Here is a 56,261-nt window from a genome sequence, read left to right as displayed (position 1 = left end):
AGTCGTGTTTTTATAAAGGAATGAGAATGAAACAACTAACCCAAAATCTGCCTAAATGGCAAAAGAAGTCAGCACCACTACTGGGTCTACTTATTATTTTTTCGACTTGGGGCAATAGCAACCAAGCGATTGCTGCAACCGTTGATGTAGCAATCCCACAAAGTAGCTTATTTGACGTAATTAGCGCCCGCGCTAAAAAGTTAGCAAGCGAAGAATACGTGGCGCCTAAAAACATTGAGCTTGAAGCACTTAACAATATTGATTATCAAGATTACCGTTCAATTCGATTTAAAAAAGACAAAGCAGTATGGAAAGATGAAGGCCTGTACGAGCTGCAATTATTCCATCCTGGTTTTTTATATAAAACACCTGTGACAATAAATACCGTTGATAGTGACTCTAAACGCAGTCGCTTACCTTTCAGTACTGACTTTTACCAATACGATGGCACTGCTGCACCACTACAAGAAGAAATAGCTAAAAGTGTTGCGGATACTCAACTAGGCCATGCTGGATTTCGCTTACATTACCCGTTAAATACTAACGAGTATAAAGACGAAGTAATGGTATTTCAGGGAGCATCGTATTTTAGAGTTGTTGGCCCTCAGCAAGTTTATGGATTATCAGCTAGAGGCCTTGCCATTGATACTGCAGAAAATTCAGGTGAAGAATTTCCAATGTTCAAAGAGTTTTGGTTAGTTAAACCAAAGGCCGACCAAACACAAATTACCATTTTTGCATTATTAGATAGCCCATCTATATCGGGTGCATACAAGTTTAGTGTTGACCCTACAACTAATATGCTAGTTGATGTTGATATGCAGATATTTGCACGTAAAGACATTAAAAAGCTCGGCGTAGCTCCATTAACGAGTATGTTTTACCACGGTGAAAACAGTACCAAATTTTTTGATGACTATCGCCCTGAAGTTCATGACTCGGATGGCCTATTAACTCAATCTGCTGATGATAAATGGGTATGGCGCCCTCTTAACAACCCTTCACAGCTAAGTGTAACTTCGTTTTCATACAATAATCCAAAAGGTTTTGGGTTAGCTCAACGAGACAGAGATTTTAATAACTATCTGGACACAGAAGCACATTACCACAACCGCCCTAGTCTATGGATTGAACCACAAGGTGAATGGGGAAATGGCCGTGTAGAGCTTGTAGAGATACCTACTGACACAGAAACTAACGACAATATCGTCAGTTACTGGGTACCAGAAAAGCCAATGAAAGCCGGTGATTCATTAAAGCTAAGCTACAAAATGACGACCTTTAATGCAGTTTTAACTCAGCACGAAAAAGCGAGAGTACTGCGCACAAGGATCGGTAGCGCTGCTTTACCAGGTGAGGACAATCCACCACCAAAAAGCCATCGCCAATTTACTGTTGATTTTACTGGGTCAGAAATAAATCAACTCTCTGAACAGTTAAAGCTAGATGCCGATATTCAACTTACAACAGGCGAAGTAACCGACGTGAATGTGCAAAAATTGCCTGATTCACGAGGATGGCGTGTAGCCTTCAAAATTGCACCACAGGACGATCAACCCGTTGATATGCGTTTATCGTTAAAATTGCGTGACAAAGAAATTAGCGAGGTATGGAGTTATGTTTGGTACCCAAATGACATCAAGTAATAAAGGTAGGGGCACTCCAATGCCATTCAAAACATTAAGAGTTTGGCTATTTGCTATTGCGGCGCTTGGCACATCTGGCTACGGCATATCTATTATGTTTGAGATTTTAAGCTCAAACGGTATGACATTACTTGAGTATGCTCTTTTAGTATTATTCTCAATCACTTTTGCCTGGATTGTAACGGCCTTTTGTAGTGGAACAATCGGCTTTGTATTACAGTTGTTTCGAATTGACCCACTTACGCTGAAGCGTATTAAACCAATTGAGTTTAACAAGGAGGCAATTAACGCTCAAAAAACCGCCGTTGTAATGCCTATTTATAACGAAGACACCCACCGTGTTATCGCGGGCTTTGAAGTCAGTCTCCAGTCGTTAAAAGAAACAGGCCAACTTGCAAACTTTGATTTTTACTTATTAAGCGACACTCAAGACCCACAAATAGCCAAAAATGAGCTAAGTGCATGGCATGCACTGTGTGAGCGTTTAGGTGATACAGCAAAGCATGTTTTTTATCGTCGTCGCGAAGATAACAAACACCGTAAAGTAGGTAACCTAACCGATTTTTGTGAGCGATGGGGCAGCCAGTACGACCATATGATTGTGCTTGATGCAGACAGCGTAATGACCGGGAAATGTATGTTAGAGCTTACTACAAGTATGCTCAACAACCCACAAGCAGGCCTGATCCAAACTATTCCGATCCCTGTTCGTCAAGATACCTTTTTTGGCCGTTTTTTACAGTTTGCATCAGTGCTATATAGCCCAATGCTCGCTACTGGCTCAGCTTTTTGGCAAACTGATAAAGCAAACTACTGGGGTCACAATGCAATTATTAGAGTTGAAGCATTTATAACGTGCTGTGGCTTGCCAACACTGAAAGGTAATACACCTTTTGGCGGCGAAATTTTAAGTCATGACTTTGTAGAAGCTTCACTGCTTCACAGTGCTGGTTGGGATGTATTGTTGCTATCAGATATTGAAGGTAGCTATGAAGAAGTACCAAGTAACATTCTAGACTACGCTGTACGCGATAGACGCTGGGTGCAAGGTAATATTCAGCACTTAGGTTTACTATCTTCATCCAAATTAAAATTAATGAGTAAGCTGCACTTTCTGTTAGGTGCCACAGCCTATATTTCATCGCTAATTTGGCTCTCAATGTTAGCGTTAAGTACAATTGATGCAGTGACTCGCGCATTAAATAGTGATGTGTACTTTAACCGTGTTTATCAATTATTCCCTACATGGCAAATAGCTAAAACCGATCTGATTGATTCACTCTTGTATTTAACTATTGTTATTTTATTAATGCCTAAACTAATGGGCATAATAGTAACCTTAATACATAGAAACAAACGCTTTGGTGGTTCAATTAAGCTCATACTAGGTTCAATCATTGAAACCGTATTTGCTATTATTGTTGCCCCATTAATGATGGTATTTCATGCTTACTTTGTACTTTGTGTGTTTTTAGGTAAAAAAGTGAAGTGGGATGCACAACCGCGCGAAGGTCGTATGGTTCCGTGGAAGGAGGCGTTTGGTTATACGTTATTCTCAACTATTGTGGCTATTGCATGGGGTTGTACGGCTTACTACTTCACGCCCGTATTCTTTTGGTGGTTATCACCTATATTGCTGGGCTTAGTATTAGGCGCTCCGATTATCCGTTATACCAGTAGCATTAAACTCGGTGTACAACTAAGAAAGTTAGGTATATTTATTTGCCCTAGTGAAGTTGATAACGACTCAACTCTAGAAGCACTTAAAATACATCTAAAAGAAATTTCGGTACCAAAGGAAGGTGCTTATCCACAAACAATACCGGCACTACCACAAGAGCAGTTGGTAACAATGCCTATCCAGTCTTTTAAGAAGCCACGCAGGCTAAAGATGAAAGCGCTAAAAGCTAAGGCTATAAAAAAGTTTAATTAGCGCGTTATAAAATACAAAAACAAAAAAGGAGCGATTAATCGCTCCTTTTTGCTATCTAAATTAAAGATCAAGCATTGCATTTATCGCTAATATTTTCAATTTTGTTAGCTAACTTATTGCAGTACATTTTAGAAATAGCTGATTGCGTTTCATCATCAAGTTGCCAGTTATAAAAATGGAACGTTTTACCATTATCTAACTCCACCTTAAAAATGGTGAAAAGAAAAAACGAACTAAATGATACGCAACTAATTTCCTCGCTATTGATATAACGCTTTGTGCATAAACGCGTATAACAAATGCCTGCTTTATAACAATGTAAAAAACGAAGATGAAGAATATTAAAAGTAGTAATAATCAGTAGAGCTGGCATTACAGTGAGAAAAACAATTTTTAGGTTCACAGAAAATATAATATGAATTAAAAATATTAAGCTGAATGCTAAAACGCATTTTGTAAATTGTAGCCACCAGTTTGGTGCTAATTTAATAGATTTCATGATTGTTACGTCTTATATAGAATTAATAGCAAACGTCTCTGCTGCGGAGACTTCCTTATCTGACTTTAGAGCTCTAGTCTAAAAGTGCTAGTATTCTACATTACGTATATAGATGCATCAATAGAAGTTCTTAAAATTCATATAGTTACACTCACCTTACAATTAACCTCTTATAAACCAACCAATTAAGTAATTGAGGTAAATAAATTGCTCTCTAGTACCTTTTTATTAATTAGTAACATAGGACTAATTAATAATAAAAAGTAGTTATAAACAACTAAAAAAAATAAAACCAAATTATAGGCAATAAAAAACCCGCAACATGTGCGGGTTTTTTTAAAGAGTTAAAGAGCTAATTACTTAGCAGCTTTTTTCTCTTTTTCTGCAGCGATTACTGTATCAGCAACGTTTTGCGGACATGCAGCGTAGTGTGAGAACTCCATAGAGAACTGACCACGACCAGATGTCATTGTACGTAGTGTACCGATGTAACCGAACATTTCTGATAACGGTACGTCAGCTTTAATACGGCTGCCTGTTAAACCAGCTTCTTGGTCTTTCATCATACCACGACGACGGTTAAGGTCACCGATTACGTCACCAACGTGATCTTCTGGAGTGAACACGTCAACATTCATGATTGGCTCAAGAAGTTGTGCGCCCGCTTTAGGGATCGATTGACGGAAAGCGCCTTTAGCAGCGATTTCGAACGCGATTGCAGATGAATCCACGGCATGGAAACCACCGTCGAAAAGTTCAACTTCAACGTCAAGTACAGGGAAACCAGCTAGAACACCAGTACCCATCATTGATTTAAAGCCTTTTTCTACTGCAGGCCAGAATTCTTTAGGTACGTTACCACCAACAACTGATGATTTAAACGTGAAGCCTGAAGCAACTTCGCCTGGCTTGATGCGGTAGTCGATTTTACCGAACTGACCAGAACCACCAGATTGTTTCTTATGCGTGTAGCTATCTTCAATTTCTTTAGTGATAGTTTCACGGTAAGCTACTTGTGGTTGACCAACAATAAGGTCTACGCCGTAAGTACGCTTAAGAATATCTACTTTGATATCTAAGTGAAGCTCACCCATACCTTTAAGGATAGTCTCGCCTGAATCTTCATCAGTTTCAACTTGGAAAGATGGATCTTCTGCAACCATTTTACCGATAGCAACACCCATTTTCTCATTACCGCCTTTATCTTTAGGCTGTACAGCAATCGAGATTACTGGAGTTGGGAATACCATTGGCTCAAGTGTTACTGGGTGCTTAGGATCACATAGAGTGTGACCAGTTTGCACGTTTTTCATACCTACGATAGCAATGATGTCACCAGCTTGTGCGCTAGTTAATTCGTTACGGTCATCTGCTTGCATCTCAACCATACGGCCAACACGCTCAGTTTTACCAGTAAACGAGTTAAGGATAGTGTCACCCTTGTTTAGTTTACCTGAGTAAATACGTACGAATGTTAATGCACCAAAACGGTCATCCATTATTTTGAATGCTAACGCTTTGAAAGGTTCGTCAGTAGATACTACTGCGAACTCGCCATTTTCGTTACCTTCTTCATCCATAAGAGGTTGAGGATCAACGTCTGTAGGACATGGTAAGTAATCAACAACAGCGTCAAGAATAAGCTGCATACCTTTGTTCTTAAACGCAGAACCACAGTATGTTGGGAAGAAAGCAAGGTCACGAGTACCTTTACGGATACAACGTTTGATGTCTTCTAAAGAAGGTGCTTCACCTTCCATGTAAGCTTCAAGTAGTGCATCGTCTTGCTCAAGGGCAGTTTCAACAAGCATTTCATAATACTCGTCAGTTTTATCTACCATGTCTGCAGGAATGTCTGTGATTTCGTAGTTTTCAGGAAGACCAGTGTCATCCCAAACGTATGCTTTTTTAGTTAAAACATCTACAACACCAACAAACTCATCTTCAATACCAATTGGTAAAGTCATGATTAGTGGAGTTGCGCCAAGTACTTTACGTACTTGCTCAGTTACACGGTAAAAGTCAGCACCCATACGGTCTAATTTATTTACGAAGATAATACGTGCAACTTCTGAATCATTAGCATAACGCCAGTTAGTTTCTGATTGTGGTTCAACACCACCAGAACCACAGAACACACCGATGCCGCCATCTAGTACTTTAAGTGAACGGTAAACTTCAACTGTGAAGTCAACGTGTCCAGGAGTATCGATAACGTTAAAACGGTGATCTTTCCAGAAACAGCTTACAGCCGCAGACTGAATAGTAATACCGCGCTCAGCTTCTTGTTCCATGAAGTCAGTAGTAGATTCACCATCATGAACCTCACCAGTTTTATGGATTTGACCAGTAAGCTTTAGGATACGCTCAGTAGTCGTGGTCTTACCCGCATCAACGTGCGCGAAAATACCAATGTTTCTGTACTTCGATAAATCTGCCATTAATTTTGCTCTTAATAAAGTCGATAAATTATTCCGCAGGAGTATAACATCACTTAAAGCGAACATCACCATACAAGCCGCTTAAAATGCAATCAATTCAACATATTTTTTTTATCGTCAGAATCTATTAAATATCAAACATAACAAAAAAAACGTAAGGTGTTGAAATAAATAGAATTTAATATTTAAGCCTTAGGTACAAAAAGTTACTTCGCTATTTTATAGCAACGTTCAGGGCGGCCAATACTGCCATAACTTTGATCCGCTGTTAACTTACCTGATTCAAGCAAATACTCCAAGTAACGGCGTGCTGTAGAGCGACTAACACCAACCAAATCGCCCATTTGCTGAGCGGTAAATGCGGTGGTTGCGTGCTCTACAAAAGCATCATGTATTTTTTTTAGGGTAAGTTGATCGACCCCTTTTGGTAAACGAACAGACGTGTTGGTTTGCTGCTTTGAACCAAATAACGTATCAACCATTGACTGCGTTACTTCATTTGCATCAGAAAAACATTGCTGACGTGATTCAAAACGTGCAAGTGCTTGATCAAGTCGGTTTAACATTAATGGTTTTACTAAAAAGTCGCATGCACCTAACTGCATTGCTTTTTCAAGGGTTTCGACCTCTTTTGCAGCAGTGAGCAGCATAACTTCACTTTTAATCGTTCGACGTCGTAAGTCGGTCAATAAATCAAGTCCGTTACCATCAGGTAAATGTATATCGAGTAAAATCAAATCGGGTTCAATTGCATGCAGTAAGGCTGTTGCCGTGCTTAAATTACCTGCAATGCCCACTACCTGATACTGTGCTTGCCTTAAACTTTGCTTTGGCGTTTGACTACCTGCGACACCATTTGGTAATAACAAGTACTGCGCTAATAGCTGTGCTACCTCTACTTCGTCTTCAATTATTACTACTGAATACGTCATGTTTAATGCTCTTATTATTTTGGAATGTAAACACTTAGTCTTGCACCTAGTAGGTCTGACTCACCAATTTCTAACGTGCCACCGCATGAGTCTAAATTTGTTTTTACTAAATATAAACCAATACCATGCTCTGCTCCTGATTTAGAGCTGTACTGAGGGGTAAAAATAACATCATGGTCAGAACCTAACCCAAAGCCTGTATCTTCTACATCAAATAAGAGAGTTTGGCTGGTTTCATCAACGGTTACCCGTACTTTTGCAGAGCGAGAGTTCGATGACCTAATAGCAGCCTCAATCGCATTATCTATAAGGTTACCTAAAATAGATACAACTCGCTCGAGCATATCTTTACGTGCAATAACACCAAGTAGGCTGTCGGGGTTAAGCTCAAGCGCAACATTTAATTCTCTTGCTTTATGATATTTACCCACCAACAAACCAGCAAGCACAGGGTCTTGTATGCGCTCTAACAAGTTATGAATTTGTGCCTGAGAGCCCTGGCTTTCTTGCCCTATTATTTCTATAGCTTGTTCGTTTTTGCCCATTTGCACTAACGCACCAATTAAGTTGAGCTTATTAGAATAGTCATGAGTTTGTACCCTTAAAAGCTCTGCAAAAGCCTGAACTTTAGTAAGTTGTTGGCTTAAATACTCAAGTTCATCAGAGGGGCGCATACTCAGTAAAATACCATCCGCCTGCCCTTGCACTTGCAAAGAAAATCTCGATAATATAAGGCGTTTATCGGCGGCAAATAATTCAAAACCCACTATTTTACGTCGCTGATTACGCAATAAAAATTCTGCATGTTCAGGTAATAAATCGTTTAAGCTGAGGTTCTGATTAATAATTGAAGTTGGTTTATCTAATATTTCGCAGGCGCGTTGATTGAGTTTTCGTACTTTTCCGTCCGGGTCGAGTGCAATAATACCGCTGCGTACCGTATTTAAAATTGCATCTTGTTCTGAAAACAAACGTGCAATTTCATCTGGCTGCAGGCCAAAAATAGCATTTCTGACACGCTGTCCAATATAAATAGCCGCCAGTATACTTAAACCTACAAGTATTAAGCCCCATATTAAAATTTCACTACTGCGAGAGAGAATAAGCGGATCGATTGATTGTACTAAAAAACCAACCGATACAACGCCTACTATTTCATTATTACCTGCGTACACCGGCACTTTGCCACGAATTGATTCACCTAAGCTACCATGGGCCACCGAAATATAGCGTTCACCTTTTAATGCAGCTTGGCTATCGCCTCCGACCATTTTTTTGCCAATTTTATCTTCATCTGGATGCACAATACGAAGCGCATTTTCATCGCCAACAACAATAAAATCAGCACCTACAAGCTGTCGTAAATCTTCAATTTGCATGTTAATAGCGGTTAAGTCACTAGGTATTCTCAGTGCATTAATTACATCAGCACGTGTGGCAATACTGCTTGCTACAGCTAATGCTTTATCACCAATATGGTTATGTAAGCTTTGCGCTGTAAGTTGATACACCAACGCGCCAAATAATAAAGCCTGCAATACACACAATCCTGTTACCCAAATAATTAATCGTGTTTCTAATCGCTTAGGTTTTGTGACCATGTTTTGCAATGGATTTAGCTTGTTGGTGTTTTTCATTTCATTCTCAATTATGCATTTACTTTGTCTGCACGGCGTTGCATTAAATAATCTTTTAACGGAAACAACAGCACTAAAATTGAAATTACAAATATGCTCAATGTTAGCGGACGATCCCATAAAAAGCTTAATGAGCCATCAGAAATCATCATTGAACGACGGAAGTTTCGCTCAATCATATCTCCTAATATAAAACCTAATAATAATGGTGCCATAGGAAATGACAGTAATCGCAATACTAGCGCAACCACCGCAAATCCTACCATCATAAATAAGTCGAAGGTATTGAAGGACACTAAGTAAACACCAATTAAGCTAAAGAACAATATCATCACGGTGAGTACCGACTTAGGCATTGCTAATACTTTTGCAAAGTAAGGAATCAGCGGCAAATTTAAAATAAGCAGTACAATATTACCAAAGTACATACTTACAATAACCGCCCAAAATACACTTGGGTTTTCTTGCATAAGCATTGGACCTGGTTGAATGCCGTAAGCAATCAAAGCACCTAGCATAATTGCCGTAGTACCTGAGCCCGGAATACCAAGCGTTAACAGTGGAACAAACGATCCTGTACACGCCGCATTATTTGCCGACTCTGGCGCAGCTAAACCACGTAATGAGCCTTTACCAAACTTTTCTTTCAAACCTTTTGGCGCTAAATTTCGCTCTGTTGCATAAGCCATAAAGCTTGCAATAGTTGCACCAGCACCCGGTAACACCCCCACTATAAAACCTAAAATAGACGAGCGACCAATCACTGGTGCTATCTCTTTAATCTCGGCTTTACTTAACTTGGTTGAACCTATTTGCGGTGTGTCTGAGTCATTAATGTTTTTAGCATCTTTTTTCTCTGGTTTTACAACATTTACAAGCGCCTCGGCTAATGCAAACGTTGCCATAGCAACCAGTAAAAAGCTTATTCCGTCGAGTAAATCAGGTTGCCCAAAGGTAAATCGGTCAGTCCCTGATGATGGATCAATACCAACCGTTGCTAGCATCAAGCCAAACACAGTCATCATCATTGCTTTTAAAAATTGCCCTTTATTTGAAAATGCTGCAATAGCTGTTAAGCCTAAAAACATCAACACAACATAATCAGGGGATTGAAAACTCAATGACACTTTTGCTAATAAAGGTGCAGCTACCATTAATAATATGGCGCCAATCGTTCCGCCTATAAAGGAGGAATAAGCAGCAATTGCCAATGCTTTACCTGCGTGCCCTTGTTTAGCAAGCGGGTAGCCATCAAAGGAGGAAGCTACCGTACCCGCCACGCCAGGCGCATTAATTAAAATAGATGACGTAGAGCCACCAAAAATAGCGCCGTAATAAACACCCGCCATTAAAATCATGCCCGAATCGGCGCCAATGCTGTAAGTAATTGGGATCATCAAGGCAATTGCGGTAATTGGCCCCAATCCTGGTAACATACCTATAAAAGTACCTACCAAGCAGCCAGCTATAACGTACATTAAATTATTAAAGTCGAGCACGGTCGACAAACCAAGCATAATTCCATCAAACATAACTTAACTCCACAAATCGCCCGGAACCAAGTAAATACCTAATACTTGAGTCATCAAAAACCAAAAAACCACCGCAACCGGTATCGATGCAAATAGCAAAATTCCCTTACGTCTTTCGCCCATCACAAAAAAGCCCGCAAGCAAAAACGCACTAGTAGAAATTAAAAAACCAATTGGCTCCAGTGCCGCGCTATAAATTATCATTAATATTAATAAACCAAAGGTGCGCAGTACGTGTGACTTTTCAAGAACATCATCATTATTAGTTTTCTCTCTTGGTTTAAGCAATGTTGAACCAATAGAAAGTAAGCACACCACAATACCAAACCCGGCATATACTTTAGGAAGTGTCGCTGAGGTAACCGTTTCGTATTCTTCAAACGGTAGTAGCGGAATTTGCCATGCAACCACAGCGTATAAAGTAAATAGCGCCAAGAATAAACTTGGCCCTATTAATTCTCGATTCGTCATTTTAAAACCTCGATTACGGCAATGTGCGGATAAAGCCAAGCTCTTCCATTACAGCTCTAAGCTGCACTTCTTGCGCTTCTAGTGACTTAATAAACTCATCTTTTTCTTGAAAAAGATTTAGCCAACCGTTACGAGCTCGTACAGCTTCCCACTCAGGTGTACTTTGCAACTCACGTAGTTTTTTTGTGTACTGTGCTAACTTTTCAGCGGGTAAATTAGGCGCAGCAAAAAGACCACGCCAATTAACAAATTCCATATCGTAACCTAGTGACTTAAGTGTGGGTATTTTTGGGTAATCAGGTAAGGGCTCACCCGATGTAACCGCTAAAATACGTGCTTGACCACCGTTAGCTACTTCAAGCGCTTCACTTAAGCCAGTAGAAAGTAAATTCACTTCGCCTGAAAGCAACCCAGCCTTAGCTTTACCGCCTGCATCGTAAGGAATATAACGTAGGCGTCGACCATCTATACCCGCAGCTTTAACTGCTTGAGCCGCCACTAAGTGATCCATACTGCCGCGAGCAGAACCGCCCGCTACTTTTACCGAACTTGGATCTTCTTTTATTGATTTAATAACATCCTCCCAAGTTTTAAATGGAGAATCGTTACGCACTACAAACGCGCCATAATCTGCAATCATACTGGCTACAGGTGTTAAATCGCGATAGCTATAAGGAATTCGGCCACTTAACGCGCGCAATACGATAGGCGTTGAGTTAACCATTAAAATATCGCCCTTTTTAGTGCCCGACTCAATTAAATACGCAATAGCACGACCGCCTCCACCACCAGACATATTTTGAAAAGATGCATTATTTTCAATGCCCGACTTAACTAACCCTTCGCCTATACCACGGGCTGTTGTATCCCAACCACCACCAGGTCCGCCAGGGATTAAAAAGTGAGTGTCGGCCATTGCCATTGGGCTACTAAGTACTAACGATGCTGCAAATATGGTCGTTTGTAATGATTTAAATAATTTCATTGTGTGTCCCTTTAAAATAAATACTGCATACGTGCACTAAAGCCCATACCAGAGTCTTCGTCGCCAACCAGCGCAGTAGTACCGGCACCTTCTACATCGCTGTAAATTAGATTACCCATAAACTTAATATCACTACTTACGTAATAAGATGTACCTAATGTATAAGTTGTCGCTTTTGTGCCTTGTAAGCTACTTGTAGCATCTACTTCTGAAACACGTGCCACCAACTCCCATGCATCTTTAATATTTTTAGGTTGTACAAATAATGCAGAGCTCGCTTTGTATTGGCGCTGTTCTCCACCTAAAAAGTAACTTGCCGATACATGAAAACCATCAAAGCGCTCGCCATCTAAAAAATCAGCACTATTAGCGGCATCAAGTGAGCGGCTTGCATATTCAGCCTCAAGTGTTAAAGAATCCGCCTGATAAGCAAACTCAAGACCGGTTTGCGATAAACTATCAAGTGGGCTTGTTACACCACCAGCAGCATAATCAACAAGGCGAGTATTAGTCTCGCGCACTTCACCACGCGCAAAACGTGCGCCTAATTCATTGCCACCCATATCGCGATATGAATGCCACACGCCTAAATGAATTACATCGCCAGGTGATGCACTCGACCATGTAGCACGCCCAGTAATAGCAAGAGTAAGCTTGTCGTTTTCATCGCTACCTGTTGCACCAAATGCATCATTTTTATAAACGCCTATCGCGTAACGAAAGCCTGAGTCTTTAAAATATTGATAGGCAGAAGCGCCCCAACGAAAAAATGGGGAGAAAGTATTGGCAAGCGAACTACGCTCAATTGTATTAATGTGCTTTGAACTGGTTAATGCATTTAGCGATATATCTTCGCGAATTTTACCTGCTTTAACTTTAAGTCCGTTATCAAACGCATAACGAACACGCGCCATCACTATTTCAGCAGTACCTTCGGCAAACTCGAGTAACAACTTGTGATCCCAATTTCCGTGCTCACTTTCAACGTAAGTACGAATACGACGAGGGAAAAAATTGCTCCCGCCAGAGCCCTCGTTATCAGCATTGTAAGCACCATCAAAATAGTTGTAGTCGAGCTGAACCCGTCCACCAAACTCTAAATTAAAACCACTGGTTGTTTTTAATGCACTTACTTCTTTTTGTAACGCATCTAATTGCTCTTGTAGTTTTTGCGTATCGTTATCGGCTAAAACGGATGTACTTGCTAATGCAGCAGCAACTGCCAAAGCGAGTTGTGTGTTACTTGCTTTCATTATTTTCTCCACGCTTGTGTATGTATTTATTGTCAGGTAGATAAGCGACGACAAACTGCTATCTAACTCGCAGCTTATTGTTAACGTGAAATTAACTAAATATTTAGAAGGTAAGGTGCATTGATGATCGTTATGTGCTTTTTGCTCATAAAGCTCATGAACAAAAAGAGCAAAAACAGTTACTGTTATATTTTGATTTATAAACACTTTTAAAGGTTTGAATGATTACCGTACGAATAAATAGATAGGATTTTTGCAGCTCTAACAAAGCCCACAATAAAGTAGGCTTAGCTAATTATGATTTAGCAATACAACTAAAAAATTATTTTAGGAACATTTGAGGGGGGTTAAGCGTTTCGCACTTACCATAGCAGTTTATTTATATACTATTAATTAATTGCTCAACAATGAATTTGTTAACATCTCATTGTCAAAAAAGCCTAAATTTGGTACATTATTCCTTCAATAGTATTTATAAAAACAACTATAAGACCCTACAATGAAATGGAACTTCCTTCGACTCAGCTCTTGGCTAATTGCACTTACCTTATTAATTTTCTCTCATAGTATTTTTGCGCAGCAATATAAAATAGATAAACCAGCTAATTGGGTTAATACACATATTATTGAGCAACCCAAGCATTCCGACATAACCAAGGTACGTGACGGCACACTTTATTTGTTACTCGATAACCAATCCTATATACCGAGCAAACAAAAACAGCAACGTTATACCCGTTTGGTTATGCAGGCATTGAATCAAAGTGGTGTTGATTATATAAGCCAGCTTAATCTTGATTTTGATCCAAGTTACGAGTCGCTAACATTAAACAGCTTAACGATTATCAGAAATAATGAGCGCATTGATAAGCTTGGTAGCGCGAGAATGACGGTTATACAAGGTGAATCTGAATTAGCTGATCGTATTTATAATGGTAGCTTATCACTCAATATTATTATTGATGATATGCGCAGTGGCGACATACTCGATTACAGCTACACAGTGGCAGGTAGCAACCCTATATATGCTAATAAATTTAGTACAAGACGCACGCTAAACTGGTCGGTACCCGTAGTGCAACAAAATATGCGTGTACTTTGGGGTAAACAAACGCCTTTACATATTAATACAATAAACGGCACAGCAGATATTCAAGAAACGCTTAACAAATATGGCAAAGATTATTCTATAACTCTTTTTGAAGAACCCTTACTCGAGCAAAATTCTCAAACCCCAACGTGGTACGACCCATATACACAAGTTTACTTTTCTGAGTTTGACGATTGGGGTCAGGTAGTTAACTGGGCATATCCACTTTATCAGTCAGCCATAGAAACCCCAAACAGCATTTTGGATGTAGCTGAAGAAATAAAAGCAAAACACACAAAAACATCAGACAAAATTGCCGCAGCACTGCGCTTTAGCCAAGACGAAGTTCGATATTTAGGGCTTGAAATGGGCACTAACTCGCATCAACCAACGTCAGCTTCAGAAACGCTTTCGCTACGATATGGCGATTGCAAAGATAAAACAGTACTGCTTATCTCGTTATTAAAAGCGATGGATATAGAGGCCTTCCCTGCGCTAGTTGATACAGAGGAAACCAAACGTTTAAAAGAACTTCCACCTTCTGCAAGTGTATTTAATCACGTAATTGTTACGCTTAAACAAAACGGAAAACGCTACTGGCTCGATCCTACGGTTAGCTACCAACGAGGTACTCTCGAATATTTAGCACAGCCTGATTATGGCTATGCCCTAATTATTGATAAAGGTGAAACCACTTTAACTTCAATGGCGCAAAAACCTGTACATACAAATGTATCTGTAGAAGATAACTTTTTTATTGCTGAAAAAGTATCTGAGCCATCACGTTTTGAAACCCAGTACACTTATGCTGAATTTGAAGCTATTAACCGAAGAAGCAGTATAGCCAGCAGTGGTCTAAATAGCGTTGCTAAATCTTATTTCGAGTATTACCAAGGCTTTTTAAATGGTCTATCAATCAATGAAGCAATGACTATTAGTGAACAAGAACAAACGGGTAAACTAATAACCAAAGAATCGTATTTAATTAGTGAATTTTGGGAAAAAACAGACGAAGGCTACGAAGCTAGTTTTTACGCGAATGAAATACAAAATAGCGTTTACGAACCAAAGCAGGTAAATCGCACCGACCCACTCTACTTTGGCTACCCCAATATAATTAACACCACAATAAAACTACATTTTGCAGAAAAAGGTTGGGGATTTGATAGCGATCAACAAGAAATTGATAACGACTACTTCAACCTAAAAACAACTACTGAATTTAATGATAATGTTTTAACACTGAGTTATGACTATTACGCAAAACAAGATCATATTAAAGCCGCTCAAATAGATGATTATTTAGCACAGCGTAAAAAGTTAATATCAGCAACCCATTACCCTATTCTAAAATACGCGGAAACGACCGAAACGCCTCAAACAACAGCTGATGTGCTAGATAGCTTTGGTTATAGCTGGCTTAAGTATGTGTTGGCTGGCTATATTTTAGTACTCATATTCTTTTTCGCCGATTGGCGATTAGAGTCAGCAAAAAAAGTGAAATTTGAAGATAGTCCATTTTATGCAGTATCTGTAAGTAAGTTTATTATTTACAGTATTTTAAGTTTAGGCATATTTGTTAATTATTGGAGTTATCGTAATTTTAAAGCCATTAAAGAGCGCGATAACTCAAGTATTATGCCTATTGCTCGAGGTATATTTGCGTTTTTATGGTATTACCCTTTGTATCTCGCACTTGCAGAGCACAGCCAACAACAGTTAAACAAAAATAGAGTAATGCCTAACTGGACTGCCTTAACACTCTGGCTAATGGTACTTGCCAGCGTCTTTGCTTATCGTATGGACGAATACGCAACCATAGTGATTTGTATAATGCCATTTTTATGGTTGCCTCTAGTTAGTTACATTGAACAAACCGATACAAGTAAAGAAGCCCTACATTACAACTCGTACTGGCGAATTAGACAGTATTTAATCTCGCTTGCGTTTGCACCTCTATTATTTTTAGGCGTACTTCAAGAAGTAAATATTTTACCCAATGCCGCAATTATAAAAGGCGATAGTTTATGGTCTTACCAAGTACACTTTTTAAAACGTAATCGCCTAACACCTGAAAACGAAGAAATACTTTATTTTTATAGCGATGCAGTATTTGATTACCGAGAAGACGGTAACGGAATAACCGAGAACTATATTTTTAGTTACTACAAAAACGATGACGGCAGGCTTGAATCGGATCTTAGTCACTTTAAAGACATAGAAAAAATAGAAACCACCTACGGTAAAACCAAACTTGATAACACAAGCATTAAAGTAATAAAAACTGACGGTAGTGATTTCTTGCTTATTGTAGGGCGTCTAAACAAGCAGGATAAAGTACTAGTGGAGCAGATTAATTTACGTATAACAGCAAATAAAGTGCGTTAGTGGCTTAAAATATCCAATTAAGTACGAATATTTTTAGCCACTAATTAAAGGCTATTGATCTTTGGGGGCTAAGATTTTATAAGAGACTATTTGATTTGATATCAAAGCAGTGGCTGTCTTGGAAGGCGATAAAATCATTCTTAGCTTGAATTTATTTTAACTTTGAAAGATTAATACTTTTATAATAAAAATCCATATCAAATTATTTAATAAGTATTAAAAATCTATTCTTAATTGCTTAACCAAGATAAGCATTTTTATGAAATGGCAGTGCTAACTAGCCGATTTATATATGAATAAAAAACAAGCGGCACAATAATAAGAATTATTTGCATTTAGGTATTGACAGATAGTTAGATCTAACTGATAATCAATATCAACAAGACGGATTGCATACCACTTGTTAAGGAATGAATTGATTTGTTTCTCGACCCTGAAACAACGTGTGGCGCACGTAAACAGCTATGGTTACTTGTTATGAACCGCAACGCCCCTTGATGTTGATGATGAGTAACCGCCCTACTATTTTACTTGCTACATTGCTCATATCGGTGACGGTAGATATGAAACTAAAAAAGCCCTTACGGGCTTTTTTTATGTCTGTAATTTAGTAAAACTAAATCTCTTTAATTAAATAACCTGAACTCTGGTTAAATATTAACGACGGTTTTTACGAGCTCGCGCTCGGCGTTGAAGCTTTTCTTCTTCTTTAGCTGCTTTTTTAGCTTCTGCAGCGGCGCGTAAACCTGCAACCATTACTTCTTCTTCCTCACGCATTTGCGGAGTTTCCATAGTAATACGGCCAATAATACCGTCGCGTAATTCGTTGATTAGTATTTCAGACATTTTATATGTGTCTATTTGATTACCACCACGAATACAGCCGCGTTTTTTACCTGCCATTTCAACAAATTCCCAATCACTTTCTGGTAATTCGTCTATTTTATAACGCGCTTTTAAAAGCTCAGGGTATGCACGCAATAAGTACTCAGCTGTGTAACTTGCTACTTCTTCATACTCAAGCGCCGTATCACGAATGGCACCGGTAGCGCCTAAACGATAACCTGAGTTTTCATTCTCTACTTTTGGCCAAAGCATACCTGGCGTATCGTAAAGCATAATACCGTCTTCAAGCTTAATGCGTTGTTGTGCTTTGGTTACCGCAGGTTCATTACCTGTTTTTGCAACTATACGTCCAGCCAGTACATTAATTAACGTAGATTTACCCACGTTAGGAATACCCATTATCATGGCTTTAATTTGCTTATCTGCACCCACTTTATGCGGCACTAACTTTTTACAAAGCTCATTTATACGACTTACTTCAGCTGCTTTATCATGTCCAAAAGAAATCGCTTTAACACCATTTTCTTGCTCAAAATAATCTTTCCAGATTTGAGTCATTTTAGGATCAGCTAAATCAGCTTTGTTCAAAATTTTGATGACCGGCTTACCTTCACGCAAGGTTGCCACCATCGGGTTTTCACTACTGTAGGGAATGCGCGCATCAAGCACTTCAATGATCACATCCATTTGTGGCATTATTTCTTTAATTTCATTGCGGGCTTTATTCATATGCCCAGGGAACCACTGGATAGCCATTTTTAACTCCTAACGTATAATTAACCGCTATTTTAACTGGCAATTCATTTAATTGCGCTATACTGACGCAAATTTTTTCAGATTAGTTGTTATGGCTCTTAAATCCACCATTATGAAAGTGCAGTTATCGCTTAGCGATATGGACCGCCACGTTTATCAAGATTTTAATTTAACCTTGGCTCAACACCCATCAGAGACCGATCAACGGTTGATGATTCGCTTACTCGCTTTTGCGCTAAATAGCTGTGATGGTTTAGAATTTACTAAAGGATTAAGCGCTGATGATGAGCCTGAACTTTGGCATGTAAGCTATAGTGAAGAAATAGAACTATGGATTGAACTTGGCTTACCAGATGAAAAACGCCTTAAAAAAGCCTGTAATAAATCTAAAAAAGTGGTGCTATATACTTACGGTGAAAACAATCAAGCAATTTGGTGGCAAAAACACCAACCTAAATTGTATGAATTTAAAAATCTAAGTATTTTTAGCCTTGATTATGCAGCAACACAAGCACTTGCTGCTTTGGTTGATCGTGGAATTAAGCTCGCCATTACCATTCAAGATGGTGAAGTATGGGTAAATACCGATACAACCAATATTGAAATAAAACCGCTACAGTTAATGTAATTACGGTAGTTATACCAATTGCATTAAATTAGTTATCTATTATAGCGACAAATAAATAAGTCGATAACAAGGCGAAAATTATGACATATAGTTGTTCTATATAAATAATTTTTAACGCAGGTAGCGGATTATTTAATACGCTAGAATGATCATGTTTTTAATAAAATTGGTATTAGGGAGCATATGAAAGTTAAACACGTTATTGTTTTACATGGCTTGTATATGTCTGGCTTTGTTATGCGCCCACTTTGTTCACGACTTGAAGAATCGGGGATGACGGTATTAAACATTACCTATAATACGCTCGACCCTCACCGCGACACCATATTTGCACAAATTGATGAGTGTATTTCTAACGAACCGGCAGCGCTTGTATGCCACTCAATGGGAGGGCTTATTGCACGTGCTTACCTAGAGGCAAACTCCCCTGCTAGCCAGAATGTTACGAAGGTAATTACACTGGGTACTCCACATAAAGGCAGCCATATAGCGCAAAAAATGAAGCAAAAAGGGTTTGAATCATTTTTAAAAAATAGTGTTGAATTTTTACTCACTAAAAATGGTAATTGGCCTTTTAAAGCTAAGCTTTACAGTATTGCGGGCGATTTACCTATTGGGCTTATGCCCTTAATAGTTAAAGGTAGCCGGTCAGATGGCACTGTATTACTAGATGAAACCAAACTTAAAGGTATGGCCGAACATAAAGTGTTTCATTTAAGCCATACCAGTATGATTTACTCGCGCCAAGTACTCGATTACATTTTAAAGTGCTTAAACGAGAAAGATTAATCCTCAGCATTGGCTGCTATTTTATAACTAATTAAAAATACCACTGCCAATATAAGCGGAATCGGCGCCGCAATGTAGCCAAAAAAATCTGAGTTCGCAAAGCTTGCACCCGCCAAGTGCGCTACTAACCCAAGTACAAATGCGATGACTGCAATTCCTACCACTATTAACTCTGCTTTATTTTGTTTCGCTGTTTTTGCATGCATGTTATCTCTCCTAATTATTTCGACAACATTATTATGCGCCGTTAGGGTGGATGATTTTTGACCTGCATCAATAAAAAAATAGCTAAGTTATTACCTTGAATAAAGTTTGTTTTAGATCATGATTTATATACTTTTGAGGTTTATTTACTTTTGAGGGGTAGTATTTTTATTAATCAGACCCACTTCTATTAATAGTCTAAAGTGAATATAGGTATCAAAAACAGCTAATAGGTTAAAACTATTAACTAGATACATTTAAACGATATTACTAATTTATCGAAATTAGTAATACTTATCACAAGTTCACAAACAAACGGTTATTCAGGAGCAAGTTATGTCACATGTAAACGCAATTGGTCTAAACAGCGCAAAAAGCGAAGACATCATAAAGTCACTCAATACATTATTGAGTAGCTACCAGATTCAATACATGAACGCGCGTGGCTTTCACTGGAATATTAAAGGCCGTAACTTTTTTGAACTACACGTTAAGTTTGAAGAAATTTATAACTTACTACTTCTAAAAGTAGATGAAGTTGCAGAACGTATTTTAACGTTAGATGGCGCACCTCTACATGCATTTTCTGATTACCTTGAAGTAAGTAAAATTAAAGAAGCTAAAGGTATTAGTGATGGCGTTACAGCCGTAGAAAACCTACTTGCTGGTTACAGCACATTAATTCACATGCAGCGTGATATTTTAAGCCAAGCTGGTGATGCAGACGATGAAGGTACAGCCTCACTAATGAGCGATTACATCTCAGAGCAAGAAAAACTGGTTTGGATGCTAAAGGCTTACTTAGACTAAACCAGCAAAAAAAAAGCCCTCAATGAAGAGGGCCACAAATAGGGATAAATCGTTAAATAATCAAGCGATTCGGTTACTATATTAGTCTCCCCCCAATACTAAACAACGCCCCTGTTACCAGTGGCGTTGTTTTTGGTTTAAGTGGGCACAATGCTCATATATTGGGATAAACAATGTATAAGCATTACTGCTCTTATTATTTTTTCCAATAAAAAAGCCCCAGCGATACTGAGGCTTTGTGAACGTAACTAATTAAGTAACTATATTAGTGTCGTTATTGTTGGTTAGAATTTACTTCTAAAACCTATGTAGAATGATTGACCAATTGGGTCGTACGTACCAGCATCAGTTTCAGTACCAGTACTTGAACCGCTCACACCCGATAAAATGCGTGGTGGCTCTTTATCAAATAAGTTACTTGCACCAGCGTAAAGCTCTGTTGAATCACTGATATGGTAACTTGCTTGAACATCATGATACGTTACTGAACCAATCCCTACTCCACCTGGAGCAATACCAAAACCACTTAAGAATTGATCATCAAAGTCTGCAGCGCCAATGTAAGTTAAGCTCCAGTTAAAATCAAAGTCGTTAAGTTTATAACCAAAGTTCCAGTTAGCTTTATGCTCTGATGCACCAATTTCTCCAGCAAACTCATCTTTATCAGCGCCTGGAAGTGGAATGCTATAACCATCGATTAGGTAAGTATAAGCAAGGCGAGTTCTAAACGCACCTGGACCAATATCAGTAGAGTACGTTAGTGTTAAATCAACACCTTCTGTACCTAAACCACCACTGTTAGATACACCACTGTCGATAAATTCTAGTGAACCAGCACTATTATTACCTGATGGCGCACTACGACGAGTTACAAAGTCACAAAAGCTTGTATCGCCGCCGCCATAACATTGGTCAAGAATAAACTGACGAGGTGTTGATACGATTGCATCTGTAATTTCGATATCAAAGTAATCAAGCGTAATGTCTAGTCCTGATATTAGGTTTTCTGGTGTAAATACTAAACCTACTGTTACAGAGTCACCAACTTCTTCTTTTAAATCTTGGTTACCACGGTTAAAACCACTAATGCCTTGTAAGTCAGACTGGTTAAGCGTGAACTCACCATTTGAAGCGATATTCGTTGTAACACCACCATCTGTTCGACAAGCATCACCAGCAGCACCACCGCCACTATTAGTAACACCTAAACATGGATCGTTTAAACCACTTGGGAAAGTTTGTGAAGGCGGAGAAAATAGTTCATCGATATTTGGAGCACGTGTTGAACGAGCACGAGTAGCACGTAAACGTAAGCTATCCATTACTTCCCAATCAACACCCACATTCCAACTTTCAGTGCTACCTACAGTTGAATAATCAGATAAACGAACTGCTGCATTCATCGTTACAGAATCAAGCACTGGGATATTTGCTTCTACATAATACTCAGTTACATCAAACGAGCCTTCTGTTGCTGGGATTGCATTACCCGCATTAAGACCTGCTTGCTGTAGTGCATCAAATTCACTGCGTGAAAATTCTTCGCGGTATTCAAAACCAGCTGCAATACCTACCGTACCTGCTGGTAAATCAAATAAATCACCTGAAATATTACCACCAATGATTTCTTGCTCAACCGACGTTGAAAGTGAGCTAGGTGCACTTACAAAATCAATAGCACCTTGCGATAACGAATTAAAACCATAAATGTCTACTGGCGCACAATTAAAGCCACGTGCTGTCGCATCGATACAAATAGCCTCATCAGTAATACCATCACCATCTAAATCTTGGCTATCGATCACAGCTTCTAAACCTTGACGGAAGCTTTGTACGTTGACTAAACCACCAGAAACTTGTTGCTCTTTTGTTTTACCATATACGTAGTAAGTATCGTAAAACCAACCATCTGCTATTTCACCTTGAAAACCAAGTGCTAAACGGAATGTATCACGCTCTGCTCGTGCTCCACGGTTACCGATATCACTTAAGCGCTTTGCAAAAAAGATATCACGCATACCATCACCGTCGGTGTCGGTTGCTGCGTTATATATATCATCAGGTACAAATGCGTTACGCAATATTTCACCGTTTACATTAAATTCAATTGGTACCTGGCCATTTGCATAAATGTCGTCAGAGGCAAAAGGAAATGGCTCTAATTCAGAAACGGTTGTTGTTGCAGCGTAAGTGCCTTCATAAAAAAAGCTATGCTTATCGCTTAACTCGTAGCTACCATTTGAGGCAAATAAGTAACGTTCTGTAGGTATTGCTATTGTACGTACACCGCTTCGGTTAAAACCATTTGCAGCTACGCCATCGCCGCCATTAGTACTAAATGAGTTTTGTAGGTTGTTTGCATCATTAAACGTAAATGTTTCATCCCCAGCGCTAAAACGACCTTGTGGTGGAAATGAAGATAAAAACGGGCTTACTGCATCAAATACAGAACCTGGATTTGCTACTGGATCATCTTCGAAGAAAATACCTGAAAATTGGTCTACCGCTGAGCGATCACGGTCACGTGAGAAAACAGCGCCTTGATCAGAGTAACCAAGGTGAAACATTGCGTGTCCTTTACCATCTGAGCTTGATAAGCCTGAGGTAAAGTTAAATTGGCGTGACTCATCATCACCTTCACTCGATTCACCGTACTGACCATCAAACTCAACGCCTTCAAAGTCATCTTTTAAAACAAAGTTAACTACACCAGCAACAGCGTCAGAGCCATAAACAGATGAAGCACCACCTGTCATAATTTCAACACGTTCAATAAATTGGCTCGGAATAGTGTTTAAATCGACAGCAGAGCTACCTGGTACACCTGATACATAACGACGACCGTTAACTAATACCAATGTACGGTTAGAACCTAAATTACGTAAATCTACAGTCGCAACACCTGCACTCGCTGTACTAAAGTTTGAGTTAGTACGACTGATTGCCGGTGAACCAAATGCTGGATTATCTAGTAGTAAATCTTGAATATTTAATGAACCAGATGCGTCGATTGCTGTGCTATCTACAACTTGAATAGGCGCTGATGACATCGCCTCAGCTGAACGAATGCGAGAGCCTGTAACTTGTACACGTTCTATTTTAGTAATTTCGTCATCTTCTGCAGCCACACCTTGAAATGAAATGCTTGCAAGTATCGCGCTGCTTAGCGCAACTGTTAACGACGATTTTTTAAATAATCGCGCGCTACCTTTGTTAGTTAATGTCATATAATTCCCCTGAATTGTTATTTTTGTAACTAAATAGTTACTTCGCGGATTACAGTAAGGGGATTTATTTAAACACTCTACGTACGTTATTTATTAGGCGTAATCTTTGGTATGAATAGCTAGTTTGATGGGACGAATTAGTACGTCACAATTATTTTATAAATATATTGTACTTTTCATAACAGTTTTTCCGCTAAGCACGGTCTTTATTATTATATACAGCAAGAGATATAAAATAATGGTCGCTTCTTTTCATGCATTAACTTTTGTTAGTAACACTAAGTTTGCAACATTTTTAACAAAGCGCGTGCAAGAGCACCGACACTTTGAATCTCAATCTTTTATTCAGGCAAACAGATTAGATCAGATAGATACAGATCAATACAACGTACTGTTTTACGAACTAACTAATCTGGCTGACCCTATGCAAATAGTGCATTTAACTGAGCTTGCTAAAAAGCTTAAGTTAGTCATTATTGCCCAGTCGGGTCATTTTGCGAGTTTTGCTTTTGAAGTTGGCGCTGTTGATTTTTTAATAGTAGATTCAACTGCACCACGTATCGATAAATGCTTTGATAAACTGATTCACCTTTGCCCGATTGCAAGCGCGGCCGAACGTCAATATCAACAAAGCACACAAACCGAAAAACCATCATCACATATCGTAGTTAAAGATGTAGGTAAGGTAAGGCTAATTGATATAAAAGATATTATTTGGATAAATGGTGCGGGCAATTATGTAGAGCTGCATTTTACCCAAGGTAGTACACCGGTATTACACCGCGAAACCATGAAAAATATTGAACAGCAGCTAGAACCAGAAGGGTTTATTCGTATTCATCGCTCAACGCTGGTAAGAAAACAAGCTATCTGCGAACTGATGCCTACTGACAGTGGCGATTATAAAGTCAGACTTAAAAACGATATGTGCTTAAACCTTTCAAGGCGCTATAAAGGGTGTTTAGAGAGTATTATAAGCCCTCTTCAGTAGCGGTTTATAATACTCATATTAATTACCAGTTCTGTTTTATATAACTATCACTTGGATGCACTAATAAATAGCTTTCAGTATCTTTATAAAAATTAACTTCTACATCGCTATTTTTCCATACTTTTTCAAACATGTTTTTAGCTATGATATTAATGTTTATATAGTCAACTCGTTGATAGCCACGTTCTTTTACACCCGCAAAATAGGCCTCTAACGAATCAAGACTATCTAAAGTTAACAGTTCAAACTCTTTTAAGTTAACAATCACAAACTTAATCGTATTTTCAGGGTGAGTGCTCAATTCTTGAATAACACCATTAGTTAATGATGTTATACCTTCATTGTTAAAGCTCCCCTTCAATTTTAAATACATATGAGGGGGCTGTGAACAAATCTGAAATTCGCCATGTGCTCCAAACATAAATTACCTTATATATATCAACGTCTATATATAGAGTAATACAATTTTCCGATTTTGCAGTTAATTTAACAGCGCAATAAAAAAGGTCATTTCGAGGGCTTTTTCTTCTAAGCTTTTAAAACGACCTGATGCACCGCCATGACCTGCATCCATATCGGTTTTAAATACTAAAATATTACTGTCTGTTTTAAGTTCACGCATTTTTGCAACCCACTTCATAGGCTCCCAATACTGTACTTGTGAGTCATGAAGACCGGTAGTAACGAGTATGTTCGGGTAGTTTTGTGCGCTAATATTGTCATAAGGCGAGTAAGCTTCTATCACATCATAAAATTGAGGCTCATTTGGATTACCCCATTCATCGTATTCATTTGTTGTGAGTGGAATACTTTCATCAAGCATTGTGGTTAATACGTCTAAAAATGGTACATGACAGCCAACACCGCAATATAACTCTGGTGCCTGGTTTACAACCGCCCCCATTAATAGGCCACCGGCACTGCCGCCTGAGGCAAACACCTTATTGCTATCACAATAACCTTGATCAACAAGCGCTTTTGTCACATCAATAAAGTCACTAAAGCTATTTTTTTTATGCTCTTTTTTACCTTGCTCATACCATTCGCGACCTAGCATTTCAGAGCCTCGAACATGCGCAATAACATAAACAAAGCCACGATCGAGCAAGCTCAGTGACGAACTAGAAAAACTAGGATCAATCGTATAGCCATAGGCGCCATAGCCGTATTGAAATAACGGATTTGTGCCATCTTTTTTAAAGCTGTCTTTTCGATAAACAACAGATACAGGTACTTTAACTCCGTCGCGAGCAGTTACCATTAATCGCTCCGACTGATAGTCATCGGCATTAAAACTACCGAGTACTTTTTGCTGTTTAAGTAGTGTTTTTTCGCCAGTTGCTAAATCAACATCATATAAAGAGCCTGGTGTTGTTAAACTTGAGTAATAAATACGCGCAGTGCGAGTGTCTGGCTCTGGGTTCATTGCTATTGCAGCATAATAACAAGGATCGGCAAACTCAAGTGCCATACGATCCCCTAACCTATTAACAACTACGAATCGAGCTTGCCCTTGCTCGCGTTCACTCAATACCAAAAAGTCATTAAATAACTCAACACCTTCAAGCAGTACATTTTCTCTGTGAGCTGTATGCTCAAACCATTGTGTTTTATCAGCAATCGTTTCGTTTGTTGCCGTCATTAATCTAAAGTTTTTAGCTTGCCAGTTAGTCACAATATAAAATGTGTCACCTAGCTTATCTACGTCAAACTCGTGGCCATCTTCACGCGGCATTAATGCTTTAAATTCATCAGTGGGCTTATTAGCATCAAGCACCCATGTATCGTTGGTCTCTGTCGATGCTAAATCAATAATAATTAGGCCTTCGTCGCGGCTTTTACCAAGCCCCATAAAAAAGCTGCTGTCTTGCTCTTCGTAAACCATTACATCTTGGCTTTGCTCGCTGCCAAGCTCATGCCTAAATACTTGGTATCCTAGTAGCGTTTTTAAATCTTTTTTTACATAAAAAACAGTTTTATTGTCGTTAGCCCAAACAACCTGCCCTTCTGTATTTTCAAGTACATCAGGTAGCATTTCACCGGTCGTTAAGCTTTTAAAGCGAACATTATAAATACGACGACCTTCAGTATCTTCAGAGTAAGCCATAAGCTGCTCGCATGGGCTTAGTGCGACTTCTCCTAGCTCAAAAAACTCAAATCCCTCAGCTAATATATTCACATCGAGTAAAAGCTCTTTATTATCAGCCTTTATGCTCGTGCTTCTATAATGGCGAGAGTACTCATCATCACCACGAACTTCTGAGTGATACCAGTATTTCCCGTCTTTAACGGGTACCGAGTTATCGTCTTTTACAATGCGTGCTTTTAACTCTTCAAAAAGTGTATTTTGGAGTGGCTTCATTGCAGCTAACTGTTCATCACAATATGCATTTTCAGCATGTAAATGTGCAAGTACTTGCTCATCCTGACGATCGTCATCACGCATCCAATAGTAATTATCAGTGCGTATTTTATTATGAGTACTTAATGTATGGGCTTGCTGTTTAGCAATCGGGAAATTAGGTAATAAACTTAAAGAGTAGTCAGGACGAGACACAACAAAACCAATTAAAAAAATAATGTGATTTGCAGTTTATCATAAAAATAAAAAAGCCCATCCAATAGTTGGGTGGGCTAAAACGGTAAACGCTTCATTACTAAAACCGCTATACCTTTGGGAAGATAATTCACTTAAGCCTTATATTTGCTGCCAAGCCATAGCCCAACTTTGTCCAATACCGGGCTCGAACATAAACTTTTTATCGTCACTCGCGCGGCAAAACTCATTAAATGGCCAAGGCCTACATTGATAAACATGCCCTGTTTTTGGCTGCAATACCTTTGTACCCGCATTATAGTTTTCACAATTTTCAGGGTACACGTAATCATAAGTATCAAGGTTATTAACAACACGCTCATCGCATTTTGCAATACAATGAAAATCGACATGCGCTTTACATATACCACTGCTTTGCAAAGCAAAAATTTCATTGTTTCTATAGGCAACAATTAAACCTTGTTCGGTCATTTTACCTGCGCTAACAAGAGGTACATGCACGTTAATATGCTCGGCAATTAAACGTGGCCATGCGTGAGGCTCACCTTGTTCAAGCGAGGTGATTTTGTAATCAAATGATAAACTAACTAGCTCTCCTTGCATGTCATAAAAGGTTACACTCACCACATCGCCAATAAACAATTGGGTATGATGATTTAAGCAACCTATTGTTGACCACTTTCCACAGGCCAACGACGTATGCATAAACACGGCAACACCTTAAGAGTTACAAAATCTTATCCATACACTATGGATACACAAAAAATACACTGAGGGCAAGTGATACATAACAACACGTTATGCAGTAGTCCCGCTACCATAGCTTTATAAAAAGCCTTAGACCGGAAACTTTGCGCCCTAACCTTTCGATTAGTTTGCCAGCAATGCGGCGATTATAATTAGGCCCCGCATAAAAATCAAACAAAAGAATGTAACAAAAAATAAAAACCAACCCTTTAAGGTTGGTTTAATGTGTTTTTAACTAAATAAATAAGTTAAAGGTTCTTTCGCCCACGTAAATATCAGCAACACCAATAAAGATATAAATATTAGCCACGCAGGCCAAGACGCTTTTGTTATTTTAGCCTCAGAGTCATCTGCTTTTAACTCTTTTGAGCCTGTGATCATCGCTTTAACTAGCGGCTTACCTTTTATTCTATAAACAATAATAGCTAATACATGTAAACCAATAGCATAAAGTAAAATGTCAAAATTCAGCTCATGTAGCCAATTTGCAAAATCAATCGTATCGCTAGACACATATTGAGCAAGCGGGCCGTCAGTTAAAATGCCATCACTACTCATTAACCCGGTAATAAGCTGCGTAATTATAATTATAAAAAATACCATTACCATACAACTGCCAGGTGCTGAATGACCTAGCGAGTCGCTTGGTGTCTTTAGTGCCTTTAAAATAGCACGAGGAGAGTGCAGCAACCCACTTAATCTCGCGGTTTTACTTCCGATAATGCCCCATATTAAACGCGTTACGATAAGTGCTAAAGTAAAGAACCCAGCAACAAAATGAAGCTCAATCATGCCCTCTTCAATACTAAAATAAAGCACCGCAATACTTACAACCAAAAACCAATGAAAGCATCTAATAAACCCATCCCACACTTTTAACGTCGTCATTGCGCCTATCCTTAAAAAAACAGTATTATCTAATTCGTTAACTACTTTAACATCATAATATTAAGGTATCCTTATGAGCCATTCTACAAGCCGTGCGAGTAAATATCATGCAACCAGTTAAAAAAGCTATTTTAAAAGGCTTTTTAGATATGCTACCACTGTGTTTAGCTGTTGTTCCTTGGGGCATTTTATGTGGTTCTTTAGCGATTCAAAATGGCTTTAGTGCACTAGAAACCCAAGCAATGTCGTTATTAGTCTTTGCAGGCTCTGCACAGCTTGTTGCAATTGAACTTATAGCGGGCAACACACCATTGCTCACAATTTTATTCACAACATTTATTATTAGCTCTCGGCACTTTTTATACGGTTTAGCTGTGCGTCATAAGGTAATTGACCAACCTATGCGTTGGCGCTTACCAGTAAGTTTTGTATTAACCGATGAGCTATTTGCATTTTCTCACCATAGAAAAGCGTACAGAACAAAAACACGTTTAATATACGCATTGAGCGCTGGTTTTAGCTTTTATATTGCATGGAATATTTGGACGTTAATTGGCATTGTAGCAGGCACAATGCTGCCCGACTTAACTAATTTAGGGCTCGACTTTGCCATTGCTGCCACGTTTATAGCTTTGGTTATTCCGGGCATTAAAAATTTGGCCTCACTCGTTACGGTAATTGTAGCAGGCATTAGCGCAACGCTTTTAAAAAGCACAGGATTTGAGTTATGGCTTGTTTGCTCAGCGCTGCTGGCAATGGCCGCAGGTTACAGCACAGCAAGACTAACCACTAAAAAGGAAGTAACGCCATGATGACGACTATTTTACTCATGGCGTGCATTACATTTTTTACGCGTTATTTGTTTTTACACCGTGCTTTACCGTTTAAAGTAGGCCCTAAAATGCAGCAATTTTTAAGCTTTAGCGCACCTGCAGTGCTTACAGCAATTTGGGTGCCTATCGTGTTTTTGAATGAAGATGGCATTAACTTAAACTGGCAAAACCCTTATTTAAGCGCAGCAATAGTCGCCATTATTGTTGCCTACAAAACACATAATATTTATTACACTACGCTTGCCGGTATGGGGCTATTTCTAATTTTAAATTAGTGCGATCTTTATACTTTATGAAATACTGCACTCAGGTTAAAATGCGGCTAACAACAATAAAAAGACGCCAATATGCACGAATTTCATCAACTAAGCGCAACAAGCTTACAGGGTCAGCCTATCAACTTTAATGATTTTGAAGGGAAGGTTGTGCTTATTGTTAATACCGCAAGTAAATGTGGATTTACCTACCAATACGAGTCACTGCAAGCTTTGCACAATAAGTATGCCAGCCAAGGTTTAGTTATTCTGGGATTTCCGTGCAATCAATTTGGTCAGCAAGAACCCGGCGACGCAACACAAATAGAGCAAGGGTGCTTAATTAATTTTGGTGTGAGCTTTTTAATGGCGGCCAAAGTAGATGTAAACGGTGAGCATGCACATCCTGTATTTCGTCACTTGAAATCGGCTTTACCTGGTTTTTTAACACGTAAAATAAAGTGGAATTTTACTAAATTTTTAATTGCCGCAGATGGTACACCAATTAAACGTTATGCACCTTTTACTAAACCCGAAAAGCTAGAACTTACAATTCAAAAAGCATTAGCACAGGCTAAAAGTACGCTTTAAAAAGTAATAAAGAGGCGCAAGGCCTCTTTATTGCCAATACTACTGAAACTTAAACATACGCATAACTGCACATTTAAACTCTCAATATTAATTGGTATTTTATTTATACTAGTGAAATTTAATCGGTGTAATCGCTTAAATCGTCTTCGCCTAGATTTTTACGCAAGCGTTTTTGCTCAAGGTAGTCTTCCAACTTCTTTTTAACCTTTTGCTTGTTCTTATCGTGTTGATTACGTCCGAGCATTTCGTACTCGTCTTCAACAAAATCGTCATCTAGCGCATCGTAACTAAATGTCTTACCCACAACCCACTCCATAAAGTGTTTGAGACCAACCAAGGATTTTATTATCGCAATAGCCGGTAAAATTAAAAATGTTTAATGCCAAAGTGCACTGCAAATTAACATCAAAATAAAGCCACGCGACTACTGTAAATAGTCTTCATGTCAGTAATGTGAATAAATAGCGCTAAATTTGAATTGAGGAAAGTGAGAGTTTTTTATCGTATCGATAAATAAAATTTATTAATTTTTATTAGTTAGCCAATTTGACTAAAAAATAGTTATTTATTAATTATTTTGACTTGCTAAAAAATAAAGAAAAACACTTAATCAATTGTTTTTTATGGAAAAATAAAACTGGCATCAAACTTGTTATTAATTAATCGTCATCAACAAAAAGTAGAGAACAAACATGAAAAAATTACTATTAGTTAGCGCATTAATTTGTACGCCAGCCGCTATGGCTCATAACGACAACGATTCTGCAATTTCATTTAGTAACGATGAATGTAACGTCGAATTTAAAAACGATGTACGTATTAAACCAAACGAATTAGAAATTTTTACTGCCAATAATAAAACTATGCAATTTAATGCCCATGGTGACTTAACCGTAAATGGCGAGCTTGTAGCGCTTAATAGCTCACAACGCGAAGCACTGAATAAGTACTCTGACAGCTTACGCACTCAATTACCTGAAGTAGCTAATATAGCGTTAGAGGGTGTTAAAATTGCCGGTGTAGCATTAGAAGAAGTAGGCAATGCATTTAATATTGACGGTCTTGATAATATGTCTGAGCTTATGGACGACATTAAAATTGAGGTAGAAAATACATTTTACCAGCAAGGTACATTTGTAATGGGCCAACAAAGTTTTAATCAATTTGGCGAAAACTTTGAACAACAATTTGAGCAGCAGATAGAAACAGCGGTTGAATCAGCAGTAATGCAATCAATGGGCAGCATTTTAGTGGCTTTAGGTTCTGAGTTACTTGGTTCAGGCGGCGATATGGATGCCTTTGAACAACGCATGGAAAATATGGGTGCACAAATAGAAGAAAAAGTAGAGCTACATGCAAGCGCACTTGAAGAGAGAGCTAACTCTTTATGTGAAAACTTTGCTGATATTGCAAAACAAGAAGAGCAATTAGTAATGCAAGTGCCTGAGCTTAAAGGTTACCAGTTATTTAGCTTTAAACACAATTAGTACAGCAAACGTTATTTAACATCCCTTTGGCAGCACTTAAGTTTACTTAAATGCTGCTTTTTTGTGTTTCCCAAACTTATACCAACCTGCATAAATCTTTGATCAATTTAACGAATTAAATTGCACTATAACTTCGTTAAAAATTTTTATTTAGAACAACTAGATACAAAAACTTTTGCCTAGTTCTAGCGTAATTTTCTTAACGTTAAATAGACCCCATATATAAGCAGATTGGTATTACTTTTTAGCTAATAAAGTGAGCTTGCCCAATGTAACTATTGCTTGCTCTATCTGCTCGCTCCACGGCACACCATAACTTAACCTTACGCAGCTTTTATACTTATTAGAGGCTGAAAAAATAAGCCCAGGGGTAATACTAATACCAACCTCAAGAGCAAGTAAAAATAATTTTTGACTATCGTATTCGCCTCCTAAATCTAGCCACATTACACAGCCTCCTTTTGGATCGCTTATACGTGTATTTTTTGGCATAGCTTGTTGTAAACACCATCGCATACGCTCTTTGTTATCGCGCAGGCGCTGCCTGAGTACCTTTAAGTTACGGTCGTACTCGCCGCTGGCAATAAATTCTGATAACGCCCATTGGTTTATTAACGAAGCGGAGCAACTTAGTGCTCGTTTATATCGCCGTGCTTGTGTTGCAAATTTACCGGCAACGACCCAACCCACACGATAGCTAGGCGCTGCCGTTTTAGAAAAAGATGAGCAACTGATCACTAATCCTTTTTTAGAGTACGCTAAAGCAGGTGTGCCTCGTTTTGCCGTAAAATATAAATCGCCGTATACGTCATCTTCAATAAGCACTACGTCGTGGCTTTCGAGTAACTCCACCAGCTGCTGCCTATTTGTATCTGGCATAAAGCTGCCCACAGGGTTGCTAATTGCTGTCGAGAATAAACACGCTTTTATGTCATGTTCATTCAAAGCGCGCTCCAAATCGCTTAACCAAATGCCATTATCTGGGCACAGTGGTATTTCGAGCGCTTTAAGCCCTAAGCTTTCTATTAGCTCTATAATCCCGTGATAACAAGGTGTCTCAATAGCCACTACATCGCCTGGCTTTGTTACACACTTAAGTGCAATAGCCATGGCTTCTTGTGCACCATTGGTGATCACAAGCTCGTCCATATCAATGCCAATGCCAAAATCTAAATAGCGATGCACTAATTGCTTTTTCAGCGGTACAAACCCATCTGTTGGGCCATAGTTTATGGCTTTACTGCCTGCGATAGTCATTACGCGGCGCATGTTTCTGGCGAGTGCTTTATCGGTAGGTGCTGCGGCAATTGGGTTAGCGATACCAAAAGGGACTACGTTCGCTTGATGAATCGCGCTGTACACCTGCTCTATTAAGGCTTGTTTATTTACCACAACAGGTTCGCGACTTAATTTAACTCGCTTAGGTAAATTGTGCGCCATGCTAACGACTTTTAAAAAATATCCTGATTTTTCACGCGCCTCTACCAACCCTTGATCTTCAAGTGACTGGTAAGCCTGTTTTACAGTGGGGATACTTATGCTTAAGTTATCTGCCATTTTACGCAGTGATGGAAGTTTTTCGCCGGGGAGTAAAACTTGTTGAGCGCTCATATCTCTAATCAACTGAATAACTTGCTGATATAAAAACTCATGCCCTTGGCTATTTTTTTGTCTTATCATCACACACCAAATCTGTATAGGTTACATTTTTACTTTTCTGTATATGGTAAGTATACAGATAGGTCTTAAAATAGCCATTCAACCGGGCTTTGGAGACTAACCATGAAAAGTGCAGCGCTATACATTACAACCGTTTTAATTTGGGGCTCAACTTGGTTAGCCATAGAGTTTCAGTTAGGTGATATTGCGGTAGAGTTATCGTTATTTTATCGCTTTGCTATTGCAGCGCTTTTAATGTGGTTATATGTAGCGTACAAAAAACCCGACATGCGATTTAAGTTACTGGATCATGGCTTTTTTGTTTTATTAGCCATTTGTAATTTTGGATTAAATTATTTAATGCTTTACTGGGCACAAAATCACCTTACCTCAGCCATGACCTCTATTGCCTTTTCAATGCTGCTGGTTATGAACATAGTCAATACTCGGTTATTTTTTGGTAAGCCAATCTCAAAACGAATTTATACAGGTGCTGTACTCGCTGTATTAGGTATTACGTGTCTGTTTTGGCCACAGTTACAGCAGTTCGACTTGAGTAATGGTGCATTGGTCGGGTTACTACTTGCCCTTGGTGGCACCTTTGTGGCTTCATTAGGAAATATGGTAAGCGTTCGTAATTCTCGTAAACAAATTGGTGTATTGCAAGGCAATGCATGGGGCATGTTATACAGCGCTATAGGCTTGGCTTTATATGTATTAATGAACGATGTGCAATTTAGTTTAAACGCTCCACCAAGTTACTGGCTATCACTACTTTATCTATCAATATTTGGCACTGTAATCGCTTTTGGTTGCTACTTTGCTCTACTTAGAAATATAGGCCCTGAAAAAGCCAGCTACGTTATTGTTTTATTCCCATTAGTGGCAGTAACACTGAGTAGCTTTTTTGAAGGCTTTGAATGGCACGCAAATACCTTTGCAGGATTTAGCCTAGTGCTATTAGGTAACGCCATTGTGCTTACCCCAACAAAACGAATTAACGCCTTTTTAGCTAATAGAGCAATGGCTAAAAGTGGCTCCGTCCCCAGTTAGACACGTTATTAACGCAACTAACGTAAAAGCGCCTACCCTACTGTAGGCGCTTTTTTATTGGCATATGAAAAAGTAAAGCCTGCCCATGTACACTAATAACGGCAGGAGTTTTACCTACCAGTTCACCATCTGCTTCAATCAATAACCCTTCAGTTTTTATGGAAGCTGTATTTAAGCGACTGTAGTTAAGGTTTTTTATATGCTGATGGCGCTTAAAAAACAACTTCATAAAGCTTATTACGTTATAAAAAAGCCCACCCGATCGCATTTGATAACACTCAAGCAGCCCATCAGTTAAATCTGCTTTTGGCGCTATTTCTAGACCACCACCAAAGTACTTATGATTAGCAAATACGGTAATTAAATTTTTATACTGCCTAACATCGTTATTAAACGTACCTTGTAACTGCTGAGCTTGATAATAAAATAGCTCCTTAATGCTCGTCCAACTGTAATCAAAAGATGAAAAACTAGCTTTAGCATTAATCGCTTTAACTACATGAGCATCAAACCCTACCCCTGCAATATTAATAAAATAGCGACTATTAATTTTTCCTACATCAATTGCTGTCGGTGTATTAAATAATGCCTTTCGCCAATCATCTTCTTTGCAACTAAACCCTCTCGAGAAATCATTACCTGTACCGCAAGGCAATAATGCTAACGTACAGCTACTCCCTATTAACGCATTAACCGCCAAGCTCAATGTACCGTCTCCGCCAAGTACAACTACTTTGGTAAATTTACTGAGTAGCAACCTTATTTGAGCGCTGTCATTGTTAAAGTTTCCTGTTGTAGTAAACATACAATAAGAAAAACTGCGTTTTTTACAGATGCTTTTAAGCCACATTAGTGATTTTTCATTCTGTTTTTTTGTACTTGGTTTAATAATTATTAGTAGTGACAAGCTTTTGTTTCCAACAATGTATTTGAGAACGAATAAAAAAGAGTTTAATTGAGTTTTTTTAATCTGAATAACTAGTCAAAAAAGGTTGTGTAAAATGCATATAAATAAATAAAAACACACACAAATACCAGTATTGGTGAGAGTAACGCCGATTTTATTTTAACTACTTATGCAAAAACCATAATAAAAAACACTGGACCGCACGTTAATAAAATAAATAAGGATTAGTTTAACTAATCCGTCAGGCTCAATTTTTATCGTTGTCTTTTTAATCAAACAACGTGCAAAATGCACGCGATTTCAACATATACAACCCGGAGCAAAATAATGAAACCAATTAACACATTAAATCAAACAGCAGCAGCTCAAGTAGCAGTTAAACCAACTAACCGTAAAGCAAGAATGTTAGCTAGACTTAACACTATTGGTAAAAGACTAGCACTTAGCGGCGCAGCTCAATATAAATAATCACCCAACCATGATTATTTTTCGGTGCAGCGAACACTCAACCACTAAATGAAGTCACTTATTTAGCTCCCCCTTGTTTGCTGCAACCTATTTATTTTATTAAAAATTGCCTTAATTTCCCCTTATTTACAAAAAAAACCTCATTTACGTACATTTTTTAGGCAAACAGTCATTTTGCTATTTACACAGCGGTATCACCTAAGTATTATTCTGCGTCACGGAGAGATGGCAGAGTGGTCGAATGCACCGGTCTTGAAAACCGGCATGGGTTTATAGCCCATCTAGGGTTCAAATCCCTATCTCTCCACCATATTTTAATTGGTGGCTTTTTTTACTTCCATCAATACAAACGGTTATGCGTTGGAGAGGTGTCCGAGTGGCCGAAGGAGCTCCCCTGCTAAGGGAGTATAGAGTTTGTAGCTCTATCGAGGGTTCGAATCCCTCCCTCTCCACCATACTTAATTTAAACCACTTGATTGTGGTTTTTTTGTGCCTAAAATTTAACACCAATACTAAATTGGGAGGGTGAGAACCCTCGACAGGGTTCGACAAAATGTCTGGAACATTTTGGGCCGCTGCAAGCGTCGCGCAGCGATTGATTACATGGATGTAAGCAAATCTATCCCTCCCTCTGGACCATACTTAATTTAAACCACTTAATTGTGGTTTTTTTGTGCCTAAAATTTATAAAAACTAAACAAATTGTGCCTAGTAATAACTTAGGGCATTATTAACACAACTTTAGCCACTTTTAGGTTTAGCTATGATCCGGTTCATATTGCTATCAGTTTGCGCGGCAGCACCATTTTTTACCTTGGCACAAAGTACAACAGTGTATAAGTGTGTAATTAAGGGCGTTCCTACCTTTAGCCAAACGCCTTGCGCTAAAGATGCACAAGTTATTACTCTTAAAGATATAAACGTAATTGAAGCATACAAAAGCTCTACGCCCGGTAAAGGTATTACCGACACCTCTGTGGATGACTACTTAGAAGTTCAACAAATAGAACGAGAAATAAAGCGTCTTGAGCTATCTATTGCACAAAGCCAAAAAGAATACGCAGCTAAAAAACAGCAGATAGATTACATGACTCAAGATAAAGCCAATCGTTTAGGCGCTTCGTCTATTGCTGATGCTATCGCAACTAAAACAAATTCGTTAAAGCAAGCTTACGACGCATCAATTAATCAAACGCAGCAAAAAATAGAGTCATTAAAACAAAGAAAACAGCAGCTTAGCCAAAACCCTTAAGCGCTCGTTTTACTATCGAGATAAACTGCGCAACGTCTTCTTGAGTATTATAAATATGTGGCGATACTCGTATCCCAAATTTACGGGCATCTACACTGACTTTCGCTTTATTAAGCTCTGTAAGTACATGGTCTTGCTGCTTGTTAAAAAACAAAATAACTGTCCCGCTGCATTTATCACTACTCATAGGTGATGCAACATATTTGCCTAGTTGCTCATGAATAAGCGTAAGCATAGCTAAATTATGATCCCTTACCTTGTGAGCAGTTAGCTCTGCAAAGTAAGCAATGCTATTTGCGGCAATAATATAAGGTGCTACAGAGGGAGTACCACCCCAAAACTTGAGCGCACTGGCGTTATATTCAAAATGGTTAATATCGAACTCAAATGGATTTTGATGCGAAAACCACCCCACATCTTTAGGCTCGCAATACTCTATTTGATTTTTGTTAACCCATAAATAAGCTGCACCTGGGCCACCACATAACCATTTAACGCTCGAGCCAATCATAAAGTCAGCATCGAGTATGCTTAAATCAAGCGGTATAACACCCGCTGACTGAGCAACATCAACTATTGATAAACTATTGGTTAATTTACTTATAGCTACAATATCGTACACAGGCGCCTGTACACCTGTATTTGAATACACATGGCTTATAAAAACTAAATCGATATCACAAGTTATATAACGCTGCCAAACACTAATATCAGTTAGGTTTTCGTGCTCTGGTATAAACATAATTTGTGCGCACTCTGGTAATGCTTTTTGCATTGCAAAACCCATGCTCGGAAAATCACTTTGTGCCATTAGCACTTTACAATTTTTTTGCTGTAGCCGTGGATGCGACATAAGCAACTTTGTTAAGCCACTTGATAAATTAACCTGAGGACAAAACTGCGAACTAGGCGCATTAAATAACTTACCAAGCGCGGTAGTAAATTGCTCAACTGCGGGCAGCCATTGTTGCCAAGGTTCTTTATTTGAGCTCTCCCATGGTAAAAAATAATGCTGATCTAAATATTGCTGTGTATTTTTAAGAGGACGCCCTACCGAGTGGTTTAATAAATAACAGCCATCGGCCATACAAAAATCATTTTTAAGCATGCTATTTAACCCATTCTTTAAGTGTATTTAGATCGTCAAAACGTGTTTTTATATCGTCGCGTTTGGCACTGGCTCGCCTATCTCTTAATTTTTCGAGCGAATCAAGTAACACATTAAGCGGCGGACCACTTGCTGTTACCTTGCTCATATGCTGCTGTTGCATATTTTTTGAGGGCTGAGCAATAAACTTTTCAACCAGTTGATTATGATGACCGACTGCGGTGTCGCCATGTAATTTACACACTTGAATAAATAACGTTGCGTGGCTTTTAAACCAATCTGTATTTTTATATGGTTTGGCTTGTAAAAAGTCATCCATAAAGCTTTGCATACGCATGGCTTCTCGTAGGATTTGTTGATCCTCTGGCATCATATATAAAAACTTATCCACCAGCATTTGCGAGTAACTAGGCTCGTTTGCACTACACAGTCCTAACAGCATATCAATCACGTTAATACCTGCAAAGTCACCAGCATTTGCACCTCTGTAAACCTCTTTACCTACACGGTACGGTTTATAATAAGGGCGAACGCAGTTAAAAAATCGATCTGTATCGAGCTCAGAATAAAGTGCATTGTTTGACTCAATTACATCTATAAGCGCTTGTTTAGCTACTTTTAATAACTCACCACACAAGGGATGTGAAATACCTAACGGCAATATTTTTAATAATGCATCACTTGCCCGTTTGTAGGCCAAAATGCCTTGAGTGTTATAATCAAGAAACAGCTTTTCATCAGGTAAATTGGTAAATCGTTTATAAATACCGTTAAGTGCTTTGTTATGAGTAGTTAAGTGGGCGGTAGCAAAACGAGGGGTTACGCCAATGGATGCGCCTATATGCATAGCAAGCGCTGAGGCTTCTATTAGCGGTGAAGTGGTTTCTCTGCTTGGCTCAGTAATTTCATGGCGCCTACACGCTGCCATAAATAATCCTACGTTACCGAGTAAGTCAAAAGCGCTATCAAAGCCTTGATCTGTGTTTCCCTCGGCTAATAAATTGCTAATTAATACGTTGCCTTCTTTTTCTAATTGTTGCTTTAAGGCCTCGCCTACCCCTTCTACATTTGCTTTATCGGTTTGCTGCCAATAAAGCTGCTCTAATTCACTATTTAAAGTGACAAACTCTGTTCGTATCCAGTGATCGAAAATAGCGGTATGTGTGTTCATTGTTGTGCTCTATTATTTTTATAGTTAAATGCTAACAGAGTTCAATGAGGGTAAAACGCCAAAAAAAATAGTAAAAACTGTAATACTTAGCAATAATCACTACAAATATAAAAATAATTAATAAAAGCCGACAACTATGTTAGATAAAAAAGATCAGCAATTACTCATTGCACTGCAAAGCCAAGCTCGTATGTCGGTTTCAGATTTGGCCAGCAGTATCAACCTATCGGATACACCTTGCCTAAGGCGTATAAAAAAATTAGAGCAAGAAAACATTATTACCGGCTACCACGCCGCCATAAATCCTAAAGCACTTAACCTTAATGTGTTGGTATATGCGTTTGTACGATTAAGCCAAAACTCGGTAAGTGCTGCAGAGCAATTTGAGCAATATGTAGAAAAATTACCACATGTATTAGAGTGTTGTGTAATATCAGGAAGCTATGATTATTTATTAAAAATCATTGCACATGATCTTGAGAGCTACGAAACATTTGTAAAACATCAGCTAGGTAGTTTAAGTTGTATTGCAAATATAGAATCAACAGTCGTGTTAAAGCAGTCATTTAGCAAAAAACAGTTACCATTATAAAAATAACCAAAATAACTTACTGTTAGCTATACTGATATTTCAAAACGATAATAATAATTGCTTGGACCTTATGTGAAAAATTTTAACTCTAAAAATCATTCCATTATTTTTTACATCATGTTTGCTTTAGCATATTTTTTAGTCGGCATAGCACTCACTAAACTTGCTTTTAACTCGCAAATAATTCCAATTTGGTTACCTGCCGGCATAGCTCTAGTCGGTTGTTATATTTGGTGGTGGCGCTTTATCCCGCCTTTATTTGTAGCTGCAATTGCGTTTAACCTAAATATTTTTGATAGTTCAGCTCATGAGCTAGTCCTGGTCGGCAACTCATTCAACGAGGCTATGTATATCGCCTTTGGTGTTGTTATACAGGCAATGGTCGGCGCAGCTCTTTTAAAGTATTGGCTTGGTCACCCGCTGCGCTTTAAAAAGCGCAAGAATATAATTTACTTTATTTTAGTCATAGCCATATTGGTCAGCTTAATTTCAGCTAACTTTGGCGTATTCGCACTGAGTCAATTTAACTCGATTTACAGTATTGATAATCATTGGAATAATGTTATTTACTGGTGGCTTGGCGATACATTAGGGGTATTAATTGCGACTCCGTTTTTACTTTCTTTATTACCACAAAAGTCTAATCAACATACTATATCGGCATTTCCGACAATTGCAGTATGCTCAGTTTTATTTTTATCAGTCGCGGTAACAACACAATTATACGATCAGGAAAATCGTATAAGCACTATTAAAATTGCCGAACGTGAAGTCCACGTTATAGAAAACAGCCTTTATAGATATACAAATCGCAGTATTATTGCAGTGCAGAGCTTAGCAAGTCAGGTTCAATCATCTCCCATGCTGAGCCAGCAAGATTTTTATTCTTATGCTAGTCAGTTACTAACTCAATACGAGTTTATTAACGCTTTATCGTGGAATGCAAAAATACCTCAAGATCAACGCGAAGTCTTTGCTCAAGAAATATCAAGTATTTACCATTTAGATATTGATATAGTTGGCGAACCTCTTGAAATTAACGATCCCCTCGTTATAGTAAAATACATAGCTCCTTTTAATGGTAATCAAAAAGCTATTGGCTTTAATGTATTTTCAAACCCTGATCGAAAAAACTCTCTGCTTAACCCCGCTATAAAGTACATGCCAGTCGGAACTAAAATAATTCAGTTGGTGCAAACCAAACAACCTAAACCAGCCTATTTATTATTTGCCCCTGTGTACTCCCAATATAACGATGAAAAAACAATTAAAGGCTATGCCACTGGTATATTTTTAGTGCGTAGTATTATTGAGCAGGCCATTTCTAAAGAACAGTCTGATATGTTTTCGATTGGTATATACGAAGATACAAACACACCGCCGTTTTATAGTAATTACTCTCAAGATGTTCAGCAAGCCAAAGGCAGCCGTTTAATGTCGTTTGACGTGGACTTTGCAGGGCAAAAATGGATTGTAAAACTAGCCCTTAAAGAAAGCTTTTTAACACAACATAATAGCCAACTAACTCTATTATTGCTCATACTTCAAGTTGCCGTATGTTCTTTAATTTTAATGGTTTTACTGCTGTTTAATCAGCAACAGATTGCACTTACACGTCAAGTTGCAGAGCGTACTCACTCACTCGCACAAGCAAAGCAGCAGTCTGATTTAGCTAATCAGGCTAAAAGCCAATTTTTAGCGAATATGAGCCACGAAATACGTACACCATTAAACGCCGTTATTGGTTTTTCTTCACTTGCTCGAGAAACAGACAGTGCAAGTACACTCATTGGCTATTTAGATAAAATAAACTCATCATCTAAAAGTTTATTAAACTTAATTAATGACATTCTTGATATATCAAAAATAGAATCCCAAAAGTTAGTTATTGAATCTATTGCATTCGACCTAGGTGCCTTAATAACACGCATAGACAATATGTTTGAACAAAGCGCAGTTAACAAAGGTATTAACTGGCAAGTTAACTCAAAGCTACCTTTAGATACCTGGTTTATTGGTGATCCTATGCGAATTGAGCAGGTATTACTTAATTTATGTAGTAACGCGATTAAATTTACAAGCCAAGGCAGCGTTACTTTAAACATAGAAACAGAGTTTACTGCCGCCAATAAAGTACAGCTTGTGATAAACGTTAGTGATACCGGAATAGGTATAAAACCAAGCCAGCATAAAAAATTATTTAATGCATTTACCCAAGCTGATAGCTCTACCTCAAGGCAGTTTGGCGGTACAGGGCTTGGCTTAACAATAGCAAAAGAGCTAAGCCAATTAATGGGGGGAGAAATAGCCCTTAAAAGTGAAATAGATAAAGGCTCTACTTTTACATTTTCAATACGATTAGAAACAACAGAACCTAAAAAAGAACATGTTATTACATTTGATAATACTAATATTACTTCGCTAGACATTTTGGTCGCAGAGGATAACCCAGTAAATCAAATGGTTATTAAAGCGATGCTTGGCTCGTTAGGGATTGTGCCGTATATAGTAGAAAACGGTGAGTTGGCGGTCGATATAGTGAAAAAACAACATTTTGATTTAGTCCTTATGGATTGCCAAATGCCTATAATGGATGGCTATAGAGCAACGGCACTGATCCGCCAGTTTAAAACCGAACAAGAACTCCCGATTATTGCTTTAACTGCCGACGTAATGCCAGAGGATAAAGCACATGCACAAGCAGTTGGATTTAATCAACATCTTGCAAAACCGCTTGAACTCATTAAGCTAACCGAGTGTCTTGTCCAATATGCAGAAGTTAATGAACAATAGTGGTTTAATTTTAAGAATAGTTTTAAGAGTATTTTTGGGTTTTGTTTTAAGTGTTTTTTCTCATACAGCTGTCGCTCAAAACTGTATATCGCAGGCGAGCGACTTTAAATTTATAACAAAAAGTAAGCAACAAGGCTTATTACGCTTTGAAAATGAGCACAACCACCAGCGCTTTAATTACCACGCCCTTTTGCCATTTAACGATTACTTAGATTTTGCATATAAACATATAAATAAAGCCAATCCACGTGCAAATATGCCATGCCCTGTTATTACACAAACCTATCAGCAATTAGTAACACAAGGTACGCGAAAACCTGACCCTACTATTGCAGATATTATTGCCCCTTTTGAGCTCACGCATCCAAACAGTAATAAAGTTGCACTACTAATCCACGGGCTAACTGATTCACCCTTTACGTATCACGATTTAGCACAAGTGTATTATCAGCAAGGCTATACTGTGCGTACTATTTTATTACCAGGACATGGAAGCGCCGCAAGTGCTTTACTCAATGTAGACGTTAGCCAATGGCAACAAGCAATAAAATACGGTATTGAACGCTCGGTGCAAGACTTTGATGAGGTGATACTCGCAGGTTACTCTACCGGTGCAGCGTTACTTATTGATTACGCAACCAAACACACTGTATCGCCAAAAATTAAAGCGCTTATGCTTTATTCGCCAGGCTCCGAGCCACATAATAAGTACGGCTGGATAGCAAAGTGGATTGATGCCATACCCTTTGTTAATTGGATTGATAAAGACGCCGATGTAGACTTTGCTAAGTATGAGTCATTTCCTTTAAATGCAGCTGCCGCTTCGTACGATGCAATGTCACTTGCAAGTATTAGTAGCTTAAACAAACGCCCTGCACTTAAATTGCCTATTTTTAGTGTACTTAGCGATATTGATACCACGATAGATACGCGTGCCACGCTAAAGTTATTGAGTGCATTACACAAAGGTAATTCAATCAAATATAAGCCTCTCGATACTTTAGTACTTTATGGAAGCACTGATATTTTACCGACGGGATTTGCTAGTGATTACACAGTAAATAATCCGCAATGCACAACACCTCAATGTAAAAAGGTTCATGGTATATCGCATATTGCTGTTGTTAACTCACCGCAAAATCCACATTATGGAATTAACGCAACTTATCGCAATTGTGGCAGCTTTATTAACGACGAGTCCCTATATAAAATATGTAAAACAACTAAAAACCCACAACTAGGAGAGCGTACAAGCGCCAACTTAAAACACTATCCGGCTTTACAGCGCTTAACTTATAACCCTCATTTTACCGAGCTTAAAATGCAAATTAGTACGTTTATTAAAAACGTAGAACAGCTTAGAACAACTACAAGGTAAGTAGTCATGGGAACGTTTTCGCACCAATGGTTTAGCAGTATTAATGAGATTGATCAGGCGCAATGGCAACGTTTATTTGGTGATGAACCATTTACTCAACATGCTTTTTTATATGCCCTTGAACAAAGCCAATGCGTAACACAAAAAAGCGGTTGGCAGCCCCATCACCTCGCTATTTTTGAAAGTGATACGCTCGTTGCACTTGCACCCGGGTATTTAAAAAGTCATTCATACGGCGAGTATGTGTTTGACTGGGCCTGGGCTGAGGCATACGAAAAACACGGTTTAGAATATTATCCCAAGTGGCTATCTGGCATTCCCTTTAGCCCTATTGAAGGCAAGCGTATTGCTATCGAGCACGCTAACCCAAATACGGTGTATCAGTACATTACAGAGCAACTTAGCTTACACAGTGCTGAGCAAAGGTGGTCGGGGTGGCATGTTAATTTTTGCGACCAAGCCCAAGCCACCTCATTAACTGAGCAACACGCCATGTTAAGAGTAGGTGTGCAATTTCAGTGGTTTAATAAAGGTTATGAATCCTTTGACGACTTTTTGCAGGTGCTTAGCTCACGAAAACGTAAGTCACTTAAAAAAGAGCGAGCTAAAATAGCGCAACAAAATATTGATATTGAATGGCTGCAAGGAACGCAAATTACGCCCGAGATAATGCAATTGTTTTGTGAGTTTTATCAGCGTACCTACTTAAAGCGCTCTGGTCATTTGGGCTATTTAAATATGGAGTTTTTTACGCTTTTACATGCCTTAATGGCTAATACTCTCGTTATTATGCTGGCCAAAAGAGACGATAACGTGATTGCTGCAACACTTAGTTTAGTAGGTAAAAATACGCTTTATGGGCGCTACTGGGGAGCAAGTGAGGAAGTAGATTCGCTGCACTTTGAATTGTGTTATTACCAAGGTATTGAGTTTGCAATAAAGCATAAACTCAACTGTTTTCATTCGGGTGCACAAGGTGAGCACAAAATAGCACGCGGATTTGAACCCGTACTTACCTACTCTGCTCACCATATTGTTGATGGCGACTTTAGTAATGCAATAAGCGACTACTTAAAGCGTGAACGCGGCCATATTGATATATATAAAGAGCAATGTAGCTCATTACTGCCGTTTAAAAACGAGTAACTGATTATTTGCAGGCATGGCTGTATCGCTAATAAGCGTAAGCCCTGCTTGCTTAGCTAGTTGTTCAACTGCTTCAAAATCTCTTATTCCACTTAACGGATCGCGCTCTGTTAAAAAGGCACTAAAGTCATCATTACTTGGGCTGGTAAATTCACCTTGGTATTTGAATGGTCCATAAATACACAACATACCGTCGCTATTTAAGTGACGTTTAACACCGTCAAAAAAACGCTCAACTAATTGCCAACTTACAATATGAAATGTGTTTGCAGTATAAATAGCGTCAACCTTATCTACTGGCCACTCATTATTTAAATCAAGCTCAAGTGGTGCATGCAAATTAGTTAAATTAGTTTCGCGGTGCCATAAGTTAATCCCTTCGTGGTTTATAGCGCGATCACTTGTATGCCATTGTAAATTTGGTAATTGCTCTGCAAAAAAAACACTATGCTGGCCGGTTCCTGAGCCAACTTCGAGTACTGTTTTAGTATTTTTTAATACAACTTTTAATTGCTCTAAAATAGGGGTTTTATTGTTTTCACAGGCTTGTGAAAATGGCTTTGTCATTACTGTGCACCAAAATTGTAGATTAATGCACAACAGTAAAGCAAATTTAGCTTATTTTGTCGTGATGAAAAAAAGGTAATTTTTAAATACTATAACTATCATATGGTTGAGCCGGCTCATTATGGTTGGTACGTAATATGCTTTATATTGTTAACCCACTAAAGGGTTTAACTTATATTAAATTTCAAAGGATAAAATTATGCATATACCCCCTTATACCGCTGTAGACGCGGCCATTGCTATAACCGAAAAAACCACCGACGATCATAGTTACGCCGTTGATATGAGAGCTACAGTAATCGATTTACTTTCGCACCCTAAACATAATCAACAGGCGATGACCAAACATGAAACAGATCAGATATTTATTCTTGGCTACAATTAATACTCAAATTAATATCACAAATAATTTTTATAATAACTGTTTACACTGAAACCGATTAAATGTAATGATAACTATTATCGTTAAATTGAGTCGGTTTTTTTATGTCTTCAAATTATGCCCAGCATCGTTACCATCAAGAACTCTCTTGTCATTGCTTAAGACCTGGCCTGCATGCACCCATGCTCGTTGCCGATTACATAGAAACCGCCCTTAACGTCGCCAAAAAATTTGAGCAACAACGTAATCCCTTGCTTCAAGAGTTTTATCTTAGACGCACACACCATGAAATTATGAACAAAATGTGCGACCCTCTTATACATAATGCTATTCGTAAACAATGTTTAGAGCAGTTATACAAACCTTTATTAGCACTAAAACGGTTTTATAAAGTGCATAACAATACTGCACAATTTTTAATACTTGAGCGTGAAGCTCGTATTCTTAGTCACGAATTCAACCCTTTTTAAGGAGCACACTTATGAGCAACTTTAGAACAGAATCAGACAGCATGGGCGAGCTACAAGTACCTACTGATGCGCTCTATCAGGCGCAAACACAACGAGCAGTTAATAACTTTGCCATTAGTGGCTTATCTATGCCAAAGCAATTTATCACTGCACTGGCTTATATAAAACAAGCTGCTGCGCAAAGTAACTGCGAGCTTGGCCATTTAAGTAAAACTAAAGCCGATGCAATTGAACAAGCTTGTCAAAGTATCATTGATGGCGAACATGTTGAGCATTTTCCCGTTGATATTTTTCAAACAGGCTCCGGCACAAGCTCAAATATGAATGCCAATGAAGTTATTGCAACGCTTGCTAGCCGAATAGGCAGTGAAAGCATTCACCCTAATGATGATGTAAATATGGGGCAAAGTTCTAACGATGTAGTCCCTACCGCTATCGCACTCAGTAGCGCAATAAATGTAGTGTATGAATTACTTCCTTCGCTTGAAAACTTATCGCAAAGCCTAGAAAAGAAAAAAGCTGAAGTAGGCCATATAGTTAAAACGGGCCGTACGCATTTAATGGATGCAATGCCTGTAACGTTTGATCAAACACTAAGTGCATGGCAGTCACAAATTAATCATGCCGCAGCAGGAATTAGACATAGCTTAGAGCGTGTATGCGAACTTGCACAAGGCGGTACAGCCGTTGGAACAGGAATAAATGCAGACCCTAAGTTTGCAGCCAAATTTGCAGAAAATCTGAGTGCCAATGTAGGCATTAGATTTACGCCTAGTAGTAACTTTTTTTATAATATAGGTTCACAAGACGCTATAGTAGCGCTTTCGGGGCAATTAAAAGTACTCGCTGTAGCACAAATGAAAATAGCGAATGACCTACGCTGGATGAATTCAGGACCACTTGCGGGCTTAGGTGAAATAGAGCTTGAAGCACTTCAACCAGGCTCATCTATTATGCCAGGTAAGGTAAACCCAGTAATACCAGAAGCCGCAGCCATGGTAAGCGCACAAGTTATTGGCAACGACGCCACGATTACCGTAGCAGGCCAAGCGGGTAATTTTGAGCTAAACGTTATGCTGCCAGTCATTGCGTATAATATTTTACAAAGCATAGAATTACTTGCCAATAGCGCGCAGGCATTGGGCGATAAAGCCATTGCCAGCTTTAAGGTAAATCAGCCTAATATAGATAAAGCGCTCGCTAAAAATCCAATTTTAGTGACGGCACTTAATCCGGTGATCGGTTATGAAAAAGCAGCAAAAATAGCAAAGCAGGCTTATAGAGAAGCCCGCCCTATTATTGATGTAGCCGAACAAGAAACTGATTTACCACGCAGTGAACTCGAAAAACTACTTAACCCCACCAAACTAACGCAGGGTGGACTTTAACAAAACGGTATTTTTCACGGCTTTAATTACTTGATAATATAGTTTTTATTGCCGTAAAAAATGCACCGTGTATGATAGTGATGAATATTTCATCACTATCAAGGTTTGTTATGCGTACCCCATTGTTAGCCATACTTTTACCACTGTGTTTAACTGCATGCTTAGATAAAGCACCCACTGAAACGCAGCAAGTAACAATCACCTCAGAAGCTGAAGCACCAAAGCAAGAGCTACAAAAGCTAAAAGAAAACACTCAATTACAAGAAAATACTAAAAAGAACGTAGTTGCTGAAAAAATACCAAAAGCTGATTTAAAAAACGTTTCAATAGACGATATAAAAACAGCTAAAACCGAATTAAATACGCTAATTACAGATAAGCAATGTGATACCAGCACCCAATGTAGAGTAAGTGCAGTAGGCAGTCGCGCATGTGGTGGGCCAAGCAGCTTTGTTGTGTACTCAACAAACACCGCGTCTGAGGAACAAGTAGCTGTCCTTAGCGACAAAATTACTAAGCTTGAAAGTAGTTATAATTCACAAAAAGGGATGATGAGCATTTGTCAGCATTTAACAACGCCAAGCACGCAGTGTGTTGAAAATAAATGTGTTAAACTTGAAGGCTCAGCGGTAAGTGCATTTTAAGGATAACGTTATGAGATGTTTACCATCGGCAATTAAACTATCAATTTTAAGCATTGCTAGCAGCATTTTATTACTAAGTGGTTGTGCTAGTACTGTGACGTCAAATGAGCAAAGTAAAAACTTATCTGACTTAAACTATGATCTGAATAACATGGTGAGTAATAACAGCTGCACTGCAAGCTTTCAGTGCAAAGTACTTGAAGTGGGCGCCCGCGCATGCGGCGGACCGAGTAAATATGCTGTTTATTCAACGCTAAACACCTCTCAAGAAGAAGCAGAACAGCTTGCTCAACAAATAACAAAACAAGAAAACATACAAAATAAAGCACAAGGCTTAACTGATTGTTCTCCTGTACTTGAAGTGCAATCGCTGTGTATTAACCACCAATGCCAGTCGTTTGATATAAAATAAAAACGGCCGCGTATAAGCTAATTTCAGCGTTAACTTAAATACGGAATTAACGCTGAAATTACTACCACCAGTACCACGCAAATACCCGCTTTAATAATGTATTTCATGGGCATTGTTTTAAGCACCCAATATGCATAAATAAAACGTACAAAATAACTCGCCGCAGTACCAAACAACGCAAAAATAATTAAGTAAGCAATTAAAACAATATTCATAAAAACCTAATTAAATTATTTCACTTTTTTATTTTTAGTGTGAGCTATTAATAAATCAGCTACTTGTTGCTTTACGGCTCGCTTATCATCGCTTTGTACATCAAAGCGACTGGCTAGTTGCGCTATTTCATCATCATTTAAGTTAAACGATAAACGTTGACGCGTTTTTTTAGACTTTACGTCTAAGCCAAGTATTTTTCGGATCATATCTGACGGCGTTAGCTCTTGATCAATTGCCTGCTTTTTTATCAGCTTTTGAACTTCGCTGCTTAGATCGAATGCCATTTGTGTGGCACGTACAGCTTGTTCCTGACGTAACCACTTATCTTTAGCATCACTCACTTAGCATCTCCGGGAAACAAGTCTACAATGTCTGACATTGGACGCATGAGCGTTAGCGATACTTCGGTTTCGCCGCCATCCCAAATTTCGATATTTAAACCAAAGCCTTCATTATCTGACGCTAAGCAAATCATTTCACATGGCTCACCACCTTCTTGCTCATAGCGAGGCAAAGTTTGGTTGCGGTAATCTTTATTATGGAAATAACACACATAAGGCGACTCGCTTTGTTGGTAGCTTTTAGCTAAAAACTGCATAAAGCGCTCTGGTGTATTTTGCACTGTAATGTGGGTTAACGACTCTTCATCAAAAATACGCGCAAACTCATCAAGGCTAAATATCTCTTCAACTTCGTTTCGCTGAATTTTAATAGAAAAGTTAGCCCACTCTTCGCCATCATCTTGCTCAATTTGTAAAAATACAACTTGGCCGCTATTTGTCTCAAGTACAAATTCAGTATCGCTACTGTGCTGATATTGGTAAGTCTGAATATCAGTAACACGTAACGTTTCACCCTTTAACCATGCAGGATAGGCAAATGAATCAATAACGCTAAACATGTCGCCTTTTTTAAGATCGCTCGGATGATTAAGTTGACGTTCTGGCTCTTTTTTAGATTTGAAAAAATTAAACATAGGAAGGCTGCCTTTTAAGCAAAAAAGGTAACTGAGAAAAACTCGGTTACCTTTTTAAAGTATAAACGTAATGGTTAGCTATTTTGTTTCGCTTTGATGCGAGCTAAAATATCAGCGCTTTTTGGACTTGTGTCGCCAATGCCTGCTTCAGCCATTTTTGCTTTTAAGTCATCGCCATTTACGTCTGACTCAAGTTGCTTTGCAGCACCAAGCTGGTCACTTCGATCTTGTTGGCGCTGTTTAATGCGTTCAAGCGATTGACGAGCCGATGTCATAGACGAGCTGTTTGTATTAAGCGTGCTATTAACAGCCATTGTTGCTTGCTGTACGCTTTCAGTGGTTTTAACCATTGTAAGCTGACGCTGATTCTCTTTAATCGATTTTTCAGCATCTTTAACTTGCTGCTTAAGCGCAACAATGTGATTGCTAAAGCCAGACAATACTTGCTCGTTTTCAGCTTTTTCAGCTTCAAAGTCACCAATTTTTTCTGCAATTTCTAATGCTAATGCTTCGTTGCCCTTTTCAAGAGCTTGGCCTGCATACGCTTCATGTTCAGCGATTGATGCATCTACAGCGCTAATTTTACGCTTAGTTTGCATTTCTTTGGCCATTACTTCAGTAAGGCTTTTTTTAGCTCGGTGAAGTGCATTTTGCGCGTCTGCAATTTCTTGCTCAAAAATACGGATGCCATTTTTGTCTACAATTGCTTCGCCTGCTTCACGAGCGCCGCCACGTACTGCTGTAAATAATTTTTTTAAAATACTCATAATCTTAACTCCACTAACTAGCTATTAATCGTTTAAATACAAGGTCACGGCTTCTAGTGCATCGATAGCGTTATCGGCTAATGTCACTAGTTCGTGGGTAACGTCATCCAATGATGAATTTACCGACAGTGCACCAAAAATCGCGTATTTGTTATCGATTTTAGCAAATGCACTCAGTGGAATTGGCACGTTTAAACGTAGTAATGTTTCGTTTAACTCGTTGCGTAATTCACTCTTAACTTCATCTTCGTCAAACAAGTAGCTAATACATAACAACTGCTCTTGCGTTTGTGTAACAAAAATTGGAAGTTCATCATTTCCATCAACAATGACTTGTAAAACATCTTGCTCGCCTGGGTTGGCAATCAAGAAAGACTCAAAGTTAGCGCCTTCAGTTTCAAAAGAAGCTAATTTTATTGAAAGTTCATTTAATTCCATGTCTCTGCCTTTTGTCGTTTGACATATTATGTCTGAGTTAAGATTCTCATGGTCGACATATTATGTCAACCATGTTTTATTAGTTTTTATACAATTCGCTTTCTATTTGCCATGCAGTTCGGTAGTAATCATACAACTGACCAGACCCTAACCTATTGACCTCAATACTTTTAACTTGTTCAAAGTAGTGGTTAGGAAATACAAAACTTGCCAATAAATATTCTTTACTAATCCATCTTGATGGCACAGGCATAGCCGTCGCATCATTAATACGGCCACTGGCCGACTGCCCCATTTTAGTCGCTATAGTCCAGCCCCACTGCCCAAAAGAAGGTATGTTTTGCTGATACTGCTCAACATACTCAAACCCAGCAGCTTTAACTGTTTTAGCAATGCTTAAAAACGCTTTTTTAGCGTGATAAGGTGAGGTTGATTGAACCGCCATTGCGCCATCGGGTGCTAATAACTGCCGTACATGATTATAAAAGTAGTCACTGTACATTTTATTTAGATCAGGATGATTAGGGTCAGGTAAATCAATTAAAATAGTGTCGAACTGCTTAGATTGATCAAGCAGTTTTTCAACTTCTAAAAATGCATCACCCACAATTATGTTGGCTCGCGAATCATGCATCGATTTATTGTTTAGCTGTAGCAATCGCTTATTGATGTGCTCTGGCGGCGTAAAGTCACCGTCTTTATGACCAAATAAATTGAGTAGTTGCGCGTCTAAATCTATTAGCGTTACTTCACTTACAGGCCACTTTAAAACATCTCTAAGTGCAAGCCCGTCACCACCACCAATTATTAATACACGGTCGTGTCTGTTAGAGGCAAGCATTGCAGGGTAAACCAGCATTGAGTGATATATTTGCTCATCAATACTTGAGAACTGTAAACGCCCATTTAAATATAAATCGGTAATTGGCTGAGGTTGGTTTTTGCTTAATCTTTCGGTTAAAACTACGTGTTGGTATTTAGTTGCTTGCGAATAAATTACTTTATCTTTGTATAAAACATTACTTAGATTGTTCATCCAGCTACTGCCAAATACTAAAATAAAGCCAAATAATGCCAGTAATACTATATGGCAAACTAAAAGTGCCTTAGCAAAGCGCACATGGGTATGGTAGCGCCATAAAAACGCGAGTCCTGCGATGATATTAAATAACGCCGTCCACGCTGCAGCTTGCATTATAGGCATTGAGAGCATGATACTTACCCAAATGGCTGCACCAATACCAGCACCAATATAATCGGCACCATAAATAGTCCCTGCGTTGTTTTCTAAAAAACGGCCATAAACGTGCTGACGAATGCGCGCTATAAGCGGTATTTCCATACCAATAAATAAGCCCAGTATTAAACCAAAAACATAAGGTAGAAAACGTGACCACTCTTGTAGCTTTTGAAATACGTAACCATTAAGTACAACATCAGGGGGTAAATTAAAAATGCTCGAAAATAAATGAGGAAGAGAATAACTAACTGCTATTACACCCGCTATCGCTAAAATGCAGCCCATGCCAACCAAAGCAATAATGCTTTCTAGCCAAGCAAAAGCGGTAAATGCATCTTTAAACCAACGCGCTAAAAAAGCGCCCAAGCCCATTGCTACAATCATAGTACCGATCATGGCGTAAATAGCGCTCTCTACCGAGCCAAGTACACGGCCCGCATAATGAGACAGTAAGTATTCATAAATAAGGCCGCACCCAGCAAGCACGGCCATAACAGTAATAAGTAGTATATCGTGCCCAAGTAAGCGAGACTTACTTGGGGGAGTGTTGGTTGATGACACTGATTATGCGCCTAGTAATGTTGCCATAGTGATACCTACAGCAAATGATACTGCTGCAGAAATAGTAGCTACACCTACATTTTTTTGACGATTAACTTCATCGGAAATATCGCAACCAGATAAAATTATTTTAATTGTCACTAAGTGCAAAATAATAAATGCAACAAGGCTCACTACTGCGCTAATAGCCCAGTATAGTAAACTCGCATTAATATTATCAGCCGCGTAAGGTGCAACACCCGTTGCTGCTGTAATAGCTAATGCACTACCTATTAAAAATCCAGCGTAACGAATACCCACAGCTAAGTTACCATCAACAATTGCTTGTTGTAGGCAGTCGCCACTTTTGTTTGTACGCTTAAATAACTGCACTCGGTATTGGCTAACAAGTAGTAATACAACACTACCTATAATAAAGGCGGCAATTACAATTGGAAGACCATGCCAGCCGTCAGTAGCCACCCATAAAAGAGCTGAGCGAATAACGATAGCAACACTGACAACATGGCCAAAATCAATTATTGAAGCTGTAACGTTACCTTTAACGATTTCGTCGTGCAGGCTTACTTTACGAAGAGCTACTTTATCTTGAAAAAAGTGACCCAACTTAATCAGTACAATTGCTAATGCGCCATAAGCTAACATTTGTAGTGCTTCTTGTTGCAGTGTTGCAGCAAAAGCTCCGCTACTTACACCCGTTAATACAATCGCCAGTGCCACTAAGCCAGCGGCAAAGCTAATACCAAAAGCAAAGTTATCACGCTCTGTTATTTCATCATTTGCATGTAAGTTTGAAACCCAGCCTTTTATATATTTAAGGCTTACAAATAATAAAACAATAATTGCAAAATCAATCGCCAGCGCTTGCAGTGACCACATAGTTATTCCATTAAATTCATACATATTATTCTAACTCCAACTTTATTCTTTTACTTACCACGGCTCACGCCACGAGAGGTTCTGCTACCGCTATCACGCACCGATCCTGAGCTATTGCTATAACTGCTCGAACGAGAATAACTACTGCGGCTTTTTGCTGGCGTATAACTACTACGGCTTAAACCTGATGCACCTGTTTTTTTACTCGCATAAGGGCTTGTAAACTGCTTACCTTGGCGTTGGTATGTTTGGCGCGTGCGTGTTTCTAGCGCGCTTTGGGTTTTAATTTGTTTAGGGCTTGAATAACGCGAGCGGCCATAGTCATTGTAATAGCTATACTTTCGGCGCTTACTCCAGCTTCCATATTCAACACGATCAAATACATCACCTAAAATACGGTACATTCCGTACCATTGCCAAAAGCTAATACCGTTACTATTTGATTGCCAGTTACCATAGTTAGGGTTACCTACCATTTGGTTACCAACACCCTCACCTTCAGCTTGCTTACTAATTGCGCCTACACGCGCTAAAGTGCCTTTGGACATATCTGCTAGCATATTAATAGGATCGGTTAACGCATCAGAAAATAGCGTAGGTTTAGATGCATCACGCAACAAATCAATGCTATGTAACGTATCTTCGTAAGGAGGAATTAAGTAAGTTCCTTTAATATCTTTAAGTCGCTGTGTTAAGCCACTATAAAGTGCGCCTTGGCGCGTTGCATCAAGGGTAATTACATCAACAACTTTTGTAAGCTCTGGTTGTTGTTTTTTAAGAAGCTCGCCATATTCTTTAAGTAACACAGCATTACGTACACTTCCATTATCGAGTGCAGTACCAAGCTGAGACAGCTCCGTATCTACCTTTTTAATAGACTCTTGAATTGTTTGTTGCAGCTGCTCTTCTTTCGATTGACAACCCATAAGCACTGCGAACAAACAAAACAGGCTTATAAGTTTCCAAGCTTTAATATTCGACATTCATGTCACCTGATTTACTAAATTAACTCAGGTAGTTTTACACAGGTCACTTATTAAACCAAGAATGAAATTGCAACAAAATGAGAAGAAGTAGCTAGCTTTTAAATCAGACTGTGATTTAGTGAAGATAATGAGTCGTATCGTGAGGTTAGAATTGAAGTAGAAGCTTTATAATACCAATCTGCTTATATATGGGGTCTATTTAACGTTAAGAAAATTACGCTAGAACTAGGCAAAAATTTTTGTATCTAGTAGTTCTAAATAAAAAATTTTAACGACGTATAGTGCAATTTAATTCGTTAAATTGATTAAAGATTTATGCAGGTTGGTATAAGGGTACTTTCAGCGTAGGGAGTCGCTATGCTCGCCCGCCCTACGTGATGCGTGTTGATGTGA

The 56,261-nt window shown here is 38.7% G+C and carries 51 protein-coding genes, 2 tRNA genes and 1 riboswitch; of the genes, 25 read left to right on the top strand and 28 right to left on the bottom strand.

Annotation, left to right across the window (positions count from 1 at the left end; translation table 11 throughout):
• Positions 1 to 26: 26 nt before the first annotated feature.
• Both CXF64_RS02955 and mdoH read left to right on the top strand, forming a co-directional pair.
• Complete coding sequence (locus CXF64_RS02955) at positions 27 to 1,646, top strand: glucan biosynthesis protein G (RefSeq protein ID WP_101216230.1); 1,620 nt, start codon at positions 27 to 29, stop codon at positions 1,644 to 1,646.
• Entirely contained in the window at positions 1,618 to 3,579 is a 1,962-nt protein-coding gene (gene mdoH / locus CXF64_RS02950) for a glucans biosynthesis glucosyltransferase MdoH (protein WP_101216229.1), read from the top strand. The genes CXF64_RS02955 and mdoH overlap by 29 nt, the downstream gene beginning before the upstream one ends.
• Positions 3,580 to 4,434: 855 nt before the next feature.
• On the opposite strand, the gene fusA is transcribed toward mdoH, so the two are convergent.
• From fusA to CXF64_RS02910, 7 genes are all read right to left on the bottom strand, one after another.
• The gene (gene fusA / locus CXF64_RS02940; protein WP_101216228.1) at positions 4,435 to 6,519 is read right to left on the bottom strand and encodes an elongation factor G; all 2,085 of its coding nucleotides are present in this window, start codon (positions 6,517 to 6,519) and stop codon (positions 4,435 to 4,437) included.
• Positions 6,520 to 6,725: 206 nt separating this feature from the next.
• Positions 6,726 to 7,451, bottom strand: coding sequence for a response regulator (locus CXF64_RS02935; protein WP_101216227.1), 726 nt, complete (start codon positions 7,449 to 7,451; stop codon positions 6,726 to 6,728).
• 14 nt (positions 7,452 to 7,465) lie between these two features.
• The gene (locus CXF64_RS02930; protein ID WP_101163937.1) at positions 7,466 to 9,088 is read right to left on the bottom strand and encodes an ATP-binding protein; all 1,623 of its coding nucleotides are present in this window, start codon (positions 9,086 to 9,088) and stop codon (positions 7,466 to 7,468) included.
• An 11-nt stretch (positions 9,089 to 9,099) separates the two neighbouring features.
• Complete coding sequence (locus CXF64_RS02925; protein WP_008136529.1) at positions 9,100 to 10,620, bottom strand: tripartite tricarboxylate transporter permease; 1,521 nt, start codon at positions 10,618 to 10,620, stop codon at positions 9,100 to 9,102.
• Between the two features lie 3 nt (positions 10,621 to 10,623).
• The gene (locus CXF64_RS02920) at positions 10,624 to 11,091 is read right to left on the bottom strand and encodes a tripartite tricarboxylate transporter TctB family protein (protein ID WP_101216226.1); all 468 of its coding nucleotides are present in this window, start codon (positions 11,089 to 11,091) and stop codon (positions 10,624 to 10,626) included.
• A 13-nt stretch (positions 11,092 to 11,104) separates the two neighbouring features.
• Positions 11,105 to 12,076 (bottom strand): Bug family tripartite tricarboxylate transporter substrate binding protein, encoded by a 972-nt coding sequence (locus CXF64_RS02915; RefSeq protein ID WP_024589481.1) that lies wholly within the window; start codon positions 12,074 to 12,076, stop codon positions 11,105 to 11,107.
• An 11-nt stretch (positions 12,077 to 12,087) separates the two neighbouring features.
• Entirely contained in the window at positions 12,088 to 13,329 is a 1,242-nt protein-coding gene (locus CXF64_RS02910; RefSeq protein ID WP_024589482.1) for an OprO/OprP family phosphate-selective porin, read from the bottom strand.
• Positions 13,330 to 13,828: 499 nt separating this feature from the next.
• Here CXF64_RS02910 and CXF64_RS02905 point away from each other — a divergent pair, with 499 nt between their 5' ends.
• A complete protein-coding gene (locus CXF64_RS02905; protein WP_101216225.1) occupies positions 13,829 to 16,807 on the top strand; it encodes a DUF3857 domain-containing transglutaminase family protein in 2,979 nt (992 codons plus the stop codon).
• 657 nt (positions 16,808 to 17,464) lie between these two features.
• Here the strand turns inward: CXF64_RS02905 and ylqF are convergent.
• Positions 17,465 to 18,409 (bottom strand): ribosome biogenesis GTPase YlqF, encoded by a 945-nt coding sequence (gene ylqF / locus CXF64_RS02900; protein WP_024589485.1) that lies wholly within the window; start codon positions 18,407 to 18,409, stop codon positions 17,465 to 17,467.
• Between the two features lie 91 nt (positions 18,410 to 18,500).
• Here ylqF and CXF64_RS02895 point away from each other — a divergent pair, with 91 nt between their 5' ends.
• Both CXF64_RS02895 and CXF64_RS02890 read left to right on the top strand, forming a co-directional pair.
• Complete coding sequence (locus CXF64_RS02895) at positions 18,501 to 19,037, top strand: YaeQ family protein (protein WP_024589486.1); 537 nt, start codon at positions 18,501 to 18,503, stop codon at positions 19,035 to 19,037.
• Between the two features lie 183 nt (positions 19,038 to 19,220).
• Positions 19,221 to 19,826 carry an alpha/beta fold hydrolase gene (locus CXF64_RS02890; RefSeq protein ID WP_024609379.1) on the top strand — a complete coding sequence of 202 codons (606 nt, stop codon included), beginning with the start codon at positions 19,221 to 19,223 and terminating at the stop codon, positions 19,824 to 19,826.
• On the opposite strand, the gene CXF64_RS02885 is transcribed toward CXF64_RS02890, so the two are convergent.
• Complete coding sequence (locus CXF64_RS02885) at positions 19,823 to 20,032, bottom strand: hypothetical protein (protein ID WP_007579816.1); 210 nt, start codon at positions 20,030 to 20,032, stop codon at positions 19,823 to 19,825. The genes CXF64_RS02890 and CXF64_RS02885 overlap by 4 nt on opposite strands.
• Before the next feature lie 334 nt (positions 20,033 to 20,366).
• Between CXF64_RS02885 and CXF64_RS02880 the strand changes: the two genes are divergently transcribed.
• Positions 20,367 to 20,840 carry a Dps family protein gene (locus CXF64_RS02880; RefSeq protein ID WP_004334993.1) on the top strand — a complete coding sequence of 158 codons (474 nt, stop codon included), beginning with the start codon at positions 20,367 to 20,369 and terminating at the stop codon, positions 20,838 to 20,840.
• Positions 20,841 to 21,124: 284 nt separating this feature from the next.
• Here CXF64_RS02880 and CXF64_RS02875 read toward each other — a convergent pair whose 3' ends face one another.
• A complete protein-coding gene (locus tag CXF64_RS02875) occupies positions 21,125 to 24,067 on the bottom strand; it encodes a TonB-dependent receptor domain-containing protein (protein WP_024589487.1) in 2,943 nt (980 codons plus the stop codon).
• Positions 24,068 to 24,305: 238 nt separating this feature from the next.
• Here CXF64_RS02875 and CXF64_RS02870 point away from each other — a divergent pair, with 238 nt between their 5' ends.
• The gene (locus CXF64_RS02870) at positions 24,306 to 25,058 is read left to right on the top strand and encodes a LytR/AlgR family response regulator transcription factor (RefSeq protein ID WP_007579810.1); all 753 of its coding nucleotides are present in this window, start codon (positions 24,306 to 24,308) and stop codon (positions 25,056 to 25,058) included.
• Between the two features lie 22 nt (positions 25,059 to 25,080).
• Here the strand turns inward: CXF64_RS02870 and CXF64_RS02865 are convergent, their stop codons facing one another.
• The 4 genes from CXF64_RS02865 to CXF64_RS02850 form a co-directional block, all read right to left on the bottom strand.
• Entirely contained in the window at positions 25,081 to 25,479 is a 399-nt protein-coding gene (locus CXF64_RS02865) for a hypothetical protein (protein WP_007579808.1), read from the bottom strand.
• 60 nt (positions 25,480 to 25,539) lie between these two features.
• The gene (locus CXF64_RS02860) at positions 25,540 to 27,615 is read right to left on the bottom strand and encodes a S9 family peptidase (protein ID WP_101216224.1); all 2,076 of its coding nucleotides are present in this window, start codon (positions 27,613 to 27,615) and stop codon (positions 25,540 to 25,542) included.
• 141 nt (positions 27,616 to 27,756) lie between these two features.
• Positions 27,757 to 28,320 (bottom strand): chitin-binding protein, encoded by a 564-nt coding sequence (locus CXF64_RS02855; RefSeq protein ID WP_101163146.1) that lies wholly within the window; start codon positions 28,318 to 28,320, stop codon positions 27,757 to 27,759.
• A 96-nt stretch (positions 28,321 to 28,416) separates the two neighbouring features.
• A riboswitch (cyclic di-GMP riboswitch) is annotated at positions 28,417 to 28,505 on the bottom strand.
• A gap of 88 nt (positions 28,506 to 28,593) precedes the next feature.
• Complete coding sequence (locus CXF64_RS02850) at positions 28,594 to 29,250, bottom strand: cytochrome b/b6 domain-containing protein (protein ID WP_101163142.1); 657 nt, start codon at positions 29,248 to 29,250, stop codon at positions 28,594 to 28,596.
• 107 nt (positions 29,251 to 29,357) lie between these two features.
• On the opposite strand from CXF64_RS02850, the gene CXF64_RS02845 reads away from it, so the two are divergent.
• The 3 genes from CXF64_RS02845 to CXF64_RS02835 all read left to right on the top strand — a co-directional run bounded on the left by CXF64_RS02845 (position 29,358) and on the right by CXF64_RS02835 (position 30,928).
• Positions 29,358 to 30,062 carry an AzlC family ABC transporter permease gene (locus tag CXF64_RS02845; protein ID WP_101216223.1) on the top strand — a complete coding sequence of 235 codons (705 nt, stop codon included), beginning with the start codon at positions 29,358 to 29,360 and terminating at the stop codon, positions 30,060 to 30,062.
• Positions 30,059 to 30,358 carry an AzlD domain-containing protein gene (locus tag CXF64_RS02840; protein WP_004335020.1) on the top strand — a complete coding sequence of 100 codons (300 nt, stop codon included), beginning with the start codon at positions 30,059 to 30,061 and terminating at the stop codon, positions 30,356 to 30,358. The genes CXF64_RS02845 and CXF64_RS02840 overlap by 4 nt, the downstream gene beginning before the upstream one ends.
• Positions 30,359 to 30,430: 72 nt before the next feature.
• Positions 30,431 to 30,928: a glutathione peroxidase gene (locus CXF64_RS02835; protein ID WP_101216222.1), complete on the top strand. Its 498-nt coding sequence runs from the start codon at positions 30,431 to 30,433 to the stop codon at positions 30,926 to 30,928.
• A 118-nt stretch (positions 30,929 to 31,046) separates the two neighbouring features.
• Here the strand turns inward: CXF64_RS02835 and CXF64_RS02830 are convergent, their stop codons facing one another.
• Positions 31,047 to 31,232, bottom strand: coding sequence for a PA3496 family putative envelope integrity protein (locus tag CXF64_RS02830; protein ID WP_007579801.1), 186 nt, complete (start codon positions 31,230 to 31,232; stop codon positions 31,047 to 31,049).
• Between the two features lie 388 nt (positions 31,233 to 31,620).
• Here CXF64_RS02830 and CXF64_RS02825 point away from each other — a divergent pair, with 388 nt between their 5' ends.
• Positions 31,621 to 32,415: a YggN family protein gene (locus CXF64_RS02825; RefSeq protein ID WP_101216221.1), complete on the top strand. Its 795-nt coding sequence runs from the start codon at positions 31,621 to 31,623 to the stop codon at positions 32,413 to 32,415.
• A 237-nt stretch (positions 32,416 to 32,652) separates the two neighbouring features.
• Here CXF64_RS02825 and CXF64_RS02820 read toward each other — a convergent pair whose 3' ends face one another.
• Positions 32,653 to 34,095 carry an aminotransferase-like domain-containing protein gene (locus CXF64_RS02820; RefSeq protein ID WP_010554843.1) on the bottom strand — a complete coding sequence of 481 codons (1,443 nt, stop codon included), beginning with the start codon at positions 34,093 to 34,095 and terminating at the stop codon, positions 32,653 to 32,655.
• A 102-nt stretch (positions 34,096 to 34,197) separates the two neighbouring features.
• Here CXF64_RS02820 and CXF64_RS02815 point away from each other — a divergent pair, with 102 nt between their 5' ends.
• Entirely contained in the window at positions 34,198 to 35,127 is a 930-nt protein-coding gene (locus CXF64_RS02815) for a DMT family transporter (RefSeq protein ID WP_007579798.1), read from the top strand.
• 37 nt (positions 35,128 to 35,164) lie between these two features.
• Here the strand turns inward: CXF64_RS02815 and CXF64_RS02810 are convergent, their stop codons facing one another.
• Positions 35,165 to 36,034, bottom strand: coding sequence for a diacylglycerol/lipid kinase family protein (locus tag CXF64_RS02810; protein WP_101216220.1), 870 nt, complete (start codon positions 36,032 to 36,034; stop codon positions 35,165 to 35,167).
• Positions 36,035 to 36,361: 327 nt separating this feature from the next.
• Here CXF64_RS02810 and CXF64_RS20795 point away from each other — a divergent pair, with 327 nt between their 5' ends.
• From CXF64_RS20795 to CXF64_RS02795, 4 genes are all read left to right on the top strand, one after another.
• Positions 36,362 to 36,502, top strand: a complete 141-nt coding sequence (locus CXF64_RS20795; protein ID WP_010554841.1) for a hypothetical protein — start codon at positions 36,362 to 36,364, stop codon at positions 36,500 to 36,502.
• Positions 36,503 to 36,721: 219 nt separating this feature from the next.
• Positions 36,722 to 36,812 (top strand) — tRNA-Ser (locus CXF64_RS02805).
• A 52-nt stretch (positions 36,813 to 36,864) separates the two neighbouring features.
• Positions 36,865 to 36,957: transfer RNA gene (locus CXF64_RS02800), tRNA-Ser, on the top strand.
• Positions 36,958 to 37,265: 308 nt separating this feature from the next.
• Positions 37,266 to 37,754: a DUF4124 domain-containing protein gene (locus tag CXF64_RS02795; protein WP_007579794.1), complete on the top strand. Its 489-nt coding sequence runs from the start codon at positions 37,266 to 37,268 to the stop codon at positions 37,752 to 37,754.
• Here CXF64_RS02795 and CXF64_RS02790 read toward each other — a convergent pair.
• Complete coding sequence (locus tag CXF64_RS02790; protein WP_024592220.1) at positions 37,738 to 38,862, bottom strand: aminotransferase class V-fold PLP-dependent enzyme; 1,125 nt, start codon at positions 38,860 to 38,862, stop codon at positions 37,738 to 37,740. The two genes, CXF64_RS02795 and CXF64_RS02790, sit on opposite strands and share 17 nt — an antisense overlap.
• Before the next feature lies 1 nt (position 38,863).
• Positions 38,864 to 40,033: a PrnB family protein gene (locus CXF64_RS02785; protein WP_101216219.1), complete on the bottom strand. Its 1,170-nt coding sequence runs from the start codon at positions 40,031 to 40,033 to the stop codon at positions 38,864 to 38,866.
• Between the two features lie 136 nt (positions 40,034 to 40,169).
• Here CXF64_RS02785 and CXF64_RS02780 point away from each other — a divergent pair, with 136 nt between their 5' ends.
• The 4 genes from CXF64_RS02780 (at position 40,170) to CXF64_RS02765 (ending at position 45,942) form a co-directional block, all read left to right on the top strand.
• Positions 40,170 to 40,625, top strand: coding sequence for an Lrp/AsnC family transcriptional regulator (locus tag CXF64_RS02780; protein ID WP_101216218.1), 456 nt, complete (start codon positions 40,170 to 40,172; stop codon positions 40,623 to 40,625).
• A 72-nt stretch (positions 40,626 to 40,697) separates the two neighbouring features.
• Entirely contained in the window at positions 40,698 to 43,418 is a 2,721-nt protein-coding gene (locus CXF64_RS02775; RefSeq protein ID WP_101216217.1) for an ATP-binding protein, read from the top strand.
• Positions 43,408 to 44,796 carry an alpha/beta hydrolase gene (locus CXF64_RS02770; protein ID WP_101216216.1) on the top strand — a complete coding sequence of 463 codons (1,389 nt, stop codon included), beginning with the start codon at positions 43,408 to 43,410 and terminating at the stop codon, positions 44,794 to 44,796. The genes CXF64_RS02775 and CXF64_RS02770 overlap by 11 nt, the downstream gene beginning before the upstream one ends.
• A gap of 6 nt (positions 44,797 to 44,802) precedes the next feature.
• Entirely contained in the window at positions 44,803 to 45,942 is a 1,140-nt protein-coding gene (locus CXF64_RS02765) for a GNAT family N-acetyltransferase (RefSeq protein ID WP_101216215.1), read from the top strand.
• Here the strand turns inward: CXF64_RS02765 and CXF64_RS02760 are convergent.
• Positions 45,919 to 46,509: a DUF938 domain-containing protein gene (locus CXF64_RS02760; RefSeq protein ID WP_101216214.1), complete on the bottom strand. Its 591-nt coding sequence runs from the start codon at positions 46,507 to 46,509 to the stop codon at positions 45,919 to 45,921. The genes CXF64_RS02765 and CXF64_RS02760 overlap by 24 nt on opposite strands.
• A gap of 199 nt (positions 46,510 to 46,708) precedes the next feature.
• Here CXF64_RS02760 and CXF64_RS02755 point away from each other — a divergent pair, with 199 nt between their 5' ends.
• From CXF64_RS02755 to CXF64_RS02735, 5 genes are all read left to right on the top strand, one after another.
• A complete protein-coding gene (locus CXF64_RS02755) occupies positions 46,709 to 46,894 on the top strand; it encodes a hypothetical protein (protein ID WP_010554833.1) in 186 nt (61 codons plus the stop codon).
• 101 nt (positions 46,895 to 46,995) lie between these two features.
• On the top strand, positions 46,996 to 47,361 hold the full coding sequence (locus CXF64_RS02750) for a hypothetical protein (RefSeq protein WP_231609258.1): 366 nt from the start codon (positions 46,996 to 46,998) through the stop codon (positions 47,359 to 47,361).
• 11 nt (positions 47,362 to 47,372) lie between these two features.
• Positions 47,373 to 48,749, top strand: a complete 1,377-nt coding sequence (locus tag CXF64_RS02745; RefSeq protein WP_101216213.1) for a class II fumarate hydratase — start codon at positions 47,373 to 47,375, stop codon at positions 48,747 to 48,749.
• Positions 48,750 to 48,859: 110 nt separating this feature from the next.
• Positions 48,860 to 49,393: a hypothetical protein gene (locus CXF64_RS02740; RefSeq protein WP_101216212.1), complete on the top strand. Its 534-nt coding sequence runs from the start codon at positions 48,860 to 48,862 to the stop codon at positions 49,391 to 49,393.
• A 10-nt stretch (positions 49,394 to 49,403) separates the two neighbouring features.
• A complete protein-coding gene (locus CXF64_RS02735) occupies positions 49,404 to 49,805 on the top strand; it encodes a hypothetical protein (protein ID WP_101216211.1) in 402 nt (133 codons plus the stop codon).
• 29 nt (positions 49,806 to 49,834) lie between these two features.
• On the opposite strand, the gene CXF64_RS02730 is transcribed toward CXF64_RS02735, so the two are convergent.
• From CXF64_RS02730 to CXF64_RS02695, 8 genes are all read right to left on the bottom strand, one after another.
• Complete coding sequence (locus CXF64_RS02730; protein ID WP_024592231.1) at positions 49,835 to 50,020, bottom strand: hypothetical protein; 186 nt, start codon at positions 50,018 to 50,020, stop codon at positions 49,835 to 49,837.
• Positions 50,021 to 50,035: 15 nt separating this feature from the next.
• Positions 50,036 to 50,362, bottom strand: coding sequence for a hypothetical protein (locus CXF64_RS02725; protein ID WP_010554828.1), 327 nt, complete (start codon positions 50,360 to 50,362; stop codon positions 50,036 to 50,038).
• Positions 50,359 to 50,997, bottom strand: coding sequence for a DUF4178 domain-containing protein (locus tag CXF64_RS02720; RefSeq protein WP_024592232.1), 639 nt, complete (start codon positions 50,995 to 50,997; stop codon positions 50,359 to 50,361). The genes CXF64_RS02725 and CXF64_RS02720 overlap by 4 nt, the downstream gene beginning before the upstream one ends.
• Positions 50,998 to 51,071: 74 nt before the next feature.
• Positions 51,072 to 51,764 (bottom strand): PspA/IM30 family protein, encoded by a 693-nt coding sequence (locus tag CXF64_RS02715; protein ID WP_004335088.1) that lies wholly within the window; start codon positions 51,762 to 51,764, stop codon positions 51,072 to 51,074.
• A gap of 24 nt (positions 51,765 to 51,788) precedes the next feature.
• Positions 51,789 to 52,202, bottom strand: a complete 414-nt coding sequence (locus CXF64_RS02710; RefSeq protein ID WP_004335098.1) for a YjfI family protein — start codon at positions 52,200 to 52,202, stop codon at positions 51,789 to 51,791.
• Between the two features lie 79 nt (positions 52,203 to 52,281).
• Positions 52,282 to 54,003 carry a polyamine aminopropyltransferase gene (locus tag CXF64_RS02705; protein ID WP_024589502.1) on the bottom strand — a complete coding sequence of 574 codons (1,722 nt, stop codon included), beginning with the start codon at positions 54,001 to 54,003 and terminating at the stop codon, positions 52,282 to 52,284.
• Positions 54,004 to 54,006: 3 nt separating this feature from the next.
• Positions 54,007 to 54,906 (bottom strand): DUF350 domain-containing protein, encoded by a 900-nt coding sequence (locus CXF64_RS02700; RefSeq protein ID WP_024609365.1) that lies wholly within the window; start codon positions 54,904 to 54,906, stop codon positions 54,007 to 54,009.
• 26 nt (positions 54,907 to 54,932) lie between these two features.
• Positions 54,933 to 55,865: a hypothetical protein gene (locus tag CXF64_RS02695; RefSeq protein WP_007579759.1), complete on the bottom strand. Its 933-nt coding sequence runs from the start codon at positions 55,863 to 55,865 to the stop codon at positions 54,933 to 54,935.
• Positions 55,866 to 56,261: the final 396 nt, after the last annotated feature.

Source organism: Pseudoalteromonas sp. GutCa3 (assembly GCF_002836155.1).
Lineage (GTDB): Bacteria > Pseudomonadota > Gammaproteobacteria > Enterobacterales > Alteromonadaceae > Pseudoalteromonas > Pseudoalteromonas arctica.
This window is presented reverse-complemented; position numbering and strand designations above follow the sequence as displayed.

Coding starts and splice junctions, on each gene's coding strand:
- CXF64_RS02710 (WP_004335098.1), bottom strand. CDS start 52,202: ATGGAATTAAATGAACTTTCAATAAAATTAGCTTCTTTTGAAACTGAA.
- CXF64_RS02890 (WP_024609379.1), top strand. CDS start 19,221: ATGAAAGTTAAACACGTTATTGTTTTACATGGCTTGTATATGTCTGGC.
- CXF64_RS02845 (WP_101216223.1), top strand. CDS start 29,358: ATGCAACCAGTTAAAAAAGCTATTTTAAAAGGCTTTTTAGATATGCTA.
- CXF64_RS02790 (WP_024592220.1), bottom strand. CDS start 38,862: ATGCTTAAAAATGATTTTTGTATGGCCGATGGCTGTTATTTATTAAAC.
- CXF64_RS02700 (WP_024609365.1), bottom strand. CDS start 54,906: ATGTATGAATTTAATGGAATAACTATGTGGTCACTGCAAGCGCTGGCG.
- CXF64_RS02750 (WP_231609258.1), top strand. CDS start 46,996: ATGTCTTCAAATTATGCCCAGCATCGTTACCATCAAGAACTCTCTTGT.
- ylqF (WP_024589485.1), bottom strand. CDS start 18,409: ATGGCTATCCAGTGGTTCCCTGGGCATATGAATAAAGCCCGCAATGAA.
- CXF64_RS02880 (WP_004334993.1), top strand. CDS start 20,367: ATGTCACATGTAAACGCAATTGGTCTAAACAGCGCAAAAAGCGAAGAC.
- CXF64_RS02745 (WP_101216213.1), top strand. CDS start 47,373: ATGAGCAACTTTAGAACAGAATCAGACAGCATGGGCGAGCTACAAGTA.
- CXF64_RS02795 (WP_007579794.1), top strand. CDS start 37,266: ATGATCCGGTTCATATTGCTATCAGTTTGCGCGGCAGCACCATTTTTT.
- mdoH (WP_101216229.1), top strand. CDS start 1,618: ATGTTTGGTACCCAAATGACATCAAGTAATAAAGGTAGGGGCACTCCA.
- CXF64_RS02865 (WP_007579808.1), bottom strand. CDS start 25,479: ATGTTTGGAGCACATGGCGAATTTCAGATTTGTTCACAGCCCCCTCAT.
- CXF64_RS02785 (WP_101216219.1), bottom strand. CDS start 40,033: ATGAACACACATACCGCTATTTTCGATCACTGGATACGAACAGAGTTT.
- CXF64_RS02820 (WP_010554843.1), bottom strand. CDS start 34,095: ATGATAAGACAAAAAAATAGCCAAGGGCATGAGTTTTTATATCAGCAA.
- CXF64_RS02730 (WP_024592231.1), bottom strand. CDS start 50,020: ATGAATATTGTTTTAATTGCTTACTTAATTATTTTTGCGTTGTTTGGT.
- CXF64_RS02935 (WP_101216227.1), bottom strand. CDS start 7,451: ATGACGTATTCAGTAGTAATAATTGAAGACGAAGTAGAGGTAGCACAG.
- CXF64_RS02715 (WP_004335088.1), bottom strand. CDS start 51,764: ATGAGTATTTTAAAAAAATTATTTACAGCAGTACGTGGCGGCGCTCGT.
- CXF64_RS02825 (WP_101216221.1), top strand. CDS start 31,621: ATGAAAAAATTACTATTAGTTAGCGCATTAATTTGTACGCCAGCCGCT.
- CXF64_RS02720 (WP_024592232.1), bottom strand. CDS start 50,997: ATGTTTAATTTTTTCAAATCTAAAAAAGAGCCAGAACGTCAACTTAAT.
- CXF64_RS02855 (WP_101163146.1), bottom strand. CDS start 28,320: ATGCATACGTCGTTGGCCTGTGGAAAGTGGTCAACAATAGGTTGCTTA.
- CXF64_RS02755 (WP_010554833.1), top strand. CDS start 46,709: ATGCATATACCCCCTTATACCGCTGTAGACGCGGCCATTGCTATAACC.
- CXF64_RS02835 (WP_101216222.1), top strand. CDS start 30,431: ATGCACGAATTTCATCAACTAAGCGCAACAAGCTTACAGGGTCAGCCT.
- CXF64_RS02735 (WP_101216211.1), top strand. CDS start 49,404: ATGAGATGTTTACCATCGGCAATTAAACTATCAATTTTAAGCATTGCT.
- CXF64_RS02955 (WP_101216230.1), top strand. CDS start 27: ATGAAACAACTAACCCAAAATCTGCCTAAATGGCAAAAGAAGTCAGCA.
- CXF64_RS02920 (WP_101216226.1), bottom strand. CDS start 11,091: ATGACGAATCGAGAATTAATAGGGCCAAGTTTATTCTTGGCGCTATTT.
- CXF64_RS20795 (WP_010554841.1), top strand. CDS start 36,362: ATGAAACCAATTAACACATTAAATCAAACAGCAGCAGCTCAAGTAGCA.
- CXF64_RS02905 (WP_101216225.1), top strand. CDS start 13,829: ATGAAATGGAACTTCCTTCGACTCAGCTCTTGGCTAATTGCACTTACC.
- CXF64_RS02910 (WP_024589482.1), bottom strand. CDS start 13,329: ATGAAAGCAAGTAACACACAACTCGCTTTGGCAGTTGCTGCTGCATTA.
- CXF64_RS02780 (WP_101216218.1), top strand. CDS start 40,170: ATGTTAGATAAAAAAGATCAGCAATTACTCATTGCACTGCAAAGCCAA.
- CXF64_RS02925 (WP_008136529.1), bottom strand. CDS start 10,620: ATGTTTGATGGAATTATGCTTGGTTTGTCGACCGTGCTCGACTTTAAT.
- CXF64_RS02870 (WP_007579810.1), top strand. CDS start 24,306: ATGGTCGCTTCTTTTCATGCATTAACTTTTGTTAGTAACACTAAGTTT.
- CXF64_RS02740 (WP_101216212.1), top strand. CDS start 48,860: ATGCGTACCCCATTGTTAGCCATACTTTTACCACTGTGTTTAACTGCA.
- CXF64_RS02875 (WP_024589487.1), bottom strand. CDS start 24,067: ATGACATTAACTAACAAAGGTAGCGCGCGATTATTTAAAAAATCGTCG.
- CXF64_RS02885 (WP_007579816.1), bottom strand. CDS start 20,032: ATGCATGCAAAAACAGCGAAACAAAATAAAGCAGAGTTAATAGTGGTA.
- fusA (WP_101216228.1), bottom strand. CDS start 6,519: ATGGCAGATTTATCGAAGTACAGAAACATTGGTATTTTCGCGCACGTT.
- CXF64_RS02760 (WP_101216214.1), bottom strand. CDS start 46,509: ATGACAAAGCCATTTTCACAAGCCTGTGAAAACAATAAAACCCCTATT.
- CXF64_RS02765 (WP_101216215.1), top strand. CDS start 44,803: ATGGGAACGTTTTCGCACCAATGGTTTAGCAGTATTAATGAGATTGAT.
- CXF64_RS02850 (WP_101163142.1), bottom strand. CDS start 29,250: ATGACGACGTTAAAAGTGTGGGATGGGTTTATTAGATGCTTTCATTGG.
- CXF64_RS02815 (WP_007579798.1), top strand. CDS start 34,198: ATGAAAAGTGCAGCGCTATACATTACAACCGTTTTAATTTGGGGCTCA.
- CXF64_RS02695 (WP_007579759.1), bottom strand. CDS start 55,865: ATGTCGAATATTAAAGCTTGGAAACTTATAAGCCTGTTTTGTTTGTTC.
- CXF64_RS02895 (WP_024589486.1), top strand. CDS start 18,501: ATGGCTCTTAAATCCACCATTATGAAAGTGCAGTTATCGCTTAGCGAT.
- CXF64_RS02915 (WP_024589481.1), bottom strand. CDS start 12,076: ATGAAATTATTTAAATCATTACAAACGACCATATTTGCAGCATCGTTA.
- CXF64_RS02840 (WP_004335020.1), top strand. CDS start 30,059: ATGATGACGACTATTTTACTCATGGCGTGCATTACATTTTTTACGCGT.
- CXF64_RS02930 (WP_101163937.1), bottom strand. CDS start 9,088: ATGAAAAACACCAACAAGCTAAATCCATTGCAAAACATGGTCACAAAA.
- CXF64_RS02770 (WP_101216216.1), top strand. CDS start 43,408: ATGAACAATAGTGGTTTAATTTTAAGAATAGTTTTAAGAGTATTTTTG.